This is a genomic window from Bifidobacterium sp. LH_230 (assembly GCF_056357555.1).
The window spans coordinates 1-57,671 of record NZ_JBKEWJ010000005.1 but is presented as its reverse complement, the minus strand read 5'-3'; the positions used below and the strand labels follow the sequence as shown (position 1 = coordinate 57,671).

The window sequence follows — 57,671 nt, the reverse complement described above, 5'->3', positions numbered from 1 at the left end:
TACACCGCCCTGCGCACGCGCGAACTGCGCCGGCTCGGAGAATTCCCCGACCAGGCCGACCGTCCGTTCAGCCTCATCGAACGCATGGAACACCACACGCTCAACATCACCGAACCGGACGCGTTCGCGTTCTCGTTCAAACTCATCGACGACTATCTCGGCCTGTTCCGCACCCGCAAATTCAACATCTGCGGCGACGAAACCTTCGACCTCGGCAAAGGCCGCTCCAAGCCGGAAGCTGACCGTCGCGGCGTCGCGACCATGTACGCCGACTACGTGACGCGCCTGTGCCAGCACCTGTCCGAACAAGGCCGCGAGCCGCTATTCTGGGGCGACATCGCGATCGAACACCCCGAAATCCTCGACCGTCTGCCGCATGACGTGACCCTGCTCAACTGGCTGTATGCGCCGAACATCGACGACAACAAAGTGCGGCTCGTGGCGCAATCGGGCGCCACGCAGTACGTGTGCCCGGCCGTGTGGTGCTGGAATGCGCTGCTGCCGCGGCTCGACTGGGCGTGGAACAACATCTCGCGGCTCGCTCGGTACGGGCTCGCGTACGGCGCGGCCGGTTTCCTCGTGACCGACTGGGGCGACTTCGGGCACGTCAACGACCCGCGCATGGCGATCCCCGGCATGATCTACGGCGCACAATGCGCGTGGAATCCCGACTGGGCGACGGACGGTTGCGACGGTTGCGGGGCCGGCAACTCCGGACTCGCAGTGGACGATGACGAGTACGACAGCGGCGATCTGTCCTGCGACGCGTGCGTCGACGACGACCGCTGCATCGCGAGAGACGCCGGCGAATCCGCGCACGTCGAGCTTGACCGGCGCATCTCGATCGTCGAATACGGCGACCGCGGCGGCATGTTCGTGGCCGCGCTGCGCGACGCCTCGCGGCAGGTGACGTTCAGTTGGATGAACATCGTGCGGTATGTGGAACTTGATTACGGCGACGGATCGTTAAATACCGACGTGCGCGACTCGATCTGGACGGGGGCGGATACCGAGGCTGCGGAGCGGATTCATGCGAGCGCGACCGTGGACGAAGCGCGGCGGCATTTGCTGGCGCGGCTGGTCGATGCGGCGCAGGACGGGGCCGATGGTGGGATTCGTCGGACTGTCGCTGCGAACTCGGCTTTGCGGGCTGCGGAAGCGCGGATGGGCGCGGCGATGGCCGGTGCGGTCGGATGCGGAGTGGGCGTTGCTGGGGCTTCTCGTGCGATCGGCTCGCGTGGCCAAGCGTTGCAGTCCGTGCGCATCGCGGCCGAAGGCCAGCGGCTGTTCAACGAGCTCGGATGGTGTCTGGCCGTTCGCGCCGGCGTTCTTGACGGTGAGGCGAGTGACAGGGCGGACTTGCCCGCATATGCGCAGACCGTCACGCGTGGTTTGGAGCGCTGGTTCGAGGCGTATGCGGACGTGTGGCGTACGGTCAGCGCCGAATCGGAACTGCGGCGCATCGCCAACGTGGTCTGGCGCTGCGCCGACCTGCTGCGCGCGTAGTCCGGCACCGTGCACACTTTGCCGGACTACGTGAGTTTCCCATGATGCGGTAAATCCTGCATGCTGCGGCTTGACGTCAAGGTTTGCGTGATTCGCCGTCTCGTATGATTGCCGCATCATGGGCGAATTGCCGCATCACGGAAGCTGTCTGCGTTTCGATCGCGGCCTCGCACATCCTCCATACCGCTGGTAAAGTCGGTCACGCAAATCCCATGAGGAAGAGAGATGTAATGAATGGGATGCGTAACTGCATCGGAAGTACTGGCATAACTATGACCGTTCCCGTCGAACAGATGATGGAACGCATCGATCTGCCCGAAGAGGTTCGGGACGCACTGCGCGGGTTGGAGGCCGGCGGCGAATCGCTGCCCGCCGAAGGCATGGACGCGGTGCGCGGCCTTGCCGACCCCGAGCGACGGGTTGAATCATGGACCACGCTGAAAACCCTGATCGGCGACGATCCGAACGGGTGGCGCATGCTGTACTGGATGCTGGTCGCGGCCGGCGAATACACGTTCCCGGAATACTGCCGCCTCGGCATCCCCGATAACGTCTTCGACAATACGATGGCCTGTTTTACGCGGTTCATCAACGAGCATCGCGTCAGCTACGGATCGTATGGCTTCGACCGTGACTTCTGGACGTACCGGCAGTTGAGCGCACGGCTGTTCCGCCTCGGCGACCTCGAATTCGAATTGGCATACGATGCGAAGGACGTGCCGGCCGTTGCCGGTACCCCGCGTATCGTCAACATGCACATCCCCTCCGACGCGCGGCTCGATCCCGACCATTGCGACATGTCGATCGCGCGCTCGCGGTCGTTCTTCGCGCGGTTCTTCCCCGACTGGGCGCGGCTGCCGTATATGTGCGAATCGTGGCTGCTCTCCCCCGCGCTGGAACAGCTCTTGCCGGAGGATTCGCACATTCTTGCGTTCCAGCATCGGTTCGAGATTCTGACGACCGACCCGGACGCGCAGGATTGGCGCGAATGGGTGTTCCAGCGGTCCGCGGCGCCGGTCGAGGAATTGCCGGAGAACACGTCGTTGCAGCGCAACATGAAGCAATTCCTGCTCGACGGCGGCAAAGTCGGCATTGGCATCGGCCGTTTGCGGTGATTACAAGCGGGCAGTTTGACGATCGAGAGGCTAATATCGCCTTTCGTCGGGGTCGGTTCGACGATTGAGAGGTTACCTAAGCGCAATAACCGGTTATGTATACCCCCGAACTCTGTGATTTTGGATAAATGGACTTGCTGTCTAGCCTCTCGATCGGCTAACCGACATTGACAAGTCGCATGATCGGCCTCTTGATCATTAAACTGATGCGTTCGTGGGACGTCCGATGCTGTCCGCGACGTCGCGACAATGGGTCGTATGCCTGTTCGCCGTTCAACCGCTTCGCCGCGCCCGCCCCAGACCGTGACCATTGACGGAATGGCCGTGACGGTGACGCGCAAGGCAATCAAGAACATGTATCTGCGCGTGCGTCCCTCGGACGGTGGCGTGGAGGTGTCTGCCCCGTTGCGCATGGGCGAGCGCCAGATCGTTGATTTCGTGAGCGGACGGCGCGAGTGGATCGTACGGACACAGACTCGGTTGGATGAGTTGCGAGAACGGCAGCAATCCGCGGGCGCGGCCGGCGCAATGTGGACGGATGACCTTGTACGGCGGGCGGAGACGGCGATCAGGGCGGCTCTTCCGGGATTGTTGGCGAAATGGGAGCCGATCATCGGTCGTGCGCCTTCGCATATTTCGTTGCGCATCATGACCTCGCGGTGGGGGTCCTGCACGCCTAAAACTGGGCGAATACGTCTGAATCTGCAATTGGGGCTGTTGGACCCGAAATTCCTCGAATCCGTGCTCGTGCATGAGATGACGCATCTGTGGAACACGCGTGGCCACGGCCCCGAGTTCCAACGGCGCATGGACATGTATCAGCCGAACTGGCGGCAACTCAAGCGCGAACTCGACCATCATCCGGTACTGCGGCGGTCGTGACTCGCGATGGTCGTGACTCGCGGAGACCGCAACTCAACAGTAAGGTCGGAATCTTGTTGAGTTACGGCCGGCTGAGATGTAAAACGGCCGTAGCCGCGTCCGATCATCAGGATTGGGACTCGGCTACGGCCGTTTGGTCGGTGTCACCGCTTCGTGAATCGGCGACACCGTGGAATCTCACCCTATTTCACGCAAGATGCGAGCGCATGAACCAGTGAAACTTCTCAAGCTGCTGCACATGGTCCTGAATGATGTTGGAGCTGACGAAGTCCAGCTCGTCCAGTTCGGCCACCGCGCGGCGATCCTCCGCGATGAACGCGTCGTAGTACTCGATCAGCGCCTCAAGGTATGCGGTGGTGCCGGCGCGGCCTTCCGTGTCGAATGGCTTCCACGTGCGGTTGCGCACGATCGCATCCGCACGGCCGTCCGGGGTACCGCCCAGCGTGGCGATGCGTTCGGCCGTCTCGTCGGCCTGCGCGAGCACGGATTCGACCTCCGGGTCGAGCATCTCGTGCACGGCGATGAAGTTCGGACCGGTCACGTTCCAATGTGCGTGCTTCAGGACCAGCGCGGCCTCCTGCTCCTGGCTGAGGCGGTTCTGCAGGATGGCGATGGCCTTTTCGGACGTGGCCTCGTCGAGTCCGGGAACAACGAATGCAAGCGTCATAGCTCGCTCCTTTCGATCAGCGGCTCCTCGTGGGAGCCATGTATATCCACTCTACGCGCCGCAGCCGCGCGCCGTGCGCGGGCCGGCAGTGGCGTATCCCACACTACCATGTCCCTGGGTCGCCGGAGCGTGACCGGGGGCGCTGTACCTGTGACGGCAGTATCGCAACATCGTTGAAATATCAAGGTTTTAGCGATGGGAGCGCCGGAGTGAGGCGCTCCCGGTCACGCTCCGCGTGATTATGCGACCGGCGCATGGTCCGGCGCGCCGGCCTTGCGCACCTCGAGCGTTTCGATGCGGCGGCCGTCGACCTTGGTGACGACCATGTCGTACCCGTCGTCGGAGTGCAGCACGTCGCCCTCCTCGCCCATCTTGCCGGTGTGCGCGAGGAAGTAGCCGGCCACCGTCTCGTATGGGCCGTCCTCGAGTTCGATGCCGGTCAGGTCGTCGAAGTCCTCGATCGTCATGCCGCCGTCGATCGTCGCCACACCGTTCACGAACGCACTGCGCCCGTTCTTCCCGGTCTTGCTCGACTCCTCCGGCAGATCGTATTCGTCGCGGATGTCGCCCACCAGCTCCTCGGTCATGTCCTCGAGCGTGACGATGCCGTCGGTGCCACCGTATTCATCGATCACCACGGCCAGATGAATGCCGCGCTTGCGCAGCAGCGACAGGCTCGGCAGCAGCTTCGACGTGCCCGGCAGCGAGATCCCCTCGCGCGTCACGTCGGCCACGGTCTTCGCGTTCGGATCGCGCACGTCGAGCAGGTCGCGCACGTGCACGAAGCCGATCACGTCGTCGAAGTCCTTGCCGGTGACCGGGTAGCGCGAGTACGGCATCTCGCGAACGTATGCAGCGGCGTCCGCGATCGACTGCGAGCCGTCAAGGAACACGACGTCCGCACGCGGGCGCATGACCTCGGCCACGATCGTCTCGGACGCATCGAACACATCGTCCAGAATCGTGCGCTCGTCCTTGCTCAACGACGTGTTCGTGTTGACCAGCACGCGCAGCTCGTCGTCGGAGACCTCGCTTTCCGTTTCGTTCGGATCGAAGCCGAGCAGACGGACGATGCCGTTCGTGTTCTTGCCGATGAGCCAGATGATCGGACGGCATACGGTTGCAAAAATATCGATCGCGGGCACGACGGCGCGCGCGATCTGCTCGGTGCGCTGCATGGCGATGCGCTTCGGAACCATTTCCGAGATGACGATCGAGCAGTACGAGATGATGAGCGTGAGGCTGATGGTGGTCAACGGCGCGGCGATGTGCGCGGGCACGCCCCAGCTTTCGACGACGGGCACGATGTACGGGGAGATCGATGATTCGCCGAACGATGCGGACAGGAAGCCGCATAGCGTCACGCCGATCTGCACGGTGGACAGGAACGTGTTCGGGTCGCGGGCGATCTTCGCCACGCGAGCGCCGCGGGCATCCTCCTGCTCCATCTGGTCGATCTGCGAGCCGCGCAGCGAAACGAGCGCGAGTTCAGTGCCGGAGAACACGGAACCGAGCAGCAGGAAGACGAAGATCAGGAGGATGTTCATACCAAGTGACATGCCCTCCACTCTAGAGGTGTGGCACGTCAATCAGGATGATAGTAATGGCGTGATCGATGCGCGAGTTTGTCATTTCGACCGAACGCAGTGAGCGGAGAAATCTTTTGCCGCGCAGTGGCTCTGAAAGATTTCTCGACTCGGCTGCGCCTCGCTCGAAATGACGTGGAACGACCTGCCGTCAGAAACTCAGCACCTCGACCTTGCCGGTGGTGAGCTGGTAGCGCGCGCCGACGATCATGAGCTTGTCGTGCGCGAGCGCGTCCTGAATCACCTCGGAGCGCGTGACCAGCTCCTCGATCGTGTGCGCCACGTGCACGCGCTCGAAATCCTCGTGCGCGTCCAGTTCGGCCTGTCTCGCCTGCCATACCGACATGCCGACCGTGCGCAGCATGATCGACTCGGCCTGTGCGATCTGCTCGTCCAGATCGTCGATCGCCGCCGCGGCTTCCAGCGAGCTGGCCGGATCATGCGTCGTCGCCGCGATCATCTCGTCCAGTTCGCGTGCGGCCATGTCGATCGCACCGCAGCCTTCGTGACCGAGGATCACCAGCAGACTGACGTGCAACTTGCTGACAGCGTATTCAAGCGACGCGATCACCGCGTCGTCCAGCACCTGACCTGCCGTGCGCACGGTGAACAGGTCGCCCAGTCCGGCATCGAACACGATCTCCGGGGGCACGCGCGAATCCGAGCATGCGAGCACGGCCGCGTCCGGATTCTGCCGGTCGATCAGCGACTCGCGCGTGGTCGTGTCCTGCCACGGATGCTCCGGCTTGCCTTCCGCGAACCTGCGGTTGCCGGCCAGCATGCGGCTCCACGTTGAGTTCGCGGTCGACTCGCGCTGCGCGTCGTCGCCCGGGTTGATGCCGTCACGATCCTGTTCGAACTGGTCTGCTGCCATGATGCTCCTCTTCGACGTGGTCCAAACGAGTCCATAGTAAGGCAAGCGCATGCCGAGCCGCGGTGTGATTATTCTCATGTGCGCTGCCAGCGCAGGGTTCGGCGCGGCGCGGACGGCCGGGATACCATAGAAGACGGTGCGCGGGAACGCATGTCCCGAGCCGAGATTTTTCACGAAAGGAACGACGATGACCCTGCTGCAGCACGAGCTCACCGATTTCAAGGTGCAGGCCTTCCAGAACAACGAATTCCACGAGGTGACCAAGGCGGATGTGCTCGGCCACTGGTCCGTGTTCTTCTTCTACCCGGCCGATTTCACGTTCGTGTGCCCGACCGAGCTTGAGGACCTCGCCGCCAAGTACGAAGACTTCAAGAAGATCGGCTGCGAGATCTACTCCGTCTCGACCGATACGCACTTCGTGCACAAGGCGTGGCACGACGCGAACGAGAAGATCGCGAAGATCCAGTACCCGATGCTCGCCGATCCGACCGCACTGCTCGCGCGCGACCTCGACACGTACAACGAGGTGGACGGCATGGCCGAGCGTGGCGACTTCATCGTGAACCCTGAGGGTAAGGTCGTGGCGTACGAGGTCATCTCCTCGAACGTCGGCCGTAACGCGGACGAGCTGCTGCGCCGCGTGCAGGCGTCGCAGTTCGTGTACGAGCACGGCGATCAGGTCTGCCCGGCCAAGTGGCAGCCGGGTGAGGACACGATCGAGCCGAGCCTCGATCTGGTCGGTCTGCTCTGATCTGCTGACGACAAATTGTCACGACTGTGCTGAATAGGCGGATTTTGCCGATGTGTGACGTGATCCTGTGTCACACATCGGCAAAATCCGTTTATTCTAACGGGGTGTGACAGCGCCTGTGTCACGCTTGCGCGCAGGATTGCGATTATGCGAAAGCGTGACAAAAAGTATTGTTTGGCATCATCTTGAGATGGCTGGAATTCCAAGGATTTGTGATATTGGCCGCAAGATGATGCTGAGATGATCCGTAGGTGGGATGTCACACATTGCAGAAAATCGCGATGTTGCGGATGGTGTGACATGATATTCTGTCACACCACCTATGCGAGGCGCATTTTGTGAAGAGTGTGACAGCCTACCCTGGTAATAGGCCCTCTCAATCCTCGTCTTCATGCCCAATGACCACGCGGATAGGTTGGGATGGGGCCATCCCTTTTTTGTGATATCCATTAAGGAGCTTTTTATATGACTGACACCAGCAATCTCTACGACGTGGTGGTGATCGGCGGCGGGCCGGCGGGCCTCACTGCGGGCCTGTACCTCGCGCGCGCCCGCTACCGTGTGCTCGTGCTCGAGAAGGACGATTTCGGCGGGCAGATCACCATCACCAACGAAGTCGTGAACTACCCGGGCGTCGGCCGCACCACCGGCCGCGCGCTCACCCAGACCATGCGCCAGCAGGCCAAGGACTTCGGCGCGGAATTCCTGTCCGCTGAAGCCACCGGACTCGACGTTGACGGCGACATCAAAACCGTGCACACCTCGCGCGGCGACCTGCGCACGTTCGGCATCGTGCTCGCCACCGGTGCGTCCCCGCGCAAGCTCGGTTTCGAAGGCGAGGCCGAATACGCGGGCCGCGGCGTGGCCTACTGCGCCACCTGCGACGGCGAGTTCTTCACCGGCCGCGAGGTCCTCGTCATCGGCGGCGGATTCGCGGCGGCCGAGGAATCCGTGTTCCTCACCAAGTACGCGAGCAAGGTCACGATCCTCGTGCGCGAGCCGGACTTCACGTGCGACGCGTCCGTCGCGGCCGAAGCGAAGAACAATCCGAAGATCGAGGTGCGCTACAACACGGTGCTCGACGGCGTGACCGCAGGTCAGGGCGGCCTGCGCGAGGCGACGATCCGCAACGTGGAGACCGGCGAAAGCGCGACGTGGAAGCCGGCCGATGACGGCACGTTCGGCGTGTTCGTGTTCGCCGGATACGTGCCCGCGACCGATCTCGTGCGCGGCGTCGTCGAACTTGATGATCATGGATACGTGGTCACGCACGGCTATCTCGAAACGTCGGTGCCGGGCGTGTACGCGGCCGGCGATCTGCGCGTCAAGAACCTGCGTCAGGTCGTCACCGCGACCGCCGACGGCGCGATCGCGGCCGTCGAACTTGAGCGGTACTCGAAGTCGATGAGCGAGAAGACCGGCCTCGTGCCGCCGCGGCCGACCGCGTCCGTGTACGAACAGGCCGAAGCCACTGCGAACACTGCTGCGAACGCTGGCACCACGCCCGCTCCCGCACCGGTCAAGCGCAGCGCGGATGCCGCCGCGGCCGCCGCACAGACCGCGAAGAAGCCCGGCGAACTGTTCTCCGCCGCGATCAAGCAGCAGCTCGGCGTCGTTTTCGGCCGCATGACCCGACCGGTCACGCTCGCGCTGGAACTGGACGACACTCCGCTATCCGCGGAATTGCAAGGATTCATCGGCGAGATGGTCGCGCTGTCCGGCGGCAAGCTGAACTCGGTCGCGATCGACGCGGCCGGTTTGATCAGTGCGGTCGACGGCGAGAGCGTGCCGACTGAACTGGTCGTCGGCGAACCGGCGACGATCGTGCTGCCGGACGGTACCGAACTGCCGGCGTACGGTTCGCTGGATGACAACGGTCGCGCCGAGTTCGATCCGGCCGGACTGCTGCCAGTCGCACGTCCCGCCGTGCGGCTGTGCGTGTGGGACGAGTCCGCTGGGCGGCTGACGGCGACCGGTCTTGCGTTCCATGGCGTGCCGAGCGGTCACGAGTTCAACTCGTTCGTGCTGGGACTGTACAACGCGGCCGGCCCGGGCCAGCCGTTGGATGACGACCTGCGCGAGCGCGCGGTGGCGGCCAGCCCGACCGACATCATGATTCTCGTGTCGCTGACCTGCACGATGTGCCCGGAGACGGTGCTCGCCTCGCAGCGCATCGCGTCGCTCAACCCGGCCGTGCGGGCGGAGGCATATGACATTTCGCACTTCCCCGAGCTCAAGGACCAGTACGGCGCGATGAGCGTGCCGTGCATCGTCATCAATCAGGGCGGCGAGCAGAAGGTCGAGTTCGGCAAGAAGAGCGTGCCGCAGATGCTGAGCCTGATCGGGGCGTGAGGCTGGACGGCCTGATTGGATATATGAATGTGGCCGGTTCCCGGGATGTTCTCTCAATAATCCCGGGAACCGGCCATGTGCGTTTTTCAGGCGTAATCCTCGCCATTCCGCCAATTGCGTTTGTGTGGTTGTTGCATAATGCGCGATTGCCGGTTCCCGGGATGTTGACGTCCGATCCCGGGAACCGGCGCACTCAGCCCTGACGCCCCGCCCGCTTCGACAAGGTCACGCTCGCCAGCGCCACCACATACAGCGCGGTGATCACGGGAATCAGCGCGGCGTACCGGTGCGCCTGATCGGGCGCATGCGTGACCACGAACGACGCGAGCTGGTTGCCGCTCAGCCCCGCGAACGCCCACGCGCTCAGCGTCAGGCCGTGCGTGGTCGACACGGTTTTCGTGCCGAAATGCTGGTCGAGCAGCACCGGCAGCGTGGAGAATCCGCCGCCGTAGCCCGCGTTGATGAGGAACAGCATGGCCAGTACCGCCCACAGCACGGCGTTGTCGATGCTGTTGAGCGCCACCTGCAGCACGCACACCGCGATCGACATGACGAAGATGATCTGATACACGCTTTCGCGTCGCTTGAGATGGTCGGAGATCGTGGAGAAGCCGATGCGTCCGGCCGCGTTGAACACGGCGTCGACCGCGAGCACGAGTCCGATGACGCCCGCGATCGCGGCGGCCAGCTCGCTCTGGTTCAGTCCCGCGTACTGCGGGAACGACTGCAGCACGTCGTGCAGGATGTCCTTTTCCTGACTGATGAGCGCGAGGCCGCAGGTGATGTTGAGATAGAACGCGATCCAGATGCCCCAGAACACGGGTTTCTTGAGAATCTCGCGGCGGCTGACGTGCGAGACGGCCGGATCGTAGACCCAGCCGGCCGGTCGGCGAATCAGCAGGAATCCGACCAGCATCATCACCGCGTAGATCGCGGCGAGCACGTAGAACATGGCGACCAATCCGATCGTGCCGATCAGCCATTCCATCACCGGACTGGCGATGGCCTTGGCCAGGCCGAATCCGGCCACCGCGATGCCGGTCGCGAGCCCCTTGTTGTCCGCGAACCACAGCATGAGGTTCTTGACCGGCGTCAGATAGCCGACGCCCAGCCCGACGCCCATGATCGCGCCGTAACAGACGAACACGCCCGGCAGAAAGTGCAGCGCGATGCTCACGCCGGTGCCAGCGAACCCAACCACGAAGCAGATCATCGACACGAGCGCGGATCGTTTGATGTTCTTCTCCACCATCGGCCCGGCGAACGCGGCGGACATGCCGAGGAAGAAGATGGCGAGCGAGAACGCCCACTCCACCGAGGACGGGCTGGCGTTGAGCTGGTCGGCGATCAGCTGCTTGAACACGCTCCAACAGTAGACGGTGCCGATCGGGATGTGGATCAGCAGTGCGGGAAGAATGGCGCTGGTCCAACGGTTCGTGGCGAGACGTGCCATGCGGGCTGGGTCCTTTCGTGGCTGGCGATAGTGGTCATATCAGCCGGTGCCGCAAGGGACTGCCGCGCGTGCCGCCTCGGATGTGTTCGGCGGTCCGTTCCGCTTGTGTCGCGCGATCGTCTCGCGCGGCCGGCGTGCCCTGACCGAACATCATTGGTGTGCGTTTGTCGGCGTTGCTGCCCCCTGTCGACGCCGACAATCAGCACTATACCGCCGTTTTTGTTGTGCGACGCGCGTCTTGCGCCGGAATTGCGCGTGAGATAGTTCACATTGGTTGTGTGCTGAACGGCAATCGTCGCCATGTGCGAGTCTATGTCGCGATCGCGCGAACAGAGCGGCGGTGCGGTGTACGGAATGTGCGTAAGTACGATGAAAAAACGGACGCCATTGTCCTGGATGATCAGCTTCGTTGATGGTCGGGTTACCTGTCCTGATCGTATTCGCGGGCGATCGTGATCATGGTCTTGGCCATGTCGTCGTTCATGTGCTTCATGTTGGCGAATCCGGTCATGACCAGTCCGCGCTTCACGTACTTGAGAATATCCATCGTGCGTCACCTCCTCCCCTGCTTGGCTGACATCCAGCATAGCGTATCTCATCGTTGAGATAATTGCGGTCGGGTTAAGGGACGATGACGGTTGACTGACATATGGCCGGATACGGCAAAGCCTCCGCGGGGTTGGGCGGAGGCTTTGCATGGCCGTCTGAAGCAGGATGGAAACAAGAGACGGCCGGATCAGCAAGGTGTCAGTGTGGGCGTATAGGCATCACCTCGGTTTGGTGGGTTTATGCTGTCATTTTGAGCGCGGCGAAGCCGAGTCGAGAAATCTTGCGATGGTTTGGTGCGTCGAAAAGATTTCTCCGCTCGCTTCGCTCGGTCGAAATGACATGGGGTATGGAGATCTTCGTTCGGTTGAATGACACGTGTGCGGGGATTTTCGTTCGGTCGATGATATGTATGTGGGGATCTCCGTTCGGTCGGAATGACGCGGGATCTTCGTTTGGCGGGAATGACGCGGGTGGGGCGTGTCCTACTTGTCGAAGACGACGTGGTAGGTGCGGGTGGCGGTGCCATCCTCGGAGGTGACGACCACCTGCGTTTCGGCGTCGCCGGGCACCACGGTCACGGCCGCGTTGTTGCCGGCGGGCAGCACCGTGAGGTCTGACGCAGGGCCGGACGCGACGTGCACGGTTTCGGCAGCCGGATCGAATCCGGCCAGCGCTTCGCCGTCCACGGTCAGACCCGCGATCGTCGCATCGGAGTTGAGCGCCGGAATCTGCGCGTCGCCGCGCACCTCGGTGATCGCCACGACCGCGTCCTTGGCAGACTCGAACGTGATCCGGATACGTGACGTGCGCACCATGTCGAACGAGTAGGTCGTCTCGTCGCCCTTCGACGACATCGACGAACCCGGCTTGTCGCCGACGGTCGCGTACACCCACGCGGCGTCGTTGGTCTGCTCGACCGGATGCGATGCGACGGTCAGGTTGCGCACCGGCTGCCAGTCGCCGTTCGCGTCGAGATATTCGACGCCGACGTGCTCCGGCAGCGCCACGTTTTCGCCGTCAAGGCAGTAGTACACGGTGAACGCGCCGAGGATGAACGGCGTCTCCTCGCCGTAGCCGAAGCGGTACTCCAGCCATGCGGTGCGTGACGGATCACCGGTGGTGGACCAGCGGTTCTTCAGGTTGTAGCCCACGCGCGGCGTGTATGAGACGATGCCGTCCATGAGCAGCGAGCTGTCCTCCTGCGCCTTCGGATCGGGATTGGTGTAGGAGGCGCGCACCTGCGGGTACACGTCGTTGCGGTACGAGAACAGATCGCGGTTCTGCTCGTGGTCGTCGGTCACGCGAACGTGTGCAACGGCCTGCTCCTCGATGCCCTCGACCGTACCGAGCAGCGAGAACGTGCCCGGATGACGGTACGTGGCCGCTTCCGGAACATCCCACGTGACCGGGCGCTGTTCCTTCGCGCCGTCGGACCAGTAGACGGTGACCTCGGGCACATCCTCCTGGATGAGCGGCTCGATGCCGGTGATCGTCGCGAGCGACACCGTTTGCACTGCGGCGACCTCGACCACCTGCACGCTGGTCGTCACGTCGCGGTCGAAGCGTGCGATCGTGCCGCGCAGCGTGACCGTGCCGGCGGTGGCGAAGACCGCGTCGGACACCGGTTCCCACGTGATCGGCAACGGCGCGTCGACACCGTGGCCGAACGAGACGATCGCGGTGGCGGGCAGTTCCGGCGTGGTGCCGGCGACGGTGCGCACGTTGGCAACGGTCGTCTTGACCGGAGTCTTCGGTTCGCTGCCGGCCGTGACGGTGACGATCGCCGGGGCGCTGGTCTTGGTCACGCCGCCGTACGTGACGGTTGCAGTAACGTTTGCCGTGCCGCTCAGTCGCGCCTCGACGGTGCCATCGTGTGCAACGCCGGCAACCGACTCGTCGCTGGATGCGAACGTGACCGTCGCATCGTCGTTCATCGCCAGTTCGATCGGACGGCCGACCTCGTCGATCGCGCGGACCGACAGCGCAGCCGTTTCGTCCTCGGTCAGCGTGTGCGTCGGCGGCACGATCGTCACTTCGGCGACCGGTGCCGGCGGCACGTCGAGATCGAGCGCGTACGAGCCGTGCTGCTCGCCGTCCTCGGACGTGACGCGCACGACGTACGAGCCGTACGGATAGTGCAGCGGCGGCACGACGACCGCGGTCGCGTTGTCGGCCGTGGTGACCTCGATGACCGGCGCGGGATCGGCGTACGCGCGATGCAGCGTGTAGCGGTGCGTGCCGGCGGCGAAGTCGGCGAGCGGCTTGCCGTCCACGATGATCGACGCGAGATCGGTCGTGTCATGCGCGGTGTCGTCGGATGCGGCCAGCGTGCGCACGGTCGCGGTGACCGGCAGATCGTAGCCTTCGACGGTGCCGTTGAACGTTGTGGTGTCGCCGGAGGCGCTGGTTGCGGCAGGCTGCCATGTGACCGGAGCGTCGGTTTCGCTGCCGTCGTCGAAGACGATCATCGCGCGGGCCGGAAGTGCCGGATCGGTGCCGGCTGCGACGGCCAGCGTGACTGGACGTGCGGCGATCGGATGCGCGACGGTGACGGTCGCCTGTGCCGGCAGGCCGGCGGCTTCGCCGTTGACGATGAAGAACTGCGCGTTGGGCTTGGCGGCGGCTGCGGCGGTCTTGTCGAGCAGTTCGGCAGTGGACCACGTGACCGGGATTTCCTTGCGGGTGTTGTTCGCAAGCAGCGCGGTTACGGTCTGCGGCAGCGCAGGGGCTTCGTCGGCACGCACGCGTACTGCGGCGTTGCGGACGACGAGGACTTCGGTGTCATCTCGACCGGAGCGTAGCGTAGCGGAGAGATCTGTAGAGCTGGTTGTGGGGGAAGATTTCTCGACTTCGGCTGCGCCTTCGCTCGAAATGACAGGGAGGGGCGTGTTGGGTGTGGATTGTTCCCCAGTCACGCTTTGCGTGACAGCTTGCCCGGCAATTGCGGAGCCTTCGGCCGTTTCGTTGGAGCGACTGTCGTCGCTCTCTCGCTTGGAAACGCCACCGGCGTTTCCTGTACGGCTCGACCCAGCCGAGGGGGCCGAGGTGACGGTGAACACATCGACGGAGTCGGAGTGTAGGCCCTTGGCGGTGGCGGTTACGCGGATCGGCTTGCCGGAACCGTCGGATGCGACGATCGCCAGCACCTTGCCGGAGTAGGCGGAATGCACCGGGGACTGCAGCGGCTCGGTGTTCGCCTGATAGCCGTTGTCGGTGCCGAGCAGACGCCCGTGTTCCACGTGAAACACGATCTCGTTGTTCGCACGCGGCACGATCACGCCGGCGTCATCGATCACGTCGGCCTCGACGAAGCTCAGATCGTGACCGTCGCCGTCGATCACATGACGGTCCGGAATCAGCTTGATCCCAGCCGGCGCGCCAGCGGTCGTGATCGAATCACGGGCGACGACCTTGCCGGCCTTGTCGTACGCGACGACCTCGACCGTACCCGGCTCGAACGGCACCTCCCACTGCAGAGTCAGCTGCTTCGGCTCGTTGCCGTTCTTCTGGTAGCGGTACTCGAACGGCTTGTCGGCGTACTTGTTGCTCAGGTGGAACGTCGCCTCGTGCGACTCGAACTCGCGCTTGCCGAGTGAGCGGCCGTTGACGAACAGCTCCGCGCTCGCGGCGTTCGTGTAGGCCCACACGGCCACCGACTCGCCCTCGTCCCAGTTCCAGTGCGGCAGCAGATGCACCATCGGCGCATCCTCCGGGTCGGTCCACAGCGCCTTGTACAGCCACCACGGGTTCTTCGGGAAGCCGGCCGTGTCGACCATGCCGTAGTAGGAGCGCAACGGCGCGAGCACGGTGCCGTCGGATTCCGGCATCTCCGGCTTGTTCCAGTAGAAGTTCGAGATGTACGGCGCCGGCTCGCCGATGTAGTCGAAGCCGGTCCACGCGAACTCGCCGACGTTGAACGGCAGGTTCACGAGACGGTCGAACGCGATGTCGAGCGGGTAGCCGCGGTTCGTGGTGACGTTGTAGTCGGAGATCTCGTACGTGTCCTCCGTCCACGGCCGGCGGCCCTTGGCGAACGGGTAGTCGCGGCCGCGCAGCTGCCATTCGTCCGTGAGGATCGTCGGGTGCACGTAGAAGCCGCGGCACGGCGTGCAGTTGCCGGATTCGGAGTTGAGGATCACGTCGTTCGGGTGCTTCTCGTGCACCTTTTCCATCTGGTCGCGGTTGATGTAGGAGTAGCCGCGCACGTCCATCTGCTCGTGGATCTTGTTGCCGATGCCGTCGATGCCCTTGGACAGGTAGGACGCGTCGTTGACGGAGTTCGGGCGGGTCGGGTCGAGCAGGTGGCAGCGGCGGGTCAGGTCGGCGGCGATCGGGATCTCGGCCTCCTGCCAGGCGACCTCGTTGCCCATGCCCCACATGAACACGCACGGCTCGTTGCGGTCGCGCAGGATCATCGTGGCGAGATCCTCCGGGTAGTCCTGGGCGAAGTAGTTGGAGTAGTCGTTTCGGTTCTTCGGCGCGGTCCACATGTCGGTGAGCTCCTCAAGCAGCAGGAAGCCCATGCGGCTGCATTCCTCGGCCCACACCTTCGAGCACGGGTTGTGGCTGGTGCGGATCGCGTTGACGCCTGCGTCCTTGAGGATTTCGAGCTGACGCACGACGGCGCGGCGGTAGGTGGCCGCGCCCAGTGCGCCGAGGTCGTGGTGCATGCACATGCCGAGCGCGCGCATGTTCACGCCGTTCAGATACAGTCCGGAGGCCGGGTCGAGCGTGATCCAGCGCAGGCCGATCTTGGTTTCGGTTTGGTCGATGATGGCGGCGCTGGCAGTGCCGTCCGCTCCCCCGGCGAGGACGGTGGTGCGCAGCGTGTAGCGGTACGGGTCGGCGGTGCTCCACAGGTGCGGGTTCGGCACGGCGATGGTCTGTTCGTAACGGTTGGCGGCGTCCGCGTCGTCGTAGTGATCGGCCGCGTGCGTGCTGTCCGGCGTATTCGCGGGCACGGTGACGGTGCTGTTGGCGGTGGCGACGACGGTACCGTCGGCGTCGATGATCTCGTTACGCAGCGTGACGGCTGCGTCGCTTGCAGTATCGTTCGCAATGATCGTCGCGACGCGAACGTTTGCGACATCCTGCTTGACATCGTTCTCAAGCGTCGGCGTGGTGACCTGCGTACCGAATCGGGCAACGTGGATCGGCTCGGTGACGGTGATCGTCACGTCGCGGTAGATGCCGGCGCCGGCGTACCAGCGCGAGCTCGGCTCCTCGTTGTTGGAGCGCACGGTGACGACGTTCTCCTCGCCGAGCTTGAGTTTGCCGGTCAGGTCGATGCTGAACGCGGTGTAGCCATAGTGGTGTTCGGCAATCTTCTCGCCGTTGAGCCAGATCTCAGCGCGGTCCATCACGCCGTCGAAGTCGAGCGTGACGCGCTTGCCTGCGAGGGACTCCGGGGCGACGAAGGTCTTGCGGTACCAGCCTTCGCCGACCTTGAGGTAGCCGACGGTGGCGCGGGCGTTGCGGGAGAACCTGCCCTCGACGCCGTAGTCATGCGGCAGGGTGACGGAGCGCCAGTCGGCGTCGTCGTAGCCGGGCTTCTCCGCGCCGTTCGGCGTGCCGCGGAAGAAGCGCCATCCGTGGTTGAAATCGTTGGCGCGCTTGGCGAACGCGTCGGTCGGGTGAGTGTCTGTCGTCATCGTAAGACCTCCATTGACTGATGAACGAGCTTGTGCGGCATTGCATGTGATCCCGGCCCTCCCCTGCGTCCTCTGTGTCATCTCGACCGAGCGATAGCGAGCGGAGAGATCTTTCCCGAGGGCACGCCGTTGAAAGATCTCTCCGCTCGGCTTTGCCTCGGTCGAGATGACACGAAGGACGGGCGACTGCGGGAGCCGATTAACTGCTTTGTTCTGACATGAACCAGCATATCATCTCATCGATAAGATTGTTGAAAAATGTTGATTTGATAGGCAGTCAAAACGCCGTACATGGCGCGAAAATCTTAACGATGATATAGTTTTGAGCCAGATCAACGAACGATGCATCAACGGCGTGTCGCGAAGCCGCGACACCACGGAACAGACCCGGGCCACATCGTCGCAGCGCAACCGTAATCGACGGAACGGCGCGCGGCCAAGTCACAGGTCTCACGAACAACCGCAGACGCAACGAAGCAGGAGGGACACCGATGTCGCAGTCATCATCGCACGCGCCGCACGGCCGCCGGTCAGCCGCCGAGGCCACCGTCACACCGCTGCCGTGGAAGGCCAAGCTCGGCTACTCCACGTTCTCGCTGTCGTACGTCATGCAGACCATGATCGTCACCTGGCAGATGTTCTACTTCACCACATTCCTGAACGTGCCGATGGCCGTCACCGCCGTGCTCATCGCCACCGGCAAGATCGTCGCGTCCGTCATCGGGCCGGTCTGGGGATACATCTCCGACCGCATGTACCGCAACGCGCTCGGCCGTAGGTTCGGTCGCCGCCGTTCCATCCTGATCTTCGCGATCCCCGCGAACTTCGTCTTCTACCTGCTGCTGTGGGTGCCGAACCTGCCGATTCCGGTCTACTTCTTCGCGAACCTGCTGTACTGGGCGTTCTTCGCCGGTATCACCACCGTGCAGTACGGTCTGCCGTCCGAAATGACCGAAAATCCGACCCAGCGCGCGCAGCTCGTCGGCGTCAACCAGATCGCCGGCGCGATCGGCGGCACGTTCCTGTCGGTGCTCAACGTCTACCTGTTCACCATCTGGGGCAAGGACAACTGGGAATCGTACTTCAACATGGCCCTGCTGTACGGCATCATCGGCACCGCCGTGCTGCTGCTCGGGTTCCTCTCGATCCAGGAACGGCCGTTCGACGAATCGACCAACGTGTCCGATGCGGACGTGATCGACTCGGGTGACGCTGCGAACGCTGGCAGCACTGACAACGTTGGTGCAAACGGCAGACTCGGTTTCGGCCAGCGGCTCGTCTCGATCGTCTGGAACTTCCTGTCCGTGCTCAAGGTCAAGGAATTCCGCAACTATCTCGGCCTGTATCTGTCCGAGGAGTGCTTCCGCACCGTGCGTGGCACGCTGAACACGTACTTCGTGATCTTCGTGCTGCTGCTCGACCCGCAGACCGTTTCGCTCGCCACCGGCGTGAACCTGCTGTTCGGCATCGCGTGCGTCGGCTTCTTCATGTGGGTCACCGCGCGCATCGGCGGCCCGCGGGCGTACCGACTCGGCGGATTCGAGGTGATCGGCGTGTTCCTCGCGATGTTCGTGCTCGCGATGAACGCCGGGTCCTTGCCGACCGGCACGCGCGCCGTGTTGTACATCGGCCTCGGCCTGTTCATGAACTTCGGCATCACGGGCGTGGTGAACGCGACGCAGTACACGTACACGTTCATCCCCGACGTGGACGAGATCATCACGTCCAAGCGGCGCGAGGGCCAGTACGCGGCCATCAATTCGACGATCGACGACATCTTCTCCTCGGCCGAGACGATCGTGATCGGACTCGTGCTGGAGGCGACCGGATTCGTGGAAGGCGCGCAGTCGCAGCCGCCGCAGACCGTGTTCGCGCTTGCGTGTCTGTTCTCGTTCGCGCCGATCGCGATCTGCATCATCGGCATCGTGTTCACGTACCGGCTCAAGCTCAACCGGGAGAACCATGAGCTGCTGCTGGCCGAGATCGCGCGGTTGCGCGAGGGCGGTTCGATGGCCGACGCGACGGACGAGACGCGTGCGCTGGTCGAGAGCCTGACCGGCATGCCGTACGAGCGATGCTGGGGTCACAACAACGTGATCAACGTGGCGCGGCGCGGGTGAGGTTCGTTGCGGGATAAGGAACGTTCCCCCGGCTATACCGGGGGAACGTAAAGCAGCTCAAGAAGCCGTGTTCGGTTACTTCTTCTTGTTATTTCGATCAGTTACCGCGGCGTATACCAGAACGGCCACATAAGTGACCCATGCCAGTGTCGGCGATATTTGACCGGCCAGAGCAACGGACGATGCCGCCGCGATGACGGGGAACATTTCGGAATTGCCGTTATTCGGCTTGTGCTCTTTGGAACCCATGGGATTCCTCCTTATCACTATTGATTTTTGATGGTTTCCGGCTTGCGCCGCACCCCTCTCGTCCGGTACCAGCGGAGTTGAAGAGGTAATCACAGCGTACAGGGATAAGTGGCCGCATTCGATGTCGCACGTGAAAAAATGGGAGGGACTGTGCCATAATGAGAACGGCGACAAGCTGTACCACCACGGGTATTTATGGTGCGCAACATAGACTTTTCTCCGTGGAGCAAGTTGCCCGGGCGTTCACTGCCCTGATTTTTGATGGGAGAGGTCCGGTGTCGTAAGATGCCGGGCCTCTTTGCTTGGGGAATGGCTCTTGTTCTTTGAGGATCGGTGTAATGGCGACACGCCGGAATCGTAAAATAATCTTATCGATGAGATTTGTGATAAGGTAGGTTTTGCAAACATCAAGTAAGGGAAATCGAACCGCAGAATCTCAACGATAAGACTCTGCGGGGAACGTGGAACGGACGGAGCAGTCCACCCGCAACCAAGATCACGCCGCATCGCAAACAGCCGTGACCTTGCCGCGCGATTTCGATCTTCCACAGAGAAACAGGAGAACACGAAAATGTCCAGCTCGACTCCCGCGGTCGGCCGCAAACTGTCGTGGGTGACCAAGTTCACCTACGCGCTGCTGCCGCTGTCGTTCACCATGAGCACCATGGTCGTTACCTGGCAGATGATCTACTACACCCAGCCGCTCGCCATCGCCATCGGCGTCGTGACCGCGCTGCTCGCGGTCGGCAAGGCCATCGGCGGCTTCATCACGCCGGTCTGGGGCTACATCTCCGACCGCATGTACTCCACCTCCTTCGGCCGTAAGATCGGCCGCCGCAAGGGCACGCTGCTCATCGCCGCACCGCTGAACCTCATCTTCTACGTGCTGCTGTGGGTGCCGAACATGCCGGTGTGGTTCTACCTGCTCGTCAACGTCATCTACTACGGCGTCTACCCGGGCATCAACACCGTCGTCTACTCCCTGCCGTCCGAAATGACCGATGATTCCAAGGATCGCGCGGCCCTGGTCGCCATCCAGCAGATCGGCGGCGGCGTCGGCGGCTTCGCGTTCTCGATGTTCAACGCCTACCTGTTCAAGATCTGGGGCTCCACCGGCTGGCAGCCGTACTTCAAGGTCGCCATGATCTACGGCGTGCTCGGCACCGTGCTGCTCGTCGTCGGCGCGATGTGCATCAAGGAGCGCCCGTACGACGCGACCACCGACCTCTCCTCCGCCGACAAGGGCGACGCCGAGAAGGTCGGCTTCTTCGGCCGCCTCGTCTCCGTGTTCTGGAACTTCCTGTCCGTGCTGCGTATCAAGACCTTCCGCAACTACCTCGGCATCTACCTCGCCCAGCAGACCTTCCGCATGGTCCGCGGCACGATCAACGGCTACTTCATCATCTTCGTGCTGCTGCTCACCCCGGCCGAGGTCTCCCTGTCCACCGGCTTCAGCTTCCTGTTCGGCATGGCGTGCGTCGTGGTCTGGGCCACGGTCATCTCCAAGCTCGGCGGCATGCGCTCCTACCGTCTCGGCGCCTGGGTCACGATCGCGCTGTTCGTCGGCATCTACATCCTTGCGCTGAACGTCGCGAACCTGCCGAAGGCGACCGTCACGCTCGTCTTCACCGTGCTCATCACGCTGTTCACGCTCGGCAACTCCGGCATCGTGAACGCGCAGACCTACGTGCAGTCCTTCGTGCCGGACGTCGACGAGCTGGTCACCGGCAAGCGCCGTGAAGGCCAGTACGCCGGCATCCAGTCCACGCTCGAGGTCATCATCAACACCGTCGTGACCATCATCGTGGGCGTGCTGCTGCAGGCCGTCGGCTTCCAGTCCGGCGCCGACGTCACCGCGCAGTCCCCGCTCGTCGTGAACGTGCTGCTCTACATGTACTGCGGCACCGTGGTCGTGCTCGCGTTCGTCGGCATCCTGCTCACCTACCGCATGCACCTCAACGAGAAGAACCACGACATCCTCGTGGCCGAGGCGGCCCGCCTGCGCAACGGCGGCCTGATGTCCGACGTGACCGAGGAGACCCGCAAGGTCGTCGAGGATCTCGCCGGCATCCCGTACGAACAGTGCTGGGGCCACAACAACGTGATCAACGCCCTGCACAAGGCGGCGTGATCCGGTTCGCGGACTCGCTGCGCGGCTTGGGTTTCTCCTTTCCCAGCCGCGCGGCACTACAGACTCGCTGCGGGAGCGGTCTTTCTTTCCATCAGCAATCTCTTCTGCTTCCGCAGCTCCTTTCATAGCCGAACAACCGAATACCGCATGAGGCCTCGCTTCCGGGATTACACCCAGCCCGGAACGGGGCCTCGTGCCGTTGGCGGTGGCGTTGTGCGTGGGGTCGTGCGATGTTCCCGGCCGCCGCTGCGCATCACTGCGGCTACAATGAATCTCAACGATGAAGTAACGGCAATCGCAGAACAAGAGGGGGATCATCATGGCAACGCTCAAGGATGTCGGCAAACTGGCGGGAGTCACGGCCACCACCGCGTCGGCAGCGTTGCGCGGCAAGGACTACGTGCGTCCCGAAACCATCCAGCGCGTGCGCGAGGCCGCGAAAAAACTCGGCTACAAAACCAACCTGTCCGGACGATCCCTGCGCTCCGGCCGCAGCGACACGATCACGTTCCTCACGTCCGGTCTCGAGGGCGACTACTTCTCGCATCTGTCGATGTGCGTTGCCGACGAAGTCAACCGCCGTGGATCGCACATGCTCATCGAACTATCGCGCTACCTGAACGGCAGCAACGATCTATCGTACACGTTCTCGGACGGCATCATCGCGATCAACGCGCCGCGCGCGCTCAACATCCTGCACGAGCATCCGTCCGTCATGCTCGAAAACTACGAAGCCGGCACCGGCATCGACACCGTGAACGCGCCGAGTGCGGAAGGCTCGCGCGCGGCCATCGAACATCTCGTCGCGCGCGGCTGCACGCGCATCGGCATCGTCGGCGACAACCGCGACCCCGGCAACCCGAACGTCATCCCCGGCTCGCGCGACCTGCGCATGCATTCCGCGAAAGCCGCGATTCTGGCGGCCGGACTGCCGTTCGACGAGACGCGCGATTTCATCAAGTCGGCATGGTCGATCGATGGCGGCATCGAGACCGGCCATGCGATCGCGCAGGCGTTGCGCGAGACCGGCTACGACGGACTGTACTGTCTGAACGACGGCATCGCGATCGGCGTGCTGCGCGGCCTGGCCGACGCCGGCGTGAAGGTGCCGGACGACGTGATGGTGATCGGCTTCGACGGCATCACCTCCGGCCAGTACACCGTGCCGTCGCTGACGACCGTCGCCACGGATTTCAAGGGGATGGCGAACACGGCCGTCTCGCTGCTCATGCGCCGCATCGAGCACCCGGACGAGGAGTATTTCCCGCAGACCGTGAACGTGGGGTACAAGCTCATCGAACGCGAGTCCACCGCGCGGCGGTAGAGGCGTTCCTTTCCTTTTTTCGTATTTCCCAGCGCGCATACAGCCGATTCAACCTTCGATTCCGGCCGTATGCCCATTGGGCGGGTGAACACACGCTTGTTGGGTGAATATTCAACCTATATGATAGGGTGGCAACATGGCAGTCAAAGGCAGACAATGGAGTGAACTCGAACGATTGACGGCGGAGTATTTCATGCAGTTGCGTGAGGATGCCGACGAAACGCCGTCGTATCGCCGCATCGGTGCGGGCACCGGTATGACGCATAACCGTGTCATGGATATTCTACGCAAGAAAAACGGTACGCCGACGTTGTTGGAGTTCGTGACCTTGTGCCATTTCTTCGGGAAAGACGCTGCCGACGTGCTCCGGGAGCTGGAGCATGAGACCGATGATCACAGGGAAGGAGATGATCACCATGACCACGACGACGGACCGGATGAACGGGATGACGGTGCCTGAAGGCGGTGATGCGGCTGGGGCGGACTCCGTTGAGACGAATATCGTGCTGTATCAGGACGACGGGCGCAACGTGCCGGTTCAGGTGCGGTACGAGGACGAGACGTTCTGGCTGACGCAGAAGGCGATGGCGGAGCTGTTCGACGTCAATGTGCCGAATATTTCCAAACATTTGGCTCATATTTACGATGAGCATGAACTGGAAAAGGACTCAACTATTTCCAAAATGGAAATAGTTCGTCAGGAAGGAGACCGTAAGGTCAAGCGAGAAGTTGTCTTCTACAATCTTGACGCCATCATCGCGGTCGGATACCGCGTCAACAGCATGAAGGCGACCCGTTTCCGCCAATGGGCGACGAAAACACTGCGCGAGTACATCATCAAGGGATTCGTCCTCAACGACGACATGCTGAGAAACGGACGTCCGTTCGGCAAGGACTATTTCGACGAACTGCTACGCCGCATCCGCGACATTCGCGCCAGCGAACGACGGTTCTACCAGAAGATCACGGATCTGTTCCAGGACATCAGCGTGGATTACGATCCGAAAAGCCAGCAGGCGCGCGATTTCTTCGCGAACGTGCAGAATCGGTTCCATTACGCCGTCAGCGGCCATACCGCGGCGGAGATCATCAACGAACGCGCCGATGCCAGCAAGCCGAACATGGGACTGACGACGTGGAAAGGATCGCCGGAAGGGCGCATCCATTCATCAGACGTGACAATTGCCAAGAACTATCTCAGCGAAGATGAGCTCAGCCATCTCAATCAATTGGTCTCCGGTTTTCTGGATGCCGCCGAACTGCGAGTGCGCAACCATCAGACCACCACGATGGCCGAATGCGTGGAACTGTGCAATCAGTACATCATGTTTACGGGCGGGGCGACATTGCAGGGCAAAGGCACGGTGAGCAAGAAGCAGGCCGATGCGAAGGCCGTTGCGGAGTTCCGCAGATTCAACGATACGCAGGAATCGGATTTTGACCGGTTTGTGGAGGAGATGAGGGAACGGAGGTGAGGAGGGGAAGGGTTTCGTCGGTTGGCGAAAGCCTCTTGAGACGTTGGAAACGGGTTGAGGTAGTGAGCTGTCCCCTCAGTCAGCGTTGCTAACAGCTCCCCTGAAGGGGAGCGGGAAAAGGAAAGGCTCCGCTGTGTCGCGGAGCCTTGCTGTGCCGGAGGTCGTTCGCGTGCGCTTCGCTATAACGCGAACGACCTCCTACGTTTCGGCCTGGGAAAGCCCACTGGGCTTTCCCAGCGTTGCTGCACGACGCCAGTCGTGCAGCAACGGCCGAAACGTCAGCCTGTGTTCTGGAGGCCGGCGGCGACGCCCGAAACGGTGCACAGGATCAGGTAGATGAAGCCGGCCTGCTGGCTCTGGCTGAGCTCTTCCTTGTCCACCTTCTTGCGCAGCGAACGTAGCGCGAGCACCTGCGTGACGGACAGCGCGTCCACGTACGGGGAACGCACGCGGATCGCCTGGCCGAGCACATGACGGTGCTGCAGCGGCCACTTGTCGTTGACGATCTTGAGCACCCACTTCGTGGTCAGCTCCATCTCGTCGAGCACCTTCTTCGACAGCTCGTCGTTGTCGCCGAGGGCGAGGTACATCTTCGCGATGCGCTCGTCGGTCTTGGCCAGCGACATCTCGATGTTGTCGATGAACGTCGAGAACAGCGGCCACTCCTCGTACGCCGCACGCAGCGTATCGAGATCGCCGAACTGCTCGCACGCGGTGCCCAGACCGTACCACGCGGCCAGGTTGATGCGCGCCTGCGCCCACGAGAACACCCACGGAATCGTACGCAGATCGTCGAGCGACTTCGCACCCAAGCCGCGCTTGGCCGGACGCGAGCCGATCGGCAGCAGGCCGACCTCGGTCAGCGGCGTGACGGTCGAGAACCACGGCGCGAAGTCCGGGGTCTGCAGCAGGTCGAGGAAGCGGTTGTGCGCGGCCTCGTCCAGCTTCGCCGTCATGTCCGCGTACTTCGCGGTCATCTCGGTGTTCGTCTTCTCGACGCTCGGCGCGGACTGCAGCAGCGTCGCGGCGGCGACGGACTCGATGTGGCGCACGGCCAGAATCGGATTGCCGTAGCGGGCGAAGATCACCTCGCCCTGCTCGGTCAGCTTGAAGCGGCAGTTCACGGAGCCCTTCGGCTGGGCCAGCACCGCGCGGTTCGCGGGGCCACCACCACGACCGACGGCGCCGCCACGGCCGTGGAACAGCGTCAGATCGATCTTGTGACCCTCGGCCCACGCGACGATCCGCTGTTCGGCGGAGTGCAGCGCGAGCGTCGCGGTGGTCGGGCCGGCGTCCTTCGAGGAATCGGAGTAGCCGAGCATGACCTCCATCTTGTTGCCGGTGGCCTTCAGACGAGCCTGCACCTCGGGGATCTTGACGATCTCCTCGAGCACGTCCACCGAATGCTCCAGATCCTCGAGCTGCTCGAACAGCGGGAGCACGTCGATGGTCGGCACGTCCTCGGGATGCGCGAACGCAAGACGGTTCAGCTCGTACACGTCGCGCACGTTCTGCGCGGACTTCGTGAACGAGATGATGTAGCGGCGGGCGGCCTTGATACCGTTGCGCTTCTGGATCGAGCCGAGCGCGCGGAACGTGTCGAGCACCTCGTGCGTCATCGGCTGCAGCGGGCCGCGCTCGCCATGCAGACCGTGCTCGCGGATGTCCTCGAGCGCACGCGCGTGCACGACGGAATGCTGACGGAACTCCATCTCGACCATGTGGAAGCCGAACGTCTCGGTCTGCCAGATCAGATCCTGCAGCGGGCCGTACGCGGAACGCTTCGCACCTGCCGCGGCCAGCGAACGCTGGACGACCTTGAGGTCGGCGAGGAAATCGTCGGCCGAATGGTACATGAGGTCGGCGTCGCGTTCGATCGTGTAGTGCAGACGATCGGCCATGACCAGCATGACGGCGCGGTGCATCTCCTTGGTGGAGATCAGCGCGGCCTTGTCGGTCAGACGCTCGCTCATCTCCTTCTGGTGGTTCCAGAGGTTGAGCAGCTCGGCGCTCGGCGGGGTGGTGCCGGATTCCATCGTCAGGTTGCGGCCGACCGTGCGGGTGGCCTCCTCAAGCGCGGCGATCACGTGATCGGAGAACTTGCGGGCGACCTGGCGGCTGACCTTCGCGGTGACGTTCGGGTTGCCGTCGCGGTCGGAGCCGATCCAGCTGCCCGGGTGGAAGAACGCGGGGCACACCGGCTCGACGAGGCCGGCCTTGTCGCCGAGGACCCAGTCGTCGAAGCGACGGTAGACGGCCGGAATCGTGCGGAACAGCGTGTTGTCGAAGATGTCGAGGATCGTGTCGGCTTCCTCGACCGGGGTCGGCTTCTTGAGCGCGATCGGCGAGGTGCGGAACAGGGCGTCGATCTCGTTGTACAGACGACGGCTGTTCTCCTTGCGGTCGGAGCCGCCCAGCGTGCGGTGCTCCTCGAGCAGTTCGGCGATGCGGCGGATCTTGCCTTCGACCGCCTTGCGGCGGGCCTCGGTCGGGTGCGCGGTGAACACCGGATGGAACTCGAGCTTTTCGAGCAGGTCCTTCGCCTTGGCCGGACCCATCTCGTTGATGAGCTGGTGGTAGGCGGAGGTCATCTCGTTCACCGGATCGTACGCCTGATCGCCGGAGACCTCGTTCTCGCGCTGGCGCAGCACGGAGACGCGGTAGTTCTCCTCGCTCAGGTTCGCCAGATGGAAGTACGTGGTGAACGCGCGGGCGAGCAGCTGCGCGTCGTGCAGCGACATGTTGTCGATGGTCTCCACGGCCTTCTTGAGCCCGTCCTGATCGGGATTCGGGTCAAGCATGCCTTCGAAATGCTCGGCGCTGGCCTCCACGGCGTAATTGCGCACCGTATCGAATGTGGAAAGAAGTTCGGGATCGAATTCGCCCAAAACGTCGCGCAGAATGCGCAGACACAGATCCATATCGTATTTGAGCGACTCGGGAAGATCACGCTCTTCGGGGCCCTTGGTCCCCAGACCGGACGTCACGATCGTGGCGTCGGCGGGCGTGATCTGCTGATCATTAGTTGTCATCAGACCTCCTTTGCTGAACTCCCGGTTGTTCGGTCTGCCGACCATCCGCGGCTCCTCCGCGGTTGTGTTAGTCGGTCGTTGCGAACCCAAAGCCGTTGGTTCAACGGTTGTGGGGCTATTGTATGACCGGGTTATCGACACTTTCGTTACGAAGTTCGGTTTTCGATATGCGTGATGTTTTCTGAGACGAGGCAGTCCATAATTTGGACTCGGATATGGTCGCTCAGGTGTTCGCCCACGGCGGGCGGTAAACCTGAAAGCGTGAGTCAAGGGCATCAATACGAACGAGAGGACGGCGAAAGCAGCGCCGCCGCAGTACAGCATTTCCACACGCACTCCATCCCGCTCGACATGGAAGACATCGAGCGCGACTGGGACAAACCCATCACCGAGGCGGGCATCGCCGCCAAGGCCAGCGTCATCGTGCGCGTCGGCCTGCTCGACCTGTCCGCCGGCACCGGATCGTTCCGAGTGCGTGAGATGATGCACCGCATCGCCTACCCGCTCGGCGTGCACGTGCGCGCCGACGTCAACCTCACCGACATCGAAGCCGCCTGCACCGACGGCAAGGACCGCATCACCGAAGTCATCGACCTGCCGTCCACCGGCGTCAACACCGAACGCATCTGGCTGCTCGAGCACTTCGCCGACTGGTTCAGCGTCAACCTCGGCGAGGACTCCATGTACCACAGCCGGCCCGAAGTGTCGAAAGGGCTCATGCAGCATCTCGACACCAAGGACGCCTCGCAGGTGTCGGCCGAACTGGCCAAGCAGCTGCGCGAAGAGGAGAAGCACGACAAGGGCGCGGCAGCCGGGGCTGATGCTGAAAGCGATGCCAAGCCGGGGCAGGACGCCGTACTCGACGCGCTCGAAGCCGCCAGCCAGCACGCGGACCCGGGCGACCCGCGCGCGCACCAGCTGCACGTGCACGAAACCGACTGGTCGCAGTCCGCGATGACGCAGTCGCTTGCGGCGCGGGCGGCCGTCGAACGCGAGGAGGAAGCCGAAGCGGCACGCTCGGGCGGCGAAGCCGAGGAATACCGGATCTCCGGGGATGCGCGGCCCGACGTCAGCGATGCGGATGCGGTCGCCGGCGATCCGGCGCCAACCCAAACCGGCGCATCGCCCCAATCGATCAGCGATCATGTTCGGCACCGCCCGGCCCCGCGCAGCGGATTCCTCCCCAGCGAAGCCGACGCGCGCAAGCACGCACACAAGCCGCCGAAAGGCGAGTACGCCGCCCACTTCGACCACGTCGGCAAGGAACGCGTCTCCGGCCGCCCCGGCATCACCGTGCGGCAGGCCCACCAGCGGCTCGACATGATCGAACGGCGCAAGCCGCTCTACTCCCCCGCCTTCGCCGGCCTCGCCTCCGCGATCGCGTGCGCATCCTTCGTGTTCCTGCTTGGCGGCGGCCCGTACGACATGGTCGGCGCGTTCGTCGGCGCCGGACTCGGCCACTGGCTGCGCCGCGTCCTGTTCAAGCGCCATCTCAACCAGTTCTTCGTCACGTTCGTGTGCGTCGCGCTCGCGGCGCTCGCATGTACGGGCACGTTGCGACTGATCGGCCTGTTCGACCCGGTCGCGCTGCAGCACGACACGGCGTACATCGGCGCGATGCTGTTCGTCATCCCCGGATTCCCGCTCATCACGGGCGGACTCGACATGGCGAAGATCGACTTCCCGTCCGGCGTGCAGCGCGTGACCTACGTGCTGTGCATCATCCTCATGGCCACGCTCGCCGGGTGGATGGTCGCCACGATCGTGCATCTGAACCCGCAGGGATTCGAGCCGCTCGGTCTCGACCCGACGGTCAACATGCTGCTGCGCGCGGTGTTCGCGTTCCTTGGCGTGTGGGGCTTCTCCGTGATGTTCAACTCACCGCAGCGCATGTGCCTGACGGCCGCGGTGATCGGCATGATTACCGATACGCTGCGCCTCGAGATCGTGGACATGGGCGTGCCGGCCGAGGCGGGTGCGTTCATCGGCGCGTTCCTGGCGGGCATTCTGGCCACCGTGTGGCGCTCGTCGGTGCGCAAGGGGTGGCTGCCGCCGCACCTCGGCTACCCGCGCATCTGCCTGACCGTGCCGTCGATCGTCATCATGGTGCCGGGCATGTATATGTATCGCGCGATGTGGTATCTCGGCAGCTTCCAGACGTTGAACGCGCTCGATTGGGCGTTCCGCGCGTTCATGGTCATCATCTGTCTGCCGATCGGCTTGGCGATGGCCCGCGTCATCACCGACAAGTCCTGGCGCTACGACATCTGATCCGTGCGCCCGGGGCCCGACACAGTGTGTTGGTCCCCGGGTGCCGTGTTTTGGTCCTATGAGTGCAGTTTGACGATTGAGAGGCTGATTTCCGTGTTTGTTGAGGTCGGTCTGACGATCGAGAGGCTGTCATAGTCACTAACCGGGGCTCAAATCGCCCATTTTCCATCGGGAATGGCGTTGATACGCGGGGAACGTAGCCTCTCGATCGTCAAACTGACCTAGACGGCGTGCGTTTTTAGCCTCTCGATCGTCAAACCGCTTCCAGTTCCTCGCGTTGGCGGGCGTGGATTCGTCATAAACCCGATGCCGCCGGCTCACAGCGTGAGACAGCAAGCCGCGTATTAGTCTCTCGTGTCCACCCTCTCAGCGACCGTCGAATACACGAAGCAAAAGGGAGCAGGGGTGACGCGGTCGATCCCCATTTCTCCCGATTCGCCCTGTAACCCAACGCCGATCACGGCGACGCGAGCAACCGCGAAACCCGAGAGAACCGAGAACATATGGGACTGAACGATTTTTGGATACTGCTCGCCATGGGCATCTATTTCGCCGCGATGCTGTCCGTCGGATTCGTGTTTTCCAAACGCTCCAACTCGTCGTCCCAAGAGTACTTCGCGGGCGGCCGCGGCGTCGGCCCGTGGCTCACCGCCCTGTCCGCCGAAGCCTCCGACATGTCCGGTTGGCTGCTTATGGGCTTGCCCGGCCTCGCGTATTTCACGGGCGCGGCCGATCCGATGTGGACCGCGATCGGCCTCGCCGTCGGCACGTACCTCAACTGGAAGCTCGTCGCCCGCCGTCTGCGCCGCTATTCGGTGGTGGCTGGCGACGCGATCACCATCCCCGACTTCTTCTCCAAGCGTTATCACGACCGTGAGAACATCCTGTCCACCATCGCCGCGTTCATCATTCTCGTGTTCTTCTGCGTGTATGTGGGTAGCTGCTTCGTCACGGTCGGCAAGCTGTTCGCCACGCTGTTCGGCTTCGACTACCACCTCATGATGGTGCTCGGCGCGATGGTCGTGTTCGTGTACACCGTCGTCGGCGGCTATCTGTCGGTGGTGGTGACCGATTTCATCCAGGGCATGCTCATGTTCTTCGCGCTGGCCGTGGTGTTCGTCGGCTCGGTCGTCTCGGCGGGCGGCATCGGCAACACGGTCGCATTCCTGCGCGCCATTCCGGGCTTCCTGTCGGGCACCGAGGTCGCGGTGCCGACGCTGAACGACCTCGGCGAGCAGATCATCCGCGACGGTCAAGCCGTATTTTCCTCGCCGCGCGATTATGGCATCATCACCATCGTGTCGATGATGGCGTGGGGCCTGGGCTATTTCGGCATGCCGCAGGTGCTGGTGCGGTTCCTGTCGATCCGCAGCGTGGAGGAGATTCGCAAGTCGCGCATCATCGCGACCTCGTGGTGCGTGCTGTCGCTGGCGTGCGGCGTGTGCATCGGTCTGGTGGGCCGCGCGATGATGCCGACCGAATTCCTCACGCAGGCCAGCGCCGAGAACGTGTTCATCGTGATCGCGCAGACGCTGCTGCCGAGCTTCCTGTGCGGCGTGGTGGTATCGGGCATTTTCGCCGCGTCGATGAGCTCGTCGTCGTCCTACATGATCATCGGCGCGTCCGCGATGGCGGAAAACCTGTTCCGCGGCGTGATGCACCGTCGCGCGACCGATCGGCAGGTGATGATGGTGGCGCGCGCCACGCTCGTGCTCATGTTCGTGTTCGGCGTGATCGTGGCCTACGACCAGAACTCCTCGATTTTCCAGGTCGTGTCGTACGCGTGGGCCGGCCTCGGCGCGTCGTTCGGCCCGCTGATGCTGTGCTCGCTGTACTGGCGGCGCACCAACCGCCCGGGTGCGATCGCGGGCATGGTCGTCGGCACGGCCGCCGTGCTGGTGTGGCACGAGTTCGTCAAGCCGCTCGGCGGCATATTCGCGATCTACGAGCTGCTGCCCGCGTTCCTGCTGTCGTTGGCCGCGATCGTGGTGGTGTCGCTCGTCACCGCGGCGCCGAGCGATGAGGTGTTGTACGAGTTCGATCACTATCTCGACCCGATCGGCACGATGGACGAGGACGGCCTCATCACCGCTGAAGTGGTGGACGAGCGATAGTGGGGTGACTCCGCGAGTCTCGGCGGCATCGTCAATGTGACAGGTACGCTCCCGCGCATCAGCGGTTGACCCACCGATGCGCGGGAGCGTTTGGCGTTGGAGGGAAGTTTGCGGCAAGTCAGAAGTTATCCACAAGGTTATCCACATTTTTGCGGGCGTCGCGTGACAAACCTGACTTGGTCCCGTACTGTCGCGACCATGACTGGCGAATCAATCTCATTGAAGGCGCTCACTGAACTTAAGGCCATGCGCATGCAATCGTGCGCCGCCCTACAGAACCGCACCCGACGGCCACTGGTCTACGCGCGTTCCACGGCGCTGGAGCTGCTGTCCATAGAAAAGCCGCGTCTTCGCTCCCATGTGGTCGGACAGGATTCGACGGCATGGGTCGTTGTTTCCTCACTGCGGCAGCGGTGCCATGTGCGTGGAGTGAAATATCTGGCGTGGACGGGGCCCATTGAAACGCAGGTCGTCGGCCGCCATTTCGAGTGCCTGACCCCGGTGTGCACGTGGGCGCACTATGCGGCCGTGCTGCCATTGGACGAACTCATCGTATTGGGAGAATCCATGATGAGGCGTGATAGGCGGTTGAAGCGTGCTGGCATAGAGGATTTTCGGCGGTACCTTGAGCATGCTGGCAATTTCACCGGTGTCAAGAAATGCCGTCGTGCCTTGCGCCTGATGAAAGAGAATGTGGATTCGTCGCAGGAGACCCGGACGAGAATCATGCTGATTCGGTATGGGCTACCGGAGCCGGAGGTGAATTACGCGTTGAACATTCCCGGAACAGCGCGCACGGTTTTCCTTGATATGGCGTACCCGCAGTTGCGCATCGCCGTTGAATACGACGGCACCTACCATCGATTCAGCAACGAACAGGTGTTGAGGGATGACAAACGCCGCGAGGATATTGAATCCGCTGGATGGATGTATATCAAGATCACCGTCTTGGATTTGCGCAACGAGCTGGCGGAAGAGGCCGCAGCACAGCGCGTTGCCACGGCGATGTGGAGAATGGCGGGTGTACCGGTTCCACTGGAGCCTCGGATTGCCGTTGAGCGAATCGGGGATGGGAACCACGCCCGGCGCAAGCCGATATGGTCCATGATGGCCGGGTAATCGGCCCTAATGCCGAGCATCCGGGGTATATCGCATGCCGTTGGCTGCGAGTTTGACGATCGAGAGGCAGAGTTCGCGATCTGCATAGGTCGGTTTGACGATCGAGAGGCACCCCGCCGGAGCATCTACCGCCAAAAAGCATAGTACGGGGGTATTTTGCCCTCGCATAACGGTCGGTTGCCCACGGGGACTGCCTCTCGATCGTCAAACCGACCTCTACAAAGAGCGAGTTCAGCCTCTCGATCGCACAACTGCCGTGTATCGGAGACCGATTCCTCGAATGAAATCGTGGCGGCAAAAGCATATAGGGAACGCGCGATGCGCGTTCCCTCGGTGGGACGTCGCTCACACACAACAGGCACAATCGTCTACGCGCATACGCACATAAAAAGGGCTGATTCCGCAAACCACGGAATCAGCCCAAAAAAACTGCGTCTCAGTACTTCATGCCCATGGCTTCGCGCACCTGCTCGAGGGTTTCCTCGGCGATGGTGTTCGCGCGCTTGTTGCCGTCGTGCAGCACGTCGCGCACATAGTCCATGTCCTTCGCCAGCTCGGCGCGGCGCTCGCGGTGCGGCGCGAGGAACGCGTTCACGGACTCGATTACATACGCCTTGAGCGCGCCGGCACCCGCCTCGCCGATCTCCTCGGCGATCTCCTTCGGGTCACGTCCGGTCACCAGCCCCGCGGTGGTCAGCAGCGCGGACACCTGCGGGCGCGCGATCGGATCGAACGTGATGCGGCGCTCGGAATCGGTCGGGCTCTTCTTGATGAGCTTCGCGGTCTCCTCCGCGGTCGCGCCCAGCATGATCGAATTGCCGTACGACTTGCTCATCTTGCGTCCGTCAAGGCCCGGAATCTCCGGCGCTTCCGAGAGGATCGCGGCCGGCTCCGGGAACACCGGGTGCTTCTTCGCGTAACGCTCGTTGAAGCGGCGCGCGATGGTGCGCGTGATCTCGACATGCGGCAGGTTGTCCTTGCCGATCGGCACGACGTTCGCCTTGCAGAACAGGATGTCGCACGCCTGATGCACCGGGTAGGTGAGCAGCAGGCCGGTCAGCGCGTGGCCCGACGCCTCCATCTCGGACTTGACGGTCGGGTTGCGGTGCAGCTCGGCCTCGGTGACGAGCGAGAGGAACGGCAGCATGAGCTGGTTCTCGGCCGGCACGGCGGAGTGAGTGAAGATCATGGTCTTCTTCGGGTCAATGCCCGCGGCCATGTAGTCGAGCACGAGGTTGAGGACGTTGTCCTGGATGTGCTCGGTGGTGTCGCGGTCGGTGATGACTTGGTAGTCCGCGATGATGATGTTCGTGTTCACGCCGCGCTCCTGCATGGCGACGCGCTCGCGGATGGAGCCGAAGTAGTGGCCGAGGTGCAGGCGGCCGGTCGGACGGTCGCCGGTGAGCATGGTGAACTTGCCCGGGTTGGCTTCGAGCTTGGCGAGCGTCTCATCCGAACGCTTCTTCGCCGCGAGGAAGCTCGCGCTCATTTCGTTGCCGGCAGCGGTCAGCTGCTGTTCCTGGGTTTCGTCCGTCATCATTCCCCGCCTTTGCGCGTGTGAAAACACTGAAAAATATCGCTTTTATCGTAAAAGTCCGAGCCGACAAGCCCAACTGTGCAAACAAGTGGTACTCTCTTATGTGATGATTCAACACGTACAGTAATTTCAGGGGGTCACATGGGCCGCGGACGTCAGAAAGCCAAGCAGCAGAAAATTGCCCGGAAGCTCAAGTATTTGACCACCGATACTGATTACGACGAGCTCGCCAAGGAGCTGAGCGAGCAGGAGCCGGGAGTCGGTTCGCCGGACCCGTTTGCCGACATTGAAGCCCAGTATGCTCACCATGCGGACGCTGATTCGGACGATTCCGCGGATTCGGATGCGACGTCGTCCGCGTCTGCCACGTCGGTGGACGACGATCTCGACGAGTACGCGAAGTGGGCCGCCGAGGCCGCCGCGAAGGCGTCGACCGGCGAGTTCCCGGCCGCGAAGGCCAAGCCGGCCGCCATGCCGAAGCCGCACAAGCCGATTCCCATGCCGATGCCGAGCGCGCTCAAGCCCAAGAAGGACTGACCGTTACCCGCGATGCGCGTCGCGATTTGCGATGACAACGATACCGACGCCGAATACGTTCGCACGTTGGTATCCAGATGGTCGACGGCACGGCGGATCGACGCGCAGGTCGATACGTTCCCGTCCGCGGAGCGATTCCTGACCGATTTCGACCGGCGCAAGAACGTCGATATTCTTCTGCTGGACGTCGAGATGGGCGCGATGGACGGCGTCGCGCTTGCAAAGGCCGTGCGCCGCGTCAGCCGGACCGTGCAGATCGTGTTCGTGACCGGCTATTCGGATTACATCGCCGAAGGATACGACGTCGAAGCGCTCAATTACCTGATGAAACCGGTGAGCGAGGCCAAGCTGGACGCCGTGCTCGACCGGGCGGCCGAACGGCTGCGCACGGCGGCACGGTGCCTCGATCTGCAATGCGTGGACGGCTTGGTGCGCGTGCCGTTGCCGGAGATCCGATACCTCGATGTGCGGCGCAATTACGTGACCGTGCATGCGACGCACGACTATACGGTCAAACGGTCGCTGGGCGAGTTCGAGTCGGAGCTGGGGCATGATTTCTGCCGTGTCGGCCGGTCGATGATCGTCAATCTGCGATACGTTCGTCGCGTGATGCGCACCGCCGTGCAACTGACCGACGGCACGTCGCTGCCGTTGCCGCGCGGTGCGTACGAACCGCTCAACCGCGCGATCATCGCGATGGATTGAGCGACCGCGAGCAGGCCCGAGTCAAGCGGGCGCAGGCCGGAAAGGAGCCGGAGCATGTGGTGGTTCCGCCGCAGACGCGCGGATCGCGCGCTGGCCGCATACCAGCGTGAGCTGATCGACACGCATTATCGCGAGGTCGAGAACATGTACACCAGGATGCGCATGTGGCGGCACGACTACCGCAATCATCTCCAGACGCTCAGGGCCCTTGCCGAGCAGGGCGATCTCGATGCGATCCGCGACTATCTCGACAAGCTGGACGACGAGCTGATCGTGCTCGACAGTCCGGTCAAAACCGGCAACGCGATGGCCGACGCGATCCTGAGCAGCAAAATGTCGCTGGCCGAGTCGCGCGGCATCGCGACCCGCGTGGACGCGCATATCCCGGTGAAACTGCGGATCTCCGAACTTGACTTGTGCTGCATCCTCGGCAACCTGTTCGACAATGCCATCGAAGCAAACGTTGGCGTGCCTGAGAACGATCGCATGATTCGCGTCTACATGGACATGAAGGGCACGCAGCTGTACATCTCGTTCACCAACACCGCCGCCTCGGGCAAACGGCGCAAGGTGCACGGACGTTTCCGCACCACCAAAACCGGCGAGGGGCACGGTTTCGGCCTGCTGCACATCGACGAGATCATCGAGGCCGCCGGCGGCTACGTGAGCCGCAATTCCGAGGACGGCGCATTCACCACCGAAATCCTCCTGCCGCAGCAGTGAGCGCGATTCGTCCCCGATGCCGTGCGATTCGTCACCAACCGCCGTCGCCTGCGCCGATCGTGCGGTAAGACTGATCTCAGATCAGGAAAGGTGACGGAACATGACACAGCAACACGACGCGCACCCGCGCCCCAGCCATTCGATGTGGTCCAACACCGCGTTCATGCTGCGCCTCGCGTGGCGCACGGCGAAATCGGTGCCGATCATCGTCGCCGTCATGGCCGTCGCCCAAACCGCCATCGCCACCACGGAACTGTTCATCGCCCCCGCTATCCTCGCGCAGATCGAAACGCACGGCCCGCTCGCGCACCTGCTCATCACCATCGCCGCGTTCACCGCCGCACTGGTCGCGTTCAACGCCATCCACGCCTACGCCGAAGCCAACAGCGGCACCGGACGCATGACCGTCCGCCTCGCCATCATCGAACGCATCGGCCTCAAGGCATCGCGCACGGCCTACGCCAACACGCTCGACGCCGACTTCCGCGCGCTCACCCGCCGCTCCATCGAACAGGGCTGCGCCAGCAACGACGCCCCCGCCGAGAAGTTCTGGACCACCTGGACCGACATCCTCACCAACGTCCTCGGCTTCGCGATCTACCTCGCGCTGCTGTCCGGTCTGAACCCGCTGTTGGTCGCGCTCGTGCTCGTCACGTCGGTCGCCGGCTACCTGACCGGCAACCGCATCAACGAATGGGGTTACCGGCATCGCGACGAGGAGCAGCGCGACATCCAGCGCCTGTACTACCTGCTCGACCTCGGCGGCAACCGCAAGTATGCGAAGGACGTACGCATCTTCGGCCTGCGCCCGTGGCTCCTCGAGCTGCGCGACGGCGTGACCCGCACGCTGCGCGCGTTCTACGCGAAACGCGAGGGCGTGTACGTGTGGGCGAACGTGATCGACGTGACGCTCGCGTTCGTGCGCAACGGCGCGGCCTACGCGTACTTGGTCTGGCTCGTGCTTGCGCAGGGGCTGAGCGCGTCGCGTTTCCTGCTGTACGTCACGGCCGTGAGCGGATTCACGACGTGGGTGACCGGCATCCTCGGCAAGTGCTCCGAACTCAACAAGGAAAGCCTCGAGCTTGCGTCGATCCGCGACCTGCTGGATTGGCCGGAACCGTTCGCGCTCGACACCGGCGAGCCGATCGCCGCGCAGCCGGGTCACCAATACGAGATACGGCTCGACCATGTCTCGTACCGCTATCCGGGAGCCGATCACGACACGTTGCACGACGTTGATCTGACCATCCGTCCCGGCGAAAAACTGGCCGTCGTCGGACTGAACGGCGCGGGCAAGACCACGCTGATCAAGCTGATCTGCGGATTCCTCGACCCGACCGCGGGTCGCGTGCTGCTTGACGGACGGGACATCCGGCAGTACCGCCGGAGTGACTACTACGCGCTGTTCGCGGCGGTGTTCCAGGATTTTTCGGTGCTCGACAGCACGATCGCGCAGAACGTCGCGCAACGTGTCGACGGCATCGACCGCGACCGTGTGCGCGAGTGCTTGGCCGAGGCCGGGCTGACCGGCGCGATCGATGCGCTGCCGGGCGGCATCGACGCGCATCTGGGGCGCGAAGTGTACGAGGACGGCGTGGAGCTGTCCGGCGGCCAGACGCAGCGGCTGATGTTGGCGCGTGCGCTGTACCGCAACGCGCCGATCCTGCTGCTCGACGAGCCGACCGCCGCGCTCGACCCGATCGCGGAACGCGACATCTACCGGCATTACCAGCGGATGACGGCCGGGCGCACGTCGGTGTTCATCTCGCACCGGCTTGCCTCGACGCGGTTCTGCGACCGGATCGTGTTTCTGGCCGACGGGCGGATCGCCGAAACGGGCACGCATGACGAGCTGCTTGCGGCGGGCGGCGGATACGCGCGGCTGTTTGCCGTGCAAAGCAAGTACTACCGGCAGGAAAGCGAGGCACGGCAATGACCGGGCGGCATGATGATACGGATACCGCGGATACTGTTATGGACCCGGCGGATGCGGCTGTGGATACTGTTGATACGACCGTGGATACTGCTGAAGATGCGACTGCGGATACCGCTACAGATACTGCGGCAGATACCGCGACCGCGACTGATGTCGCCCCGATGACCGCCGCCGCCGCATGGCGCCTCACGCTGCGCGCATGGGGCGTGGCCTGGCGCAAGGCCCCCGACTGGTTCGCGGCCACGATCCTCGACGCGCTGTTCGCCGCCGCGCTCCCCTACGCCACCATCTGGTGCTCCGCCCAGCTCATCAACGAAATCGCCGGCGCCCGCGATCCGCGGTCCCTGCGCCGCTGGATCGTCGTCATCCTCGCCGTCACCGTCGTGCTGTCGCTGCTGTCGGCCATCTGCAATCATTGGAAAACCGCGGCCGCCGCAACCGTTGGCAGACTCGGCAGCGAACTGCTGTCCGACCGCATGCTCACGCTCGACTATCCGATTCTCGACGACCAGCGCACCATCGACGCGTTCGACCGCATCCGGCAAAGCGACAATTTCTCCGGCAGCGGCATGCGCACGGCGATCTGGACGTTCGACAAGCTGCTGCCCGCCGTCTTCCAGATCGCCGGCGGCATCGGCCTGTCGGTCACGCTGTTTTCGTCCGCCGTGCCCGCGGGCGGTGGCGCGCTGACCGTGCTCAACAGTCCGTGGATGTCGCTCGGCATGGCCGCGATGCTGCTGGCGGCCGCGCTCGGCGCCGCGCGATGCAACGAGATCGGCGGCCGCGCATGGTGGCGGTTCGACGAACTCGGCCGGTTCGGCAACCGCGTGTTCGGTTTCTTCGGCCTGCTGTTCCTCGATACCGCACGCACGCTCGACATCCACCTGTACGACCAGTACGGCCGCGTCGCCATTCCGTTCGTGGACGCCAACCCGGTGTTCACCGTGCATGATCCCAACTCCCGCGCCGTCGAACGGTCGGTCGGCGTGTGGCATGTCGCCGCGGCCGCGATCACGTCGCTCATGACCGGACTCGTGTACGTGTTCGTGTGTCTCAAGGCGTGGGGCGGCGCATTCGGCGTCGGCTCGGTCACGCAGTACGTCGGCGCGATCACCACGCTGTTCCTCGGCGTCTCCGCGCTGCTGCGGCAGGCCGGCGAAATCCGCAACAACGCGCCGTTCCTGAAGCGCGTGTTCGACTTCCTCGACCAGCCGAACCGCATGTATCAGGGCTCGCTCACCACCGAAAAACGTGCCGACCGGCAGTACGACGTCGAATTTCGCGACGTGTCGTTCCGCTATCCGAACGCGCCGGACGGCCAGTGGGCGTTGCGTCACGTCAATCTCAGGTTCCGTGTCGGATCGCGGCTTGCGATCGTCGGCGAGAACGGCAGCGGCAAGACGACGTTCATCAAGCTGCTGTGCCGGCTGTACGACCCGACCGAGGGCGCGATCCTGCTCAACGGCATCGACATCCGCAAATACCGGTACGACGAGTACATGCGGATCTTCTCGGTCGTCTTTCAGGATTTCCAGCTGTTCGCGCTGCCGCTCGGACAGAACGTCGCTGCGAACGTTCGCTACGATCGCGACCTCGTGACCGATGCGCTGCGCAAGGCCGATTTCGGCGATCGGCTGGACTCGCTGCCGCGCGGATTGGAAACGAGCCTGTACAAGGATCTGGACGAGGACGGCGTGGAGCTGTCCGGCGGCGAGGCACAGAAGATCGCGATCGCGCGGGCCATCTACCAGGATGCGCCGTTCATCGTGCTCGACGAGCCGACCGCCGCGCTCGACCCGGTCGCGGAGGCGCGGATCTACGCGAAGTTCAACGAGATCGCGGGCGACAAGACGGCCGTATACATCAGCCATCGGCTGTCGTCGTGCAAGTTCTGCGACGAGATCGCCGTATTCGACCGCGGTGCGATCGTACAGTACGGCACGCACGACGAGCTGGTCACGGACGAGGGCGGCAAGTACGCCGAGCTGTGGCGCGCGCAGGCCCAGTACTACGCGGCGTGAGCGGTGTGGCGGGCCGTGGGTTACTGCGTGCGGAGTATTACGCGGCGCGGGCTGTTTTATGGAATACCGATCGGTGGGCTGCGAGGTGGTGCCGTTTTCTTGGACTGTGATCCGGGAAAGGAATCATCGTGGCGAGGTATACGAGGGAGCGGCGGCGTGCGGTCGAGCTGTATGTGAAATACGAGTGATGCGCGTCGTCATCGTATCCGTGCGCGACGAAGCCGCCGTCTACAACGAAGCCGCACGCCGGCTGAGCTGAGCGGGAACGAAGTAAAGGTCCGGGGGTGTTTCGCGTGATGGTGATGTTTCATGAGAAACACTGCCGGACCTTGGGTGGCTGGTTCGACCGGTTGGTGGGAGACGTGGTCGGTTGGTGATTAGCTGGTTGTTGATCGGCGGGAAGAGAGCGCTGCCGAGTGCTGTGGATGATGTGCGACGGCAAGAAAGGTTGGGTGCGGCGTCGCCGAGCGGAGGTGTGCGTTCGACGACACCGCACCCGCCTGCGGGCCTACTTCTTGCCGTTCATGACGGCGGCAAGGGAGAGGACGCGCGGATTGGCGAAGACCTGATCGGTGGGGACGACGCGGCCATCCGAGTCGGTCAGCGGGATGCGCCAGTTCGGGTACTCGCTCGACGTGCCGGGCTGGTTGACCGAGTTGCGCTGGCCGACGCCGTCCATCAACGTGGCCTGACGCAGCAGCGACGGCGTATCCAGCAGCACGCGGTGCATCGCCTCGACGATCTGTTGAATATGCGCCTCGACGTTGCCGGCGGCGACATCGTTCGCAACATCGGCGGCAAGCCAACCGCCGTCGGTCAGCAGCTCGATCATCGCTCGTCGTTCGGCCTCAGCCGATGCCTGGAACTCCTCGACCGACGACGACAGCAATCCGAGTTCCTTACGCAGCTTCACATGCTCGAACTCAAGATATCCGGCGGTCGGCGGCAGATCGTGCGTGGTCACCGAAGCCAGCGCCTGCTTGCGATAGTCGGTCGGCGGCGAGTACGGGTCGCCGGCGGTCGGCGAATCGTCGACGCGGGAGAACCACTCGACATCGGTGCCGAGCACGCCGTGCGCAGCCAGCATGTCGCGAACGTAATCAGGAACCGTGCCCAGATCCTCGCCGATCACCATGCCGTTCGCGCGGGTCGCTTCGATGGCCAGTACCGCGAGCATAGCCTCGTGGTTGTACGTGACGTACGCGCCGCCCCTCGCACCCTTGCCGCTCGGAATCCACCACAGGCGGAACAGGCCGAGCACATGGTCGATGCGCACCGCGCCGGCATGCGCGAACACGGCGTGCACCATCTCGCGGTACACACGGTAGCCGGTATCCTCCAGATAATGCGGGTTGAATGGCGGCTGGCCCCAGTCCTGGCCCTGCTGGTTGTAGAAGTCCGGCGGGCATCCGACCGTCACCGAACCGACGGCGAATCGCTCCGGGTTCCACCAGGCGTCCGCGCCGAGCGCATGCACGCCCACGGCCATGTCCTGCATCAGGCCGAGCACCATGCCGGATTCCTTCGCGGCGGTCTGCGCGGCGGCGACCTGCTCGTCGGCGATCCACTGCAGCCAGCGGTTGAACTCGAGCAGATCGGCGTGGTCGGCCACCAGTTCGGCGACCTCCGGCGAGGTGCGGTCGTACCGTTCGAACCACGAGTTCGGCTCCCACGGGGCGCCCCACACCTCGAACGCGATGCACCACGTGGCGAACGCGTCGAGATCCGGACCGGCCTGAGCCTTGAACTGCGCGAACGCGGCGGCGCGGGCGTCGGTTTGACCGTCGGAGAGAGCCGTGCCATGCGAACGTTCGTAGTAATCGAAGATGATGTGCAGTGCTTCGCGCTTCGCCGTCCACGATGCGTTGATGTCCAGCGGCTCGCTGCTTACGTTCGCTGCAGCAACGTTCGCATGCAGCGCGTCGACGCGCTCGCGCTCGGCGGCGGGCAGCTCGGCGTATTCGGGGATGTCCTGCGGGCGGATGTACGTGACGTTGAGGAAGCGGCGCGATTCCGGCAGGTACGGCGACGGTTCGAGCGGCGGGATCGGCGCGCACGCGTGGATCGGGTTGATGAGCATGAAGTCGGCGCCGGACTTCTTGCCCGCGTCCGCGACGAGGCGGCGCAGATCGCCGTAGTCGCCTACGCCCCACGACTCTGCGGAGCGAGTGGAGTACAGCTGGTTCATCCAGCCCCAGCGCGGGCGTTCGGCCACGGCGGCCGGCACGGGGATGCGCTCGGGTGCGACGATCAGCGTGGCTTCTTCCTCACGCGAGCCGACGGTGACGCGCAGCGTGTGGTAGCCGATCGGCAGATTGTCGGGCAGGATCAGGAACAGGTCGTCGGAGCTGACGCTGGGCAGGATGTCGGCCTCGTCGCTGTGCGAGGAGGTGCCGTCCTCGAAAATGATGGTTGCGGCCGGTTCGTCGGTGCCGATTGCGCCGGTGGCTTTGGCTGCGGCGGCGGTGCTGGCTGCGGAGGCGGTATTGCCAGCGTTCGCAGTCTCGCCCGTAATATGCAAGGTGATAGTGGTCGGCTTGCCAACGGTTGCGATGATGGTGCGAGCCGGTAGCAAACGTTCGCTGGATTCGCGTTCCAGTGTGGCGAGGGACTGCTTGATGGCGGCGTCGCTGGATGCGTCGATGCCGAGCGCGGCAAGGACGTTGACCAGCACGTCGTCTTCGATTTCGACGTAGGTGCCCAGCTGGTCGATGTACGAGGTGGAGACTCCGCCGGCCTTCGCGAGACGGATCAGCGGACGGGCAAGCCGCTCCGCACTCTCGGTGCGCGGCTTGGGGGATGTGGCCATATGTGATGCTCCTAACGTCGGTTGTGGGCGGCTCGTCACATTCGGACGCGACGGCGGCTGTGCTCGCCGTGCCTCGACTGCGTGGCCCGGCTGCGCCCGGTGTGCAAGTATCGTTACCAGTACCATAACGCATAATGACATCGTTTGCAATACTTGCGGTGTTTCGTTTTGCAAAAGTGCCGTATTGCACTGAAATAACTAATGAATAACCTTGTCATTTTGCTGGCAGCTTATCGGCTTTGGTGGGTTTTTCTCATTGCCCTGCCGTTCTCATCCGGGAAGCTGTTCCGGTCCCGTTCGGTACTTCGGTCCCATCCAGTCATCCTTCGCTTCCTTCCATCCCCGTTCCATCCGAGCGCAGGCACGGCATCGTGATCCAGCGCTGTGTCACGTGCCGCGTCACGCTCCCGGTCACGTATCATGTCACGCGATATCGTGTCGGGCGATATCACGTCACGTGCCGCGTCACGCACCATGTCACGCTCCGCGTCACATCACATATCGTGTCGGGCGTTGCAAAACAGTTGTCCGGTTATCTCAAGTACGGCAGTCACCGGACGGCGGCAGCGGCAGACGGCAGCAGTCGGCAGACCGCACGGTCAGCAGATTGTGTAGTCGGCAGTCAAGGCAACAGGCGCCGGCGACAACGTCATCGTTCGTCGTCGGCACCACCCCCCGACGTCGGCAATCGAGCGCGGTCACGCGTGCGCAGCGCGTACACCAAACCGTACGCGCGTCGCGCCGCACGAGAGTCCGCAGTCCAGCGTGAGTCCGCAACCCAGAGGTCCGCACACCAAGCGAACCGCCGCGCCCCACGCACGATCTGCCGCATACTGATACATGAATGTCCATTCAAAGGAGACTCGCATGGGACTGAACACCGAAACTTATCCGCACGTGTACGACATTCTCGTGGCCCGCTGCGACTACGCGGACTGCGGCGCGATGCGCACCGCCACCGCCGATGGTGAGCCGTACGACTTGGATTGGGAGATGGCGGAAGACGATCTGTCGGATTCCGGCTGGACGTCGGTGGACGGCGGCGGCGAGTGGTTCTGCCCGGCGCACGCGGCGATCGCGAAATTCCCGCAGGAGGAGCGGCGCAAGGCGAAGTCCGAGGGCGCGTTTTCGGCGGCGGATCATCGTCGTCTGCTGGCGGCCGTGTACGGTCAGGCCGTGGGCGACGCGCTCGGCGTGCCGTACGAGTTCCAGCACCGTGACGCGTTCCGTTGCGAGGGCATGATCGGATTCGGCACGCACCGGCAGCCGGCGGGCACGTGGAGCGACGACACGGCAATGATGCTCGCCACGCTGGATTCGCTGGCCGAGCACGACGGCAAGGTTGACGAGGATGATCTGCGGGCCAAGTACGTGGCGTGGCTGTATCACGGCGAGTACACCCCGGACGGTGTGGTGTTCGACGCCGGTGGCACGACGCGCGCGGCGCTGGCGGCCGGTCGAGGCGCAACCGGCGAGCGGGACAACGGCAACGGCGGTCTCATGCGCATCCTCCCGCTGGCGTTCACTCGCGCGAGTGACGACGACATCCGCAAGGTGAGCGCGGTCACGCACGCGCATGCGATCAGCATGGATGCGTGCGTCCGGTTCGTCCGCGTGGCGCGACTGCTGCTTGCGGAAGGTCGGGATTATTCAGTGTCCGAGATCTGCAAGACGGCTGATATTCCCGATCAGCGGCTCATGCCGCGCGACTCGATCAATTCCGGCATGTTCGTGCTGAACACGCTGCAGGCCGCGATCTGGTGCCTGGTCAACACGCATTCGTACCGCGAGTGCGTGCTGACGGCCGTGAACCTCGGTGTCGACACGGATACGACCGCTGCGGTGGCGGGCGGACTGGCCGGCATCGTGTACGGGTTGGACGGACTGGAAAGCCAGTGGATCGCGCAGTTGCGTGGGGCCGAGTTGCTGGAACATATCGTTGCGAAGGCCGCGTTGCACCTGCCGGGACTGTACCGGCGCAATTGGCGGATTACGGCTGCACGGGCTGCTCGGAAGGTTACGGATGAGGAAAGGAAGGGGCTGCACGAGCTGGTGCAGCTTGAGCCGGAGTTCCAGAAGGCGATGGACGAGGGCAGGAAGCTGTATCACTGGAACGAATCGGATACGGATGATCGCGGTGTGATGGTCTACCGCGGCATCTCGTATGATCCGATCGTCGACCGGTATTGGCATGCGATTTATCAGGCGTGGGGAGACCGTGGTAGTTACGGCGATGTCCTTGACGAGTTGAATCTGTCTGATCCGGATGATCTGCAGGACTTCTACGACAACGGCGATTATGACTTGTTGGGCATGGATGAGACGCTTGCGTTGTTGCTGGTGCCGACGCGTCAGGAGCGGTTCGGAGACGGATCGTTGTGCGGGTACTTGGATGAGGGACATATTCTCCGACTGCTTCGCCACGTTGGCGATATGGCGAAGTAGCCGGCGGGCTGTATGCGGGCTGCCGGCCCGCATCGCTCGCGTAGCGGGTATTTTGCTCTCCCCGTTGGGGAGCCGTCAACGGCGGAGCCGCGGACGGTGTGGGCGATGGTTTGCTCCCCCCTGTCAGGGGGAGCTGTCCGCGGAGCGGACTGAGGGGGCGCACACCCGTCACGCCAAGAGACGGGACTTGGTTTATGCGCCATCCCGTTAGGGGGCTGTCAACGGCGGGGCCACGGACGAGGTGAACGAGATGGTTTGCTCCCCCGTCAGGGGGGCTGCGGCATCTGGCCGAGCTGGTGCAGCACGAGCGGGTTTGCTCCCCCTTGTCAGGGGGAGCTGTCAGCGAAGCTGACTGAGGGGGCGCACACCCGTCACGTCAAGAGACAGGATTGTTTTATGTGCCATTCCCGTTAGAGGAACTGTCGTACGCCGGCACCCCGTGCCTCATTGATCTGCCCCTTCGCTAGTACTCTGTCGGACTTAATGTGATGGGTTTGACGCTCCCCCAGTCGGCTTCGCCGACAGCCCCCCTCAGCCGAGGGGGCCGAGAATAAAGACGCGTCAATTTAGATCCGACAAAGTACTAGAGAAGCCGACGGTGAAACGGACTGAAGGACGCTGTGCGGGCGCATGCCACTCACTGCTGGCGCAACTATTCTCGGAAATAATGGTTGATCGCCTGGAATAGTTGCGCTGAGCATTCGCCAGTGCAACTATTCCAGGCGTATAGGGCCGTTTTCCGAGAAAAGTTGTGCCGGTGTTGTCGTAGTGCAACTATTCCCAGAACAATGGGTTGTTTTCCGAAAATGGTTGCGCTGAGCGGTGTTGGCGTGAGGAGCTGGGATCGGTGACGGGTTTCTAGGAGGTGCTGCGCGGGGGATCGGAGGAGAGTGCCTTCACCGCCAATGGTTGCGTTAACGACACGCCCGTAATCTCGCTGTGGAGAGCGATGTCCGAAATATGATCCTTAATTTCTGGGATTGCGCGAGGCGTTGCAATGCTTACGTTCGCTGCATACCTTTGCAATCGAGACGCCCTAAGAAACATCGGGGGGGGGGCTCGCGTTTGCTATCGTTTGCAACAAATGATGCTACAATCAGAAATCGGTGAGAGAAAGTACATATGACAGAGCTGTTGGAGAGCGAAAACAAACCGACGGATCTGATCAATGAACGGTCCACAAGACCGATGAGCATATGCGCGGACTCTTTGGAGAACTGAATACGGTGGGTGATCGAAACTGATTTCCGGCTGCGCGATGCGAGTTGAGTAACGACGATTCGTGTCGACTGCGACGGAGATTCCGTACGAGCCGAGTAACGACGGTTCGGATGGAAGTGATATCGCTTTTGGGTATCTATCGTGAACGATAACCGCGAAATATCAAGGATATCGGCGGCTGGCTGGCGCGTGCGATGATAGCATGTGCGAGTCGGCCGACGATTGGGATGATGTTGATATGAGCGGCGGTGCATAACCGGTGATCGCGAGGCGTCGCGGTGGCCGGCGAATGAGGTAACGACGCGCAATACGGCGGGACGAGTGCATGGAGGCATCGGCTCATCTCGCATAACACAACCATAGGCGGAGCTGAGAACCGCGCCCAACAGCCTAGCGCAAGCTATGTGCATCGATGTGACAACGTGTGCAAAACATATGTGGTCACGCCGGTGACATGGTTTTTGCGAACGATGGCAGGGGGCAGTTCGAGGGGGAGAGAACTATGAACACACGACCGGCGTACGTACGTGACCGGAGAGTGGCAAAGGCCAAGGATCTGGCCGCCGCTTTCCTTGCCGTCACCATGTTCGTAGGCACCGCCGTCGCCGGCGCCATCACCGCCCCCTACGCCGCCTATGCTGCGAATGATGTCGATTTCGCAGACGGTGCTCTGTGCACTCCGACTGAGCAGTCGATGGGTACTGAGGCAAATCCTTCTTCTGACCGTGATACCGGCGCCGCCACGTGGGTTGGTGGTGATATGTTCGTCGGCAAGCGCCCGGCAAACTCCACCGAAAACAACAGCACCGACAACAACCTGATGAATGCAACCGGCCCGTCCGGTTCCTACGCCGTTGAAGCCGAAGGCCTGACTGTGGTCAACGGCAAATTGCTGTTGAATCCGCTCAAGAATTCTTGGTCCAATAAGGTCACAGGCGGTGCTTTTCGTTTCGGCATTGCTGGTTTTGGTACGCAGTTCCGCCCGGCGAACGGTAGCACCGCGTTGGTTGTCGGTGGCAACGGCAACACGGTGATCGATTCTGGCACCGACACGAAGGCGAAGGTGAAGGCGTGGAGTAGGCCCGGTTTCATCATGGGTTACAACCACCAGGGTTCGATTGCTGGCACGGATACCGGTGTGTGGGGTGGCGCACCGACCGGCGCGCTCAAGACAGTAGACGATGCATCCCTGCAGTGGAATGCCGGTGATATGACGAACGTCACTGTCAAGAGCAGCGACAACGATACCGATACCAGTGACGATTCCAAGAACTTCTCCGAATCCAAGTACTACCAGGATTACGTCGTCGAGGACATCTCCGCCCCGCTTGCCTTCCAGACCGCGACGGGCACGGTATCGCAGGATGTTTCCACGCTGGATACGCTGACCCGTCACAAGTACAACTATTACACCGAGGGAACTGACGAAGGTAGCAAACTCCAGTATGTCTTCAACTACAACGATGAGCTCAAGAACGGTACTGGTCGTGGCCTGGAGACCACCGACTCGTATACGAACCGTGAGAAGCTAATCACCTTCAAGGGTACGAACAATCCGACGATGGAAGTGTTCAACCTCAACGCGAACATGCTCACCGATTACAAAGATGGCACCCGTTACCGTGGTGTGGCATTCGCGTTCACTGACATCGCCGACACCGCATCCGTGGTGATCAACGTGACCGGCGATAGCAAGAATATCTCCTTCCACAATGGCTGGCAGTTCTGGTGGAACGGTCAGGAGATCTCCGACGGCTATTCCAACTACAACAGCAAGAGCAACGATGAGAATCTGAAGAAGAAGTCGGAGCTTTACGCAAAGGCCGCGCAGAAGATCCTGTGGAACTTCCACGACACGAACAACCTCACCATCTACGGCGGCATCGCCAACGAGGATCCGAACGGCAAAGTGACCGAGGATGATCCGGCTGCCGCGATGCTGGGCAGCATTATCGTGGTCGGCAACGCCGAGTCGGGCGATTCGGATGGTAATGCCGACAACACGATCGGCAACTTCGAATCGCATGTGACCACGAACGGACGCGTGTACACCGAGGGCGACTTCTCCATGTACAACCCGTATTATGCGGCGAAGTTCGCTCAGGCTGGCGCGAACGATGGTGATTCCTCGTCCGTCATCGACATGGATCAGGAGCGCCACAACTTCCCGTGGAACGGCCAGACCACCACCGAGTGCGCGGCGATCGCCTGGCAGAAGGCCGACGAGGCCGGCAACGGTCTGAAGGGCACCACGTGGGCGATCTACGGCACGTACGCCGATGCCGTGAACGGCAAGAACGCCCTGTACACCGCGCTGAAGGACGACGACTTCGCCGACAAGGACACCACTACCACGGGCGGCTTCAAGGTTGAGGGCCTCAAGCCGAACGCCACGTACTACATCAAGGAAGTCGCCACCGGCGACAGCAAGTACCAGCTGAACACCAACATCTACTACGTGAAGACCGGCGACGCGAACACGACCGAAACCGTGACCCAGTCGGTCACCAAGAGCGCGGACGGCACGTTCACGTTCGGCACGGCCGACATGACGAACGACGGCAAGATCGTCAACAAACATGCCGGTCACGCGGTCGAGTGGAAGAAGATCGCGGACGGCGATACCAAGAACACACCGTTGGCCGGTTCCGCCTGGCAGATCAGCAAGCAGGGTGGCGACAAGACGAAGGTCTGGAACGTCGAAGACAACGTGAACGCGGCCACCGGCGTGACCGTCACGTCAAATTCGACTGAGCTGAACGCAACCAACGACTATAAGGCGACGCTCACCGCCGCAGTCCAGCCGTCCGACGCCGTGCAGAACGTCACTTGGACGTTCACCGACGAATCCGGCAACCCGAAGTCCGACGAATCCGCCGCAGTCCTGAGCCAAACCAGCGAACTGCGCGCCGACGTCATCGGTACCAGCGACACGGACACGACCGTCTACGTCAAGGCATGCTCGGTCTCCAATCCGGACGTGTGCAGCCAGCCGGTCACGATCACTGTCAAGGCCGCAAGCGTCACCAGTTTCACGGTCAAGGACTCTGCGAACGCTGACGTACAGAACAACGCGTCGTTCACCGTCGCGCAGAACGGTTCGCTCGACTTCACTGCGACTGTGACTCCGAGTGTGCCGATCACGTGGTCGTCCAGCAACGATTCCATCGCCACGGTTGATTCGCAGTCCAACGGCGCGAAGGCAACCGTGACCATGCACGCTCTCGGTTCGGCTGTGATCACCGCGAAGGCCGGCAACAAGACCGTCTCGTTCACGGTCGCGACGCCGAGCACCACCGTGTACTTCAAGAAGTCGCTGGTGAACTGGTCGAACTACTACCTGTACTACGACGACGGCACCGAGTGGACGTTCGCGAAGATGGACCGCACGTGCGGTGACTACGTGGCGGTGACGATCCCGCAGGCGACCAATGGCAAGGGCTTCGTATTCCACGACAGCACGGACAAGAATTCGGGCAACTGGTACAAGCCGGATACGACCGCCACTTCGAACTTCAAGTTCACCGGTAATGCGGTGCAGGTGGTGGAGCTGTACAACAATTCGACCGGTTCCACAGTCCCGACCGCGTGTGCCGCGTCGGCTGCTGCGGTTGATGCCGATGATGAGGCTGCGTATGACGAGACCGTGTCTGCTCAAGTCGACGAATCGTCTGTTGAATCGGCTGATGCGGATGCCGGTGACGCTCAGCCGGGTGATGCGAAGGCTGCGGCTTGCGTTGCGAAGGATGGCACGGTTGACAACGCTGGCAACGTGACGGCCGGCACGAAGTGCGATATCGACACGGTCGCCGGTCAGTTCAAGGTCGACGGTCTGGATGCAGGTACGTATCTGATTCACGAGCTGACCGCGCCGGACGGGTACACGCTGAACAAGACCGTGTATGTGTTCACGATTGATCCGCAAGGCAAGGTGACGTGGGATGGCGGCTACGAGTGGGTCAACGGACAGACGTCATCCACGTTGACCCCGGGACTGGCTCCGACTCAGGCGTCCGGTTATGCGATCTCCGACAAACCGACCGAGGTGACCTGGAACAAGGTCGACGCGAAGGGCGGCAAGCTGGACGGTTCGCAGTGGAAGATCGTCGGTCCGTCGAGTGCGGCGACCGGTGGACAGAAGACCTACTGCGTGGCCGATAACGTGACGGTCAATGCCGATGACACGACCGATCCGAACACGACGTTCGAGAGCTGCGATGGCACCAAGCTGTCCGACGCGGCCACCGAATCCGGCGCGATCACCGTCAAGGGTCTCCCGGTCGGCGAGTATACGCTCACCGAAACCAAAGCCCCGAACGGCTACCAGCTGCCGACTACGACGGTCACATACAAGCTGACGGTCAAGGCCGATGCCGAATCGACCGTCACCAAGTCGGACGGTTCCGCGCTGACCGACTCGGCCATCGCCAACTCGTCCAAGCCGGTCGATATCAAGATCCCGGTCAAGAAGACCCTGAAGTACACCGACTGGCCGATGAGCGGCAACGACTACGTCAAGTTCACGTTCCAGATCGCGAAGGCTGAATCCAGCCCGAACGATACGCCGATTCCGGCCGACTGCGGCGGCAAGCTGCCGTGCACGATCGACCTCGCGCCGGAATCCGGTGCGGTCGATTTGCAGAACGTCACCAAGTACTTCGGCAAGATCGAATTCACCGACGCTCAGCTTGGCGACAAGTCGAGCGACGACTACGCGAAGACGTACACGTACGTGATCACCGAGGTCGTGCCGGCGAGCGGTGCCGAGGAGAACCTGCGGTACTCGAAGGCCGAATGGACCGTTGCCGTGACCGTGAGCCGCGACAAGTCGGAGGGCGGCAAGTACCAGGGTCTGAAGGTTGCGTACACGGTGACGCAGACCAAGGACGACGACGGTACTGCGATGAGCGGGTCGGATGCGACGGGTTGGTACGACTCGATTGGCGGAAGCGACAAGTCGGGTAGTGCGGCGCGTGCCGAGAACCAGCATCCCGGTGAAGCGGACACCAGCGCTCACCCGAACCTGACTGCCGAAACGACGTTCGTGAACACGAAGGTGCTGACGGGGTTGCCGTCGACGGGTACGGATTGGACCGGTCGGATGGTGCTGCTCGCGGGTGCCGGATTCATTCTTGCTGGCATGTTGATTGCCGGCGGATACCAGTTCGCCAAACGACGGGAGGCCGTATCTGCCTAAATCATCATCACTAGCGCGTGGCGGGTGGGACCGCGGCCTCGCCTTCGGCATAGGACTCGCCTACGGCGAGACTGCATTGCCGAACTCGCCTAACGGCGAGTTGCCCCTCCCTCAGTCAGCTTCGCTGACAGCTCCCTCAGCCGAGGGAGCCAAGGCTCCGCCAGCTCTCGTGCCGCGAAGCGGCACCTCGGCTCCCTCGGCTAGGACATTGCCGTTAAGCAAACAGCAGAGCTGTTTGTAGGCAATGTGCGAGCCGACAGGCGAGCCAGCAAGAGGCCAGCCGTAAGGCTGTCCTTAATTGCAGGACGCTGGCACGGCCGTGAGGCCGTGACTGAGGGAGCGTCACACCCCGCCACCCATAGCTCAAGGGCCAACCCCAAGAGCTTCCACCCAAACCCCATAGATTTTCCCAAAATTGTCCAACTCCTTAATCCAAGGAAAGGAAGAGAAATGAACAAGATCATCAAGCAGGCGCTTGCCGGCGTCGCCGCCTTAGGCATCGCCGCCAGCGGCCTCGCCCTCGGCGCCGCCTCCGCCTACGCGGACGACCCGACCACGGGCAACATCACCATCACCGGTGCTAAGACCGACCACACCTTCAGCGGTTGGCATCTGGCCTCGCTGAAGAACATCACGTACAAAACCGATAAGTCTATCGATGGCTTCCTCGTGGATACCGACAACGGCCATGTCTCCGACATTGAAGCCGCGATGAAGGAAGTCAAGACCGATACGAACGGCAGCGTGTCCGAGACTGGCACGTCGCTGTACGACACGTATAAGACCGACAAGAACTACTTCTTGGGCGATTCCAACGTGGATAACAACCCGATGGGTTGGTTTACCGCTACCTATAAGGGCACGGAAGTCACCAGCCCGTGGGGTGGCGGCGGCAAGACCGGTGCCCAGTCCGTGCTGCGTGCGTTCGCCCAGGCACTGTCTAAGCAGGTCGCGAAGACCGACGCTTCTAATCCGGACAAGGATGATTTCAAGGCCAATGCAGCCGGAGAGGCCAATGAGAACGTGACTCAGGGCCTGTGGTTCCTCAAGGACACCACGACCACGTCGGATGATACCGCCAAGGAAGAGACCAACTCCATCCCGATCATCACGCCGACCACTTTCGATGGTATGGCCGGCTGGGGCAGCATCACCATCAAGAACACCATCCCGACCATTGACAAGAAGCTCGTCGACCCGAACGATCAGGGCGGATACACCGACAACACCAAGCCCGACTACGCCGTGGGCGACACTGTCTACTACGAGCTGACCTCCAAGGTCCCGGTGTTCACCGGCTATGACATCGACCCGACGCTGAGCGCGACCTCCGGTAAGACTCGCGTCTTCCAGATCATCGATACCGCCGACAAGGCACTGACCATCGCCGACCCGGTCACGAGCGCCGATCCGGTTGTCTCCGTCAAGGTCGGCGACACCGAGCTTAAGTACAACGACGACTACACCGTCTCGAAAGATACGGTTGCCAGCGCTGCTTTAACCGGTGATTATGAGGGCGGTACTGTGACCACCATCGACCTTGCCAAGTACGTCAACAAGGCCACTGGTTCTACCTCCGCCGACTCCGGTATCGACGAGGGCGCCACTGTCACCGTGATCTTCAAGGCCAAGCTGAACGCCAACGCGAAGATCTCCGAACCTGGCAACCCGCGGAAGAACCTGAACAAGGATGAGCTGCGCTACTCCAACAAGCCGGAGGACGTCAGCGACGCCCACAAGGTTCCTGGCAAGGAAGTCCCGGTCTACTCCTACAAGTTCGGCATCCACAAGACCAACAAGGCCGGCGATAAGCTGCCGGGCGCCCAGTTCGTCATCAAGGCCGGCGAGAACACTTCCCACAATGGCAAGTACCTCGGCACGTACACCAAGACCGAATCTGACAAGTCTGGTTGGACGTATGAGGACACCAAGCCTACGGCCTGCACCGACGATCAGATCAAGAAGAATACCTGCAACACTGCCGGTGTCTTCGTGAGCGATTCCGATGGCAACATCAATGTTGAGGGTCTTGACTCCGGCACCTACGAGGTCGAGGAGATCGCGCCGCCGGCCGGTTACACCGCCGTTAGCCTGCCGAAGTTCAACTTCACTATCACGCCGACTGTCGGTTCTGAAGCTAATGGCCATAAGACCATCACCGCCGTGTCCAACGCCAAGGAAGGTTCTGATGAGCGTGTCACCCTGTCTCAGGACGGCAAGACGCTGAACATCTGGAACGCGAAGAACATCACCGAGCTGCCGAAGACCGGTGGCGCTGGTCTGGCTCTGATCGTGGTTGTCGGTGGCCTGTTCATCGCCGCGGCCGGCATCTTCGGTCTGCGCGCTCGTCGCTCCTGACCCCGCGTCAGGACTGGTGCGGAGCCTCGGCCCCCTCGGCTGAGGGGGCTGTCAGCGAAGCTGACTGGGGGAGCGTCGCGGCACGTCAGTGCCGTCAATAAGCACAGTATCGGCCTTCGGCCGATGCCGTTACACAGCGGCTCACGCCGCAGACGCTCCCTCAGTCTCGCTAACGCTCGACAGCTCCCTCAGCCGAGGGAGCCAAGGCTCCGCCATCCCCCCCATAACCAAAACTTGATGCCACAGAAACGCGCACAACTCCATCTCTCCACTCCGCTCGTTCCCGCGCGCATCAACCCCACCTCCGGCCGCTCATCTCCCAAACTCCACGGCCGGAGGTTTTTCCATACCTATCCGATACGTATAATCAAACGTGAATCAATCCACCATTGGCAGGAGTTCAACGATGACCAACGCCAATCGAGACGATGCCGTCTCCCAAATACTCCGCGATAACGGATTCCAGCTCGAAGCAGTCCGCGCGCTGTCTGAACAAATTCAGGCAGGCTGGGCGACCGTCTGCGAACGGATCGCTCCATACGCACCGTCCGACGGTCTGTTCATTTTCCTGGACAAACCCAACGGACATGTACTTCGAGTCGTATCAATCGGTGGCTTCGGTCGCGGAATACAGGTACATTCCGACCAAAGTTCGTCGCACATCTATCAAGCGGCATGCTCCGATCGCAACGGCTTGCAATACATCGTCAGTAACGATACGCAATTCAGATATTCCAACGGATCGACTCCCAAGCTCTACGCACAAGCAACGTGGGTGAGGAACATGCTCGTCGTGCTCGCGCTTACCGAGAACGCGCCGTGGTTGCCGGCTGGTTCTTCGCCCAAACAACGAGGCGCCAGCACGTTCTACAAGGACAAAGTATGCGACAAATGCGGCGGTACGGCATATCCTCTGTATGAATGGGCATGGTGCGATTCCTGCGGCGAGCGTCGATGTCCGAAAGGGCATTGCGGGTGTGCTCACGAGCAGCTTTGCCAAGAGTGCTATCAGTACAAGCCAATTGCAGCGTTTCATCATGGTTCGAAAATCTGTGAGGAATGCGCCGAATAACATGACGCTGATCATGTATTAAAACGTGCTTAATTGCGGCCTTAATTACAATCGTAACAGCAGAGAAATTCAAGGAGGAATTTGATATGCCAGTAGGATCAATATGCGATATCATCACGGCGGTGGCTACGATTATTGCGATCGGAGTCGCGGTATGGCAGTTGAAGAAAACCATCAAACAGGAAACCGAGAACCGGGTTGAAGACCGGTATAACGAGCTTCGTAGCGAAGCGTTTCGTGTGGACGCTTGGGTCGCGGTTACGATCGTTAAGAATGACTCCAGCCAGAAGAGTGCGCGGGTATGGCATGTGGTGCTCGATAACGAGACCAAAGGCGTGATTCGCAATGTGCGGATACACGTTCAGTGGCATGGTTTGTCGGACGGGAACAAGGACTCATACGGATTGGGCGTCATGCCGTTGGTGGACAAGCCTTGGCTGACGATTCCTGCTGGCTCCTGGCGCATTAACTATGCCAAACGGAGCGAGAATATTATTTGGAGCATGCCGATGCGTATTCATGATCCGCACGGGGAAATGAATCCTTCGTTTTTCGATCCTGGCGAGAGTAAGCCGGCGCAGCTTCATGAATGTGTGATTCTCCGCTTCGCCGATGCATACGATAACGAATGGTGCCGAGTGTATAAGGCGCATAGCACGTCTGCGGGGCTTGAACCGGGACTGTATCTCATCGGCACCCCTAACGAGTCGCTCAAGAAGTATGTGAAGACGGTTCAGCTGTGAGGGTTTGGTGCGGCTTGGGATCTAGTACTTTTACTTTGTCGGGCTTAATGAGGTGGGTCTGACGTTTCCTCGGTCGGTTTTGTCGATGGGCTCCCTCAGCTGAGGTGCAAGAATAAACGCGTCGGTTTAAACCAGGAGTGATGGTTAAGTGGCAGAGGCGTTGTAAGGGGTGTTTGTTGTCACGCTTTGGCGTGAGGCTTGAGATTTGGCCGGGTGTGGTGGGGAATGTTGCCACGCTTTTGGGGCTTGGCGGGTTCTCTGTGTTGTGTGCCAAGCGGGGGAGTGGGCCGGTTTCTGGCGATTGGCTACGATTGGCGGAATTCTGCGGTTTTGGTGCTTGCTGTCGTTGTCACGCACTGGTTTTTCTTGGCCGATCGTGCAGGGTGTGACAGGGTTTTTGTCATGCTCGGGCGAAACTCTGCGATTCCGCCCGGGCATGACATGGGTTCTCCAGCTGTCTGCCTAGATCTCGCGCCAACGAGCCCACTGCGTGGCACGGCGTCCTGGTTGTTCCATCTGAATCTTGTGTGTCACGGTTTCCTCGCGTGATGTTTCTGCTGGTAGGCAATCCTTGCTATCCCGAATATCTGAAGTGGCCTGATTTTTGTTCCGTCTCTGCTATGAGACGGCTTGTGCCATCTGCTTTTGATAATACTCGTTCTCGACCTGTTCCGGTGTCCTGTAGCCCAGGGAGGCGTGCAGACGCTTCGTGTTGTACCACGAGACCCACCGCATCGTCGCATACTCCAGCTCGGCCACGCTCCGGTAGGGTTTGTTGACCCAGATCAGCTCGCGTTTGTACGTGTTGTTCGTGCGTTCCGCCAGCGCGTTGTCGTACGAGTCGCCGACCGTGCCGGTCGAGGGGAGCATGCCCGCGTCGGCCACGTGCGTGGAGTACACGAGGCTTATGTACTGGCTGCCGTGGTCCGAGTGATGCACGCACCCGTCGGCGCCGCCGTGGCATCCCGCCCACACGACGGCCTGCTCCAACGCCTGCAACGGCAGTTCCTCCGTACGCATCGTGGAGGTCGTCGCCCAGCCGACGATTCTTCTGGCGTACGCGTCGGTGACGAACGCGACGTACGCGAACGAGCCGTCCGCCAGGCGAACGTAGGTGATGTCGGCCACGTGCAGCCGGTTCGGCGC

33 protein-coding genes and 1 pseudogene (1 of these 34 running past the window's edge) are annotated in these 57,671 nt (G+C 62.4%); 23 read left to right on the top strand and 11 right to left on the bottom strand.

The window, feature by feature from the left end:
• The 3 genes from AC1A0G_RS03565 to AC1A0G_RS03555 all read left to right on the top strand — a co-directional run.
• Window positions 1–1,506, top strand: partial view of a beta-N-acetylhexosaminidase gene (locus tag AC1A0G_RS03565; protein ID WP_476527570.1) — the 3' portion only. The gene continues 840 nt to the left of window position 1, outside the view; only the last 1,506 of its 2,346 coding nucleotides appear in the window; its start codon lies beyond the left edge, outside the window; its stop codon occupies window positions 1,504–1,506.
• A gap of 272 nt (window positions 1,507–1,778) precedes the next feature.
• Complete coding sequence (locus AC1A0G_RS03560) at window positions 1,779–2,621, top strand: acyltransferase domain-containing protein (RefSeq protein WP_476527568.1); 843 nt, start codon at window positions 1,779–1,781, stop codon at window positions 2,619–2,621.
• Between the two features lie 258 nt (window positions 2,622–2,879).
• A complete protein-coding gene (locus AC1A0G_RS03555; protein ID WP_476527566.1) occupies window positions 2,880–3,503 on the top strand; it encodes a M48 family metallopeptidase in 624 nt (207 codons plus the stop codon).
• A 187-nt stretch (window positions 3,504–3,690) separates the two neighbouring features.
• On the opposite strand, the gene AC1A0G_RS03550 is transcribed toward AC1A0G_RS03555, so the two are convergent.
• The 3 genes from AC1A0G_RS03550 to AC1A0G_RS03540 form a co-directional block, all read right to left on the bottom strand.
• Window positions 3,691–4,170, bottom strand: a complete 480-nt coding sequence (locus AC1A0G_RS03550; protein ID WP_214374869.1) for a Dps family protein — start codon at window positions 4,168–4,170, stop codon at window positions 3,691–3,693.
• 239 nt (window positions 4,171–4,409) lie between these two features.
• On the bottom strand, window positions 4,410–5,729 hold the full coding sequence (locus tag AC1A0G_RS03545) for a hemolysin family protein (RefSeq protein WP_476527565.1): 1,320 nt from the start codon (window positions 5,727–5,729) through the stop codon (window positions 4,410–4,412).
• Window positions 5,730–5,907: 178 nt separating this feature from the next.
• On the bottom strand, window positions 5,908–6,630 hold the full coding sequence (locus AC1A0G_RS03540) for a carbonic anhydrase (protein ID WP_476527563.1): 723 nt from the start codon (window positions 6,628–6,630) through the stop codon (window positions 5,908–5,910).
• A gap of 187 nt (window positions 6,631–6,817) precedes the next feature.
• On the opposite strand from AC1A0G_RS03540, the gene ahpC reads away from it, so the two are divergent.
• Together ahpC and AC1A0G_RS03530 are read left to right on the top strand one after the other, a co-directional pair.
• Window positions 6,818–7,381 (top strand): alkyl hydroperoxide reductase subunit C, encoded by a 564-nt coding sequence (ahpC, locus tag AC1A0G_RS03535; protein WP_150354234.1) that lies wholly within the window; start codon window positions 6,818–6,820, stop codon window positions 7,379–7,381.
• A gap of 465 nt (window positions 7,382–7,846) precedes the next feature.
• Entirely contained in the window at window positions 7,847–9,733 is a 1,887-nt protein-coding gene (locus AC1A0G_RS03530; RefSeq protein WP_476527560.1) for an FAD-dependent oxidoreductase, read from the top strand.
• A gap of 193 nt (window positions 9,734–9,926) precedes the next feature.
• Here AC1A0G_RS03530 and AC1A0G_RS03525 read toward each other — a convergent pair whose 3' ends face one another.
• From AC1A0G_RS03525 to AC1A0G_RS03515, 3 genes are all read right to left on the bottom strand, one after another.
• Window positions 9,927–11,186, bottom strand: a complete 1,260-nt coding sequence (locus AC1A0G_RS03525) for an OFA family MFS transporter (protein WP_476527559.1) — start codon at window positions 11,184–11,186, stop codon at window positions 9,927–9,929.
• A gap of 421 nt (window positions 11,187–11,607) precedes the next feature.
• Window positions 11,608–11,733 carry a hypothetical protein gene (locus AC1A0G_RS03520; protein WP_476527558.1) on the bottom strand — a complete coding sequence of 42 codons (126 nt, stop codon included), beginning with the start codon at window positions 11,731–11,733 and terminating at the stop codon, window positions 11,608–11,610.
• A 484-nt stretch (window positions 11,734–12,217) separates the two neighbouring features.
• Complete coding sequence (locus AC1A0G_RS03515; RefSeq protein ID WP_476527557.1) at window positions 12,218–17,386, bottom strand: Ig-like domain-containing protein; 5,169 nt, start codon at window positions 17,384–17,386, stop codon at window positions 12,218–12,220.
• Window positions 17,387–17,877: 491 nt separating this feature from the next.
• Here AC1A0G_RS03515 and AC1A0G_RS03510 point away from each other — a divergent pair, with 491 nt between their 5' ends.
• The gene (locus AC1A0G_RS03510) at window positions 17,878–19,506 is read left to right on the top strand and encodes an MFS transporter (protein WP_476527556.1); all 1,629 of its coding nucleotides are present in this window, start codon (window positions 17,878–17,880) and stop codon (window positions 19,504–19,506) included.
• Window positions 19,507–19,581: 75 nt separating this feature from the next.
• Here AC1A0G_RS03510 and AC1A0G_RS03505 read toward each other — a convergent pair whose 3' ends face one another.
• On the bottom strand, window positions 19,582–19,755 hold the full coding sequence (locus tag AC1A0G_RS03505; RefSeq protein ID WP_476527554.1) for a hypothetical protein: 174 nt from the start codon (window positions 19,753–19,755) through the stop codon (window positions 19,582–19,584).
• 571 nt (window positions 19,756–20,326) lie between these two features.
• On the opposite strand from AC1A0G_RS03505, the gene AC1A0G_RS03500 reads away from it, so the two are divergent.
• The 4 genes from AC1A0G_RS03500 to AC1A0G_RS03485 all read left to right on the top strand — a co-directional run bounded on the left by AC1A0G_RS03500 (window position 20,327) and on the right by AC1A0G_RS03485 (window position 24,685).
• Window positions 20,327–21,886, top strand: a complete 1,560-nt coding sequence (locus tag AC1A0G_RS03500; protein ID WP_476527552.1) for an MFS transporter — start codon at window positions 20,327–20,329, stop codon at window positions 21,884–21,886.
• Window positions 21,887–22,205: 319 nt separating this feature from the next.
• Window positions 22,206–23,210 carry a LacI family DNA-binding transcriptional regulator gene (locus AC1A0G_RS03495; protein WP_476527551.1) on the top strand — a complete coding sequence of 335 codons (1,005 nt, stop codon included), beginning with the start codon at window positions 22,206–22,208 and terminating at the stop codon, window positions 23,208–23,210.
• A 136-nt stretch (window positions 23,211–23,346) separates the two neighbouring features.
• Window positions 23,347–23,670 carry a hypothetical protein gene (locus AC1A0G_RS03490; protein ID WP_476527549.1) on the top strand — a complete coding sequence of 108 codons (324 nt, stop codon included), beginning with the start codon at window positions 23,347–23,349 and terminating at the stop codon, window positions 23,668–23,670.
• Window positions 23,627–24,685, top strand: coding sequence for a virulence RhuM family protein (locus tag AC1A0G_RS03485; protein WP_476527547.1), 1,059 nt, complete (start codon window positions 23,627–23,629; stop codon window positions 24,683–24,685). The genes AC1A0G_RS03490 and AC1A0G_RS03485 overlap by 44 nt, the downstream gene beginning before the upstream one ends.
• 278 nt (window positions 24,686–24,963) lie before the next feature.
• Here the strand turns inward: AC1A0G_RS03485 and AC1A0G_RS03480 are convergent, their stop codons facing one another.
• A complete protein-coding gene (locus AC1A0G_RS03480; protein WP_476527545.1) occupies window positions 24,964–27,717 on the bottom strand; it encodes a phosphoenolpyruvate carboxylase in 2,754 nt (917 codons plus the stop codon).
• A 351-nt stretch (window positions 27,718–28,068) separates the two neighbouring features.
• On the opposite strand from AC1A0G_RS03480, the gene AC1A0G_RS03475 reads away from it, so the two are divergent.
• From AC1A0G_RS03475 to AC1A0G_RS03465, 3 genes are all read left to right on the top strand, one after another.
• Complete coding sequence (locus tag AC1A0G_RS03475; protein WP_476527643.1) at window positions 28,069–29,988, top strand: threonine/serine exporter family protein; 1,920 nt, start codon at window positions 28,069–28,071, stop codon at window positions 29,986–29,988.
• A gap of 503 nt (window positions 29,989–30,491) precedes the next feature.
• Window positions 30,492–32,102, top strand: a complete 1,611-nt coding sequence (locus AC1A0G_RS03470) for a sodium/proline symporter (RefSeq protein WP_476527544.1) — start codon at window positions 30,492–30,494, stop codon at window positions 32,100–32,102.
• A 198-nt stretch (window positions 32,103–32,300) separates the two neighbouring features.
• On the top strand, window positions 32,301–33,221 hold the full coding sequence (locus tag AC1A0G_RS03465) for a hypothetical protein (protein ID WP_476527542.1): 921 nt from the start codon (window positions 32,301–32,303) through the stop codon (window positions 33,219–33,221).
• Between the two features lie 436 nt (window positions 33,222–33,657).
• Here the strand turns inward: AC1A0G_RS03465 and trpS are convergent, their stop codons facing one another.
• The gene (trpS, locus tag AC1A0G_RS03460; protein WP_476527541.1) at window positions 33,658–34,758 is read right to left on the bottom strand and encodes a tryptophan--tRNA ligase; all 1,101 of its coding nucleotides are present in this window, start codon (window positions 34,756–34,758) and stop codon (window positions 33,658–33,660) included.
• Between the two features lie 141 nt (window positions 34,759–34,899).
• Between trpS and AC1A0G_RS03455 the strand changes: the two genes are divergently transcribed.
• The 5 genes from AC1A0G_RS03455 to AC1A0G_RS03435 all read left to right on the top strand — a co-directional run bounded on the left by AC1A0G_RS03455 (window position 34,900) and on the right by AC1A0G_RS03435 (window position 40,680).
• The gene (locus AC1A0G_RS03455) at window positions 34,900–35,295 is read left to right on the top strand and encodes a DUF3073 domain-containing protein (RefSeq protein WP_476527539.1); all 396 of its coding nucleotides are present in this window, start codon (window positions 34,900–34,902) and stop codon (window positions 35,293–35,295) included.
• A 12-nt stretch (window positions 35,296–35,307) separates the two neighbouring features.
• Window positions 35,308–36,000 (top strand): LytR/AlgR family response regulator transcription factor, encoded by a 693-nt coding sequence (locus AC1A0G_RS03450; protein WP_476527537.1) that lies wholly within the window; start codon window positions 35,308–35,310, stop codon window positions 35,998–36,000.
• Window positions 36,001–36,054: 54 nt separating this feature from the next.
• Window positions 36,055–36,723: a sensor histidine kinase gene (locus AC1A0G_RS03445; protein ID WP_476527535.1), complete on the top strand. Its 669-nt coding sequence runs from the start codon at window positions 36,055–36,057 to the stop codon at window positions 36,721–36,723.
• Window positions 36,724–36,823: 100 nt separating this feature from the next.
• A complete protein-coding gene (locus AC1A0G_RS03440) occupies window positions 36,824–38,659 on the top strand; it encodes an ABC transporter ATP-binding protein (RefSeq protein WP_476527532.1) in 1,836 nt (611 codons plus the stop codon).
• Window positions 38,656–40,680 carry an ABC transporter ATP-binding protein gene (locus AC1A0G_RS03435; RefSeq protein WP_476527530.1) on the top strand — a complete coding sequence of 675 codons (2,025 nt, stop codon included), beginning with the start codon at window positions 38,656–38,658 and terminating at the stop codon, window positions 40,678–40,680. The genes AC1A0G_RS03440 and AC1A0G_RS03435 overlap by 4 nt, the downstream gene beginning before the upstream one ends.
• A gap of 508 nt (window positions 40,681–41,188) precedes the next feature.
• On the opposite strand, the gene malQ is transcribed toward AC1A0G_RS03435, so the two are convergent.
• Complete coding sequence (gene malQ, locus AC1A0G_RS03430; protein WP_476527528.1) at window positions 41,189–43,489, bottom strand: 4-alpha-glucanotransferase; 2,301 nt, start codon at window positions 43,487–43,489, stop codon at window positions 41,189–41,191.
• Window positions 43,490–44,356: 867 nt separating this feature from the next.
• Between malQ and AC1A0G_RS03425 the strand changes: the two genes are divergently transcribed.
• The 5 genes from AC1A0G_RS03425 (at window position 44,357) to AC1A0G_RS03405 (ending at window position 56,525) form a co-directional block, all read left to right on the top strand.
• Window positions 44,357–45,934, top strand: coding sequence for an ADP-ribosylglycohydrolase family protein (locus AC1A0G_RS03425; protein WP_476527526.1), 1,578 nt, complete (start codon window positions 44,357–44,359; stop codon window positions 45,932–45,934).
• A gap of 1,723 nt (window positions 45,935–47,657) precedes the next feature.
• On the top strand, window positions 47,658–52,352 hold the full coding sequence (locus AC1A0G_RS03420; RefSeq protein ID WP_476527524.1) for a SpaA isopeptide-forming pilin-related protein: 4,695 nt from the start codon (window positions 47,658–47,660) through the stop codon (window positions 52,350–52,352).
• A 450-nt stretch (window positions 52,353–52,802) separates the two neighbouring features.
• Entirely contained in the window at window positions 52,803–54,710 is a 1,908-nt protein-coding gene (locus AC1A0G_RS03415; protein WP_476527522.1) for an isopeptide-forming domain-containing fimbrial protein, read from the top strand.
• A 406-nt stretch (window positions 54,711–55,116) separates the two neighbouring features.
• Window positions 55,117–55,782, top strand: coding sequence for a hypothetical protein (locus AC1A0G_RS03410; protein WP_476527520.1), 666 nt, complete (start codon window positions 55,117–55,119; stop codon window positions 55,780–55,782).
• Window positions 55,783–55,868: 86 nt separating this feature from the next.
• Window positions 55,869–56,525 carry a hypothetical protein gene (locus AC1A0G_RS03405; protein ID WP_476527518.1) on the top strand — a complete coding sequence of 219 codons (657 nt, stop codon included), beginning with the start codon at window positions 55,869–55,871 and terminating at the stop codon, window positions 56,523–56,525.
• Window positions 56,526–57,099: 574 nt separating this feature from the next.
• On the opposite strand, the pseudogene AC1A0G_RS03400 reads toward AC1A0G_RS03405, so the two are convergent.
• Window positions 57,100–57,671, bottom strand: a pseudogene (locus AC1A0G_RS03400) (transposase); the annotation flags it as partial.

What these genes read in the sequence shown, in the direction of transcription:
- AC1A0G_RS03475 (WP_476527643.1), top strand. Translation starts at nt 28,069, where the DNA reads ATGGAAGACATCGAGCGCGACTGGGACAAACCCATCACCGAGGCGGGC.
- AC1A0G_RS03450 (WP_476527537.1), top strand. Translation starts at nt 35,308, where the DNA reads ATGCGCGTCGCGATTTGCGATGACAACGATACCGACGCCGAATACGTT.
- AC1A0G_RS03405 (WP_476527518.1), top strand. Translation starts at nt 55,869, where the DNA reads ATGCCAGTAGGATCAATATGCGATATCATCACGGCGGTGGCTACGATT.
- AC1A0G_RS03530 (WP_476527560.1), top strand. Translation starts at nt 7,847, where the DNA reads ATGACTGACACCAGCAATCTCTACGACGTGGTGGTGATCGGCGGCGGG.
- AC1A0G_RS03445 (WP_476527535.1), top strand. Translation starts at nt 36,055, where the DNA reads ATGTGGTGGTTCCGCCGCAGACGCGCGGATCGCGCGCTGGCCGCATAC.
- AC1A0G_RS03480 (WP_476527545.1), bottom strand. Translation starts at nt 27,717, where the DNA reads ATGACAACTAATGATCAGCAGATCACGCCCGCCGACGCCACGATCGTG.
- AC1A0G_RS03560 (WP_476527568.1), top strand. Translation starts at nt 1,779, where the DNA reads ATGACCGTTCCCGTCGAACAGATGATGGAACGCATCGATCTGCCCGAA.
- AC1A0G_RS03490 (WP_476527549.1), top strand. Translation starts at nt 23,347, where the DNA reads ATGGCAGTCAAAGGCAGACAATGGAGTGAACTCGAACGATTGACGGCG.
- ahpC (WP_150354234.1), top strand. Translation starts at nt 6,818, where the DNA reads ATGACCCTGCTGCAGCACGAGCTCACCGATTTCAAGGTGCAGGCCTTC.
- AC1A0G_RS03550 (WP_214374869.1), bottom strand. Translation starts at nt 4,170, where the DNA reads ATGACGCTTGCATTCGTTGTTCCCGGACTCGACGAGGCCACGTCCGAA.
- AC1A0G_RS03455 (WP_476527539.1), top strand. Translation starts at nt 34,900, where the DNA reads ATGGGCCGCGGACGTCAGAAAGCCAAGCAGCAGAAAATTGCCCGGAAG.
- AC1A0G_RS03415 (WP_476527522.1), top strand. Translation starts at nt 52,803, where the DNA reads ATGAACAAGATCATCAAGCAGGCGCTTGCCGGCGTCGCCGCCTTAGGC.
- trpS (WP_476527541.1), bottom strand. Translation starts at nt 34,758, where the DNA reads ATGACGGACGAAACCCAGGAACAGCAGCTGACCGCTGCCGGCAACGAA.
- AC1A0G_RS03505 (WP_476527554.1), bottom strand. Translation starts at nt 19,755, where the DNA reads ATGGGTTCCAAAGAGCACAAGCCGAATAACGGCAATTCCGAAATGTTC.
- AC1A0G_RS03465 (WP_476527542.1), top strand. Translation starts at nt 32,301, where the DNA reads ATGACTGGCGAATCAATCTCATTGAAGGCGCTCACTGAACTTAAGGCC.
- malQ (WP_476527528.1), bottom strand. Translation starts at nt 43,489, where the DNA reads ATGGCCACATCCCCCAAGCCGCGCACCGAGAGTGCGGAGCGGCTTGCC.
- AC1A0G_RS03500 (WP_476527552.1), top strand. Translation starts at nt 20,327, where the DNA reads ATGTCCAGCTCGACTCCCGCGGTCGGCCGCAAACTGTCGTGGGTGACC.
- AC1A0G_RS03410 (WP_476527520.1), top strand. Translation starts at nt 55,117, where the DNA reads ATGACCAACGCCAATCGAGACGATGCCGTCTCCCAAATACTCCGCGAT.
- AC1A0G_RS03525 (WP_476527559.1), bottom strand. Translation starts at nt 11,186, where the DNA reads ATGGCACGTCTCGCCACGAACCGTTGGACCAGCGCCATTCTTCCCGCA.
- AC1A0G_RS03435 (WP_476527530.1), top strand. Translation starts at nt 38,656, where the DNA reads ATGACCGGGCGGCATGATGATACGGATACCGCGGATACTGTTATGGAC.
- AC1A0G_RS03555 (WP_476527566.1), top strand. Translation starts at nt 2,880, where the DNA reads ATGCCTGTTCGCCGTTCAACCGCTTCGCCGCGCCCGCCCCAGACCGTG.
- AC1A0G_RS03485 (WP_476527547.1), top strand. Translation starts at nt 23,627, where the DNA reads ATGACCACGACGACGGACCGGATGAACGGGATGACGGTGCCTGAAGGC.
- AC1A0G_RS03425 (WP_476527526.1), top strand. Translation starts at nt 44,357, where the DNA reads ATGGGACTGAACACCGAAACTTATCCGCACGTGTACGACATTCTCGTG.
- AC1A0G_RS03495 (WP_476527551.1), top strand. Translation starts at nt 22,206, where the DNA reads ATGGCAACGCTCAAGGATGTCGGCAAACTGGCGGGAGTCACGGCCACC.
- AC1A0G_RS03545 (WP_476527565.1), bottom strand. Translation starts at nt 5,729, where the DNA reads ATGTCACTTGGTATGAACATCCTCCTGATCTTCGTCTTCCTGCTGCTC.
- AC1A0G_RS03510 (WP_476527556.1), top strand. Translation starts at nt 17,878, where the DNA reads ATGTCGCAGTCATCATCGCACGCGCCGCACGGCCGCCGGTCAGCCGCC.
- AC1A0G_RS03470 (WP_476527544.1), top strand. Translation starts at nt 30,492, where the DNA reads ATGGGACTGAACGATTTTTGGATACTGCTCGCCATGGGCATCTATTTC.
- AC1A0G_RS03520 (WP_476527558.1), bottom strand. Translation starts at nt 11,733, where the DNA reads ATGGATATTCTCAAGTACGTGAAGCGCGGACTGGTCATGACCGGATTC.
- AC1A0G_RS03515 (WP_476527557.1), bottom strand. Translation starts at nt 17,386, where the DNA reads ATGACGACAGACACTCACCCGACCGACGCGTTCGCCAAGCGCGCCAAC.
- AC1A0G_RS03540 (WP_476527563.1), bottom strand. Translation starts at nt 6,630, where the DNA reads ATGGCAGCAGACCAGTTCGAACAGGATCGTGACGGCATCAACCCGGGC.
- AC1A0G_RS03440 (WP_476527532.1), top strand. Translation starts at nt 36,824, where the DNA reads ATGACACAGCAACACGACGCGCACCCGCGCCCCAGCCATTCGATGTGG.
- AC1A0G_RS03420 (WP_476527524.1), top strand. Translation starts at nt 47,658, where the DNA reads ATGAACACACGACCGGCGTACGTACGTGACCGGAGAGTGGCAAAGGCC.